The following is a 56,345-nucleotide window of genomic DNA, read 5'->3' as shown; positions in this document are numbered from 1 at the left end:
CCACTCCCTTCGGCCTTCGCGTCGACGAGACGCCGGAGTTCGGCTCCACCGCCTCGCGGACCGACGTGGAGGCGCTGCACGCCCAGTCGGCGCTCGCCCGACTCGGCGAGCTGCTCAACACCGTCACGCTCACCCGCAGCTACCGCGCGGGCGGCGAGGACCTGGCCGAGCTGGTCAACCGCCGCTTCTACGGCGGCCGCATCGACTCGCTGCCCTGGGCCGGCTCGTTCCTCGGACACGACTCGCTCCGCTTCCACTACATCGCGAGCGGGCACGGCATGCCCGAGAACGACTCCGGAGCCGTCGAGTCCGTCGACGCCGAGGTCGCGAAGGTGGTCGAGCTGGTGCTCGAGCACGCCGTGATCCGTCCGCGCGAGTCGCTGATGGTCATCACCGCGAGTCCTCGCCACGCCGTGCGGGTGCAGCAGGCGGTGCTGACGGCCTTCGCCAAGCGCACCGATCTGAGCGACTTCATCCTCGGCGACCGTCCCGAGCCCTTCGCCGTCGTGACGCTGGAGCAGTCGGTCGCGCAGAGCCGCGACCGCGTCATCTTCTCGATCGGCTACGGCCGGACGCCCCACGGCCGCCTGCTGTCGAACTTCGGCGCTCTCGCGGAGCCGGGCGGAGAGCGCCTGCTGGCAGTCGGGATGACCCGTGCCCGCCGCTCGATGGACATCGTCTCGTGCTTCCGCCCGGGCGACATCGACGAGTCGCGCATGCGCTACGGCATGGTCGCGCTCGCGCAGGTGCTGCAGGAGGCGGAGGACCGCGTCCAGCCGAGCGACCGCGACGACTACTCGGAGCCGATGCTGGTGGATCTCGCCGCGCGCCTCGAGCGCCGCGGACTCCGGGTCAACATCGGGCACAAGGGCAAGCTGGCCCTCGTCGCCGCGCACGGGACCCGTGCCGTGGTGGTCGAGACCGACCGCGACGTGAGCACGCAGAGCCTGCGCGTGTCGCTGCGCCTGCGTCCGGAGCTGCTGCGCCGGCTGGGCTGGCACTACCTGCGGGTGCACAACTTCGAGCTGTTCGCCGACCCCGAGGCCGTGGCCGCGCGGGTGGCCGGGCTGATCGGTGCGACCGCGGGGGAGGAGCAGACCGCTGCTCCCGCCGCCGGCGAGGCTCCTGCTGCTCCCGCCGCTCCTGCCGCCGCCGCCGCTCCGGCATCGGGGGAGACGCAGCCCGTCGAGCCGCTGCCGCGCGACTGATCGTGGCGCCGGATCCCGACGCCCCCGCGGGTGCCGACCGCCCGTTGCGGCGCACCCGCGGCGGTCGGCGGGCGACGCTCCCCGCGAAGCCCGGCACCGATCCGTCCCCGCACGACGCTCCGGTCGCCGACCCCTCCGCGTCGCCCGCGCGCCCCGACACCGGCCCGAACGACGCGCGCCTGCGCCAGGACGTCCCCCCGCACTACTGACGTCAGCCGGACCGGTCGGTGATCCGCGAGTCGGCGCTCGACCCGTCGACGACCTCGGACCTCACCCCGCCGCGCCCCGCCTCGACGAGCGAACGCGTCACGCCGCTGTCCGGCGACCGCTCACGTCGGACCCGGCGACGGTGACCGGCTGCTTCCCGTCCGGTGCCTGCGGACGATCGCGTCCGTCCGGTGCCTAGCTGATCGACCGCTTTCCGCCTCATGCCCGGCGATGTCCGATGAAGGCGTGGACACAGGAACGATCAGTCCCCGCCGGAGACGCTGAAGGCCCCGATAGGCGACCTACCGAGGGTGCAGGTGTCGTCCGAAACGCGTGCCAGCGTTTCGAACGCACTGTTCGCACACCGCTCCACGGAACGCTCTCCATCGGGAAGCCGACCGCGGTCTTCTTCCGCCTCCGGCGGAAGAAGACAGAGCGACTCAGTCGACGTGCTTGCCGGAGTTCGCGGTGGTTGCGGTGCCATTGTTGGCGAGCAGATCGCGGATGTCGGCGAGGAGCTCGAGCTCGGTGGGGGCCTTGTCCTCCGCGGCGGGGGCGTCGGCGGCCTTCTTGGCGAACGCGGCGTTCTTGAGGTGGTTGATCGGCAGGACGAACGCGAAGTAGAGGACGAAGGCGACGATCACGAACTGGATCAGGGCCGAGACGACCGAGCCGTAGGCGATGACGGTCGGGTCCTCGCCGTTCTCTCCCGGTCGGATGGGCCAGACCAGGGCCTCGAGGGAGGAGGCGTCGAAGATCACGCCGATGAGCGGGTTGAAGATCCCCGTCACGATCGCGTTGACGATGGTCGTGAAAGCGGCGCCGATGACCACGGCGACAGCCAGGTCGATGACGTTGCCGCGGAGGATGAACTCCTTGAAGCCGTTGATCATGATCGTTCCGTTTCTGCCGTGAGCGGTGGGTGGCGGGTCAGCTCCCTGAGGAGGAACCCGAGGAGGAGGACCCGGAGGAGCCCGAGGACGACGAGGAGGAGGACGATCCGGAGCCCGAGGACCCCGAGCCGGACGAGGAGCCGCCCGAGCCCGATGAACCCGAGGATCCGGAGGAGGAGCCGCCCGATCCCGAGGAGCCCGACGACGAGTCGGATGAGCCGGAGCCGGATGCGCCCGAGCCGGACGAGCCGGCACCCGAGGAGGAGGAGCCGCCCTCGCTCGACTTCCCGCTGGAGCGGGAGTCGGTGCGGTAGAAGCCCGAGCCGTTGAAGGTCACGCCGACCGCGCTGAACACCTTACGCAGCGCCCCCTGGCAGCTCGGGCACTCGGTGAGCGTGTCGTCAGTGAACTTCTGCTGGATGTCGAAGGCGTTGCCGCACTGCGTGCAGCGGTAGGAGTAGGTGGGCACAGGGGGCTCCTCGGAGGCGGGTGGGGGAGAAGGAGGACGGGGTCAGTGGCGCAGGTCGACGATGCCGGAGGGAGTGACGACTCCGTCGACGGCCTGGTCGTGGACCTCGCTGGGCACCCGGTCGACGAGCTCGCTGTCGAAGACGACGGCGTAGACCGGCGGGCACTTCTCCATCGAGCCGAGGGTCTTGTCGAAGTAGCCGCGCCCCCAGCCCATCCGCATCCCCTGCCGGTCGACGGTGGCGGCCGGGACGACGATGAGGTCGACGTCGTTGATCGCGATGGGGCCGAGCAGCTGCCCGACGGGCTCGGGCATGCCGAACAGGCCCTGGGTCTCGGTGTGGCCGTCGCCGACCGCCCAGTCGAGCAGGCCGTCCTGGCGCGAGACGGGGAAGAGGACGCGGATGCCGTGGCTCTCGGCCCAGCCCAGGAACGGCCGGGTGCTCGGCTCGTCCGGAGCGGAGAGGTAGCACGCGAGGGAGCGGGCCCCCACGCGGGTGGCGAGCTCGATCAGGTGGGCGGTGATCTGCTCCGCGGCCTGGTCGCGAGCGGTCGAGGTCTGCGTGCGGCGGCGCTCGCGCAGCTCGGCGCGCAGCGCCCGCTTCTCGTGCGTGATGTCGACTGGCATGCGCTCAGTCTAGAACCGGGCCCCGCGCCGGCCTCCGCGCGGACGACCCTGAGGGACGCTCGTCCCGGACCGCCCCGGAACGGGGTCCGGCGCCTTCCGTCGCCGGTCCTGGCGCGAAACTCCCGCGACTTCCCCCGCCGCTAGGATGGCGCCCCATGGGCACTCGAATCCGCAAAGCAGTCATCCCCGCCGCAGGTCTCGGCACCCGCTTCCTGCCGGCGACGAAGGCCATCCCCAAGGAGATGCTGCCGGTCGTCGACAAGCCGGCGATCCAGTACGTGGTCGAGGAGGCGGCGGACGCCGGCCTCCAGGACGTGCTCGTGATCATCGGGCGCAACAAGAACGCGCTCGCCAACCACTTCGACTCGGTGCCCGAGCTCGAGCAGAACCTGTCCCAGAAGAAGGACGACAAGAAGCTCGAGCACGTCAAGTACGCCAGCGACCTCGCCGACGTGCACTTCGTCCGTCAGGGCGAGCCGAAGGGCCTCGGCCACGCGGTCTCCCGTGCGCAACGTCACGTCGGCGACGAGCCCTTCGCCGTGCTCCTCGGCGACGACCTGATCGACGCCCGCTACCCGCTGCTCTCCCGCATGATCGACGTCGCCGAGCAGCGCGACACCACGGTGGTCGCGCTGCTCGAGGTCGACCCCGACCAGATCCACCTCTACGGCTGCGCGGCGGTCGAGGCGACCGACGAGGACGACGTGGTGCGGATCACCGGGCTGGTCGAGAAGCCCTCCAAGGAGGACGCCCCCTCGAACCTCGCGATCATCGGCCGCTACGTGCTGAAGCCCGACGTGTTCGGCGTGCTCGAGCACACCGCTCCGGGCAAGGGCGGCGAGATCCAGCTGACCGACGCGCTGGAGCGCATGGCCCAGGATCCGGCCGAGTTCGGCGGCGTCTACGGCGTCGTGTTCCGCGGCCGCCGCTACGACACCGGCGACAAGCTCGACTACATCAAGGCCATCGTGCAGCTCGCCTCCGACCGCGACGACCTCGGCAAGGACCTCAAGCCCTGGTTGAAGGACTTCGTCGCCGGCCTCTGAGCCCCGGCGAGCGCGCCTCCGGAACGGACGGGACCCCCTGCTGAGGCGGGGGATCCCGTCCGTTCCTCCGTTCCACGGAAGCACGGAACGCCCCGGAGTCCAGTCCCCCTCCCGCAGTGCGGTGGAGCAGTAGGGTCGCATCATGCCGCTCCCGATCCCGACGCTCACCGAGGGTCGTGTCACCGTCCGCCCCATCCGCGTGCGCGACGCCCGCCCTCTCGAGCGGGAGCTGATCGCGAACCGGTCGTGGCTGCGCCAGTGGGAGGCGTCCGACCCCCGGGGAGGCGCCGCATTCGACGTGCGCGCCAGCATCCGCTCGCTGCAGCAGAACGCGCGGGCCGGCGGGGGAGTGCCGTTCCTCATCGACTGGGACGGCGAGCTCGCCGGGCAGCTCAACATCTCGAACATCGGGTACGGCTCGCTCTCCTCCGGGTCGATCGGCTACTGGGTGTCCGAGCGCTACGCCGGGCGGGGGATCACTCCGATCGCCGTGGCCCTCGCGGCCGACCACGCCTTCCTCGACCTGGGGCTGCACCGGATCGAGATCTGCATCCGCCCGGAGAACCGGCCGAGCCTGCGCGTGGTCGAGAAGCTCGGCTTCCGCTACGAGGGCCTGCGGCGACGCTTCATCCACATCAACGGCGACTGGCGCGACCACTTCTGCTTCGCCCTCGTGGCGGAGGAGGTGCCCCGCGGCGTGCTCCGCCGCTACCTCGACGGGCAGGTCCCGTCGGAGGTCGGCGTGCCGACCGACGCGGATCTCCGCGCCTCGCGCCGCTCGGGTCTCTCCGGACCCTCCGACGGCGCCGGTGTCCCTCCGACGGGGCCCCGACTGATCCGCGATCCGCACGGACACACCTACCCGTAATGACGGACGGGAGTGCCCGGTGCTCCTAGCGTTGTCCGCATGAGTAGCGACTGGCTGGGCGGGGGCGTCGTCTGGGCGCTCGCCGCCGTTCTGTGGGTCGCCTATTTGATCCCCACGTGGATGCGCAGGCGGTCGTACAACGCGACCGAGCGCAACGCGGTGAGGCTGCAGCAGACGCTGCGGATCCTCGCCGAGACCGCGGAAGTGCCCGAGCACGTGCGTGCGGAGGCGACGGCCCGCGAGGTGGCGCTGCAGCAGCGCCGGCTCCGGGTGACCGAGACACGACGACGAGCCGAAGAGAAGGCACAGGCGATGGAGCTGGCACAGGCGGAGAAGGCGGCGCGCGACGCGCTGCGACGGGCGACCGCGAGCGCACGGCGGAGCACGCGGTCAGGGCCCTCGGTCCTGCGCTGGCGCCAGGGCGCCGCGCTGGCCGTGCTGGTCGGGGCGGTCGCCGCGCTGGTCGGGCTCGTGATGCTGCCCTTCGGCGGCACGGGTGCGGTGCCGCTCGTCGGCCTGCTCCTCGCCGTCGCGGGGCTCGGCACGCTGATCCTGCTGGCTCCGGGTCGCCGGCGCGCGGCCGCTCCGGCCGCAACAGCGACGACGGCCGCCGCGACCGAGCGCCGGCGCGCCGAGGTCTTCGAGGCCGAGCTCGCCGAGGAGGCGGCGGACGACGCCTCCGAGGAGCTCGCCGAGGACCGTGCGAGCTGGACGCCGCAGCCGCTCCCCAAGCCGCTCTACCTCTCCCGGGGCACGGTCGCCGCCTCCGCGATGGCGTCGATCGACGCCGTGGAGCGCCTGCGCACCGCCGCGGCGGAAGCGGAGCTCGCCCAGCGCGCCGCCGCGACCGCTCCCGAGGTGGCGCCGCTGCGCGTCCCGCGTGCTGCCGCTCCCGCTCCCGAGGCGCCGCGTCCCTCCTCCCGCTTCGCCGCGATGGGCGTCGTGGACGGCGTCGACGCGATCGACCTCGACCAGGCGCTGCAGCGCCGCCGCGGGGCCTGACCCGAGTGCGAGGCGCCTGCTCGTCCGTGCTAGTGTGGACGAGTTGTTCGGGCCGGTGACGGCTCGGAAGGCACGGGTCCGTGGCGCAGTTGGTAGCGCGCTTCGTTCGCAATGAAGAGGTCAGGGGTTCGAATCCCCTCGGATCCACCACCACGGAAGGCCCGCTCGAGAGAGCGGGCCTTCTGCGTTCTCCCGGCGGCCGGATCGGGAACCTCGCCTGTTCGGCGGGTCGACCGCCTCGCGGCCTCGACGCGCTCGTCGGCGGAGAAGTGGTCCGTTGGATCGGCTTCGGTACTAGGCGTCTCCGCCGATCCTGGCTCGACCGCCGAGGACGGCGACTCCCGTCGAGACTCCGGCGACTGCGACCATCGCGACGATGCCCAGTGCCCGGAGCACGAACGCCTTGTGCTCCGAATCCTTGAGTGCTTCGTCGTCGATCGCTTCTTTGAACAGCCGAAGGACCGAGTAGCGGTCCGCCGCGCTCAGGGTGTCACGATCCAGTTCGCGGTTCAGGACGGCGCGGTACTCGGCGAAGGCCCTGTGAACCTTCTTCTGACTCTTCCAGTTGGCTCGAACGGCTGAACTCGCCTGATCTCGCACTTCACTGAACGAGTCGAGGACGAGATTCTTGAAATCCGGGAACTGCTCGACGACCTTCAGGGCGAGCTCCTCGCTCATGTTCGGCAGCTCGGATGCGAACGCTATGAACTTCTCTTTCGACAGATTCCTCCAAGAGTCGATACCGATCCTCTGCTTGAGATCGTCCTCGTTCGAGTAGTCCATGCTGATCCCTCTTCCCTCCACGGCGACGGCCGATCATCGCTTCAGAGTATCGAGGAGGAGCCGTCGGTCCACGTGCTCTCCGGGCGGGAGAGCGCGCGGGCCGGTCGTGCAGGTCCTGACGATCGGGCGCCCGAAGCTGTGGGCCGCTCGCCTCCGTGCGTCCTCCGTGTCCCCCATCCGGGCCGCGCCTGACGGGAGCCGCCCTCCTCCGGTCCGTCGGGGGAGCCGCGGCGACGTACGCTCGCCCCTCGTGCTCTCGCAGCACGCGAGGCACTCGAACGATGGACGACCAGGGGACGGGACGACATGGGGACCACAGCACACAGGGCACGGCGGAGAGCAGCAGGGGTCGGCGCGGGGGCGATCGCGCTCCTGGCGGGGCTCCTGGCGGCACCGCCGGCGCAGGCGTCCGGGACGCAGACGCTGCTCGCGCTCGGCGACTCGATCACGCGCGCGGCCACGACCTGCGGGGTGAACCGCGACTGCGTCGAGAACTCCTGGGCGACGGGATCGGCGCCCGCGGTCGACTCGATCGCGAACCGGATGGCGGCGGCGGATCCGCGGACGGCGGTCCGCGCGGTGAACTACGCGAAGTCGGGCGCGGTCATCAGCGGAGTCGAGTCGCGGATCGACGCCGCGGTCGCGGCCGGGGAGGAGCCGGACGTGGTCACGCTGCTGATCGGCGGCAACGACCTCTGCTCGCTGAGCCTCTCGCCCGACTCCCGCGACGGCTACGCGATGACGCCCGCGGCCTCCTTCGCCGCGTCGGCGACCCGGATCCTGCGCTCGATCGGCGAGGAGTGGCCGGAGGCGACGGTGCTCGTCGGCTCGGTCCCGGACATCGAGTCGGAGTGGGAGGCCGTGAAGCCGACGCCGGGCGCCGCGATCTGGGCCTGGGGCGGGGTCTGCCGGACCCAGCGCGGAGTCGACGCCACGACCGGAGCCCCGCTGACCGGCTCGGCCTACACCGCCTCGCTCGCGGCGGCGGAGGACCGGGAGGCCGCCTTCAACGAGGCACTCGAATCGGCCTGCGCATCCGCCGCGAACGACTGCGTCTGGGACGGCGGCGCCCTCACGGCGGCTCCGATCTCGCTCGACCAGCTCTCGACGGACGTCGACTACTTCCACCCGAACGTCGCCGGCCAGGCGATGATCGCGGAGGAGCTGTGGACGGCCTGGGGCCTCGGCGACGAACCGGCTCCGACCCCGACCCCGACTCCCACGTCGGCGCCCACCGCGGCTCCTGCTCCGGCACCCACGGGCTCGCCCGCGCCGTCGCGCGACACGACGGCTCCGAAGACCGTCATCACCGCGCCGACGAGCGGATCGACGGTGCGCGGCTCTGTCACCCTGGTCGCCACCGCCAAGGACGACGTCGGCACGACGAAGCTGAGCTTCTGGAGCGGAGCCACGCGGCTGGGCGACGCGACGAGGGCGTCGGACGGCACGTGGCGCCTGACCGTCTCGGCCTCCTCCTACCCGGCCGGGCGGTACGCGATCGTCGCGCACGCCTACGACGCCGCAGGGAACCTCGGGCGGAGCTCTTCGATCACCCTCAAGCGCTGAGCGGCTGAGGGGGCCGTCCGTCACCGGCCCCCTCAGCCCGGCGCGACGAGCAGCACGTCGGGACGATCCCAGTTCTCGACGGTCTGCAGCACCCAGAAGACCCCGAAGAGGGCGAGCGCGACGGCCTCGCCGAGCAGGAGCCACTGCTCGCCGAGTAGCTCCGCTCCCCGCCCCGTGAGCAGCAGGAGCACCAGCGCCGCATCGACCGCGGCGATCAGCACCGCGAGAACGGCGTAGCAGCGGGAGTAGAAGCGCGGCGTCCCCGGCCCGCTCGCTCCCTCCTCGCGCACCGCGACGGCGTGCAGACCGGCGGTGACGGCGATGAGGAGGAAGAAGACGCCGGCGGCGGCGTAGTGGCCGAGCCGCAGGAACGACGGGAGCGTGCTCCAGGCCGCCAGGAAGATCAGGAGGGCGGCGGCGATCGCGGTGCGGACCAGTGCCCAGCGGTCGAGGACCCGGTCGAGGGCGAGCAGGATCACGGAGGCGACGAGGACGGCCGCGGCCGTGACCAGGTAGGCGGGCAGGGAGGCGGCGACCTCACCCGCGGCCGTCGCGGGAAGGCACGACGCCCCTCCCGCCGGGCACACCGCTCCCTGGAGGCGCTGCAGCTCCTCCGAGGCGAGGGGCACCGGCACGATCGCGATGACCGGCGCCGTCATGCCCGCCAGCAGCAGGAGGAAGCGCCGCACGCTCCTCCCGGCGAGGACGACCAGCGCGACGCCGACCGCGAAGAGCGCCCCGGTGAAGAGGGAGCGGACCGGGGTGTAGTACGAGGCGCTGATCGAGCGCAGCGGGCCTCCGACGACGAGCTGGTGGACGAGGCCGGCCGTGAGGAGCACCACGGCCGCCACCAGGGAGAGGCGGACGTAGCGGTAGGTGCGGAGGGAGGAGACGGCGCCGCCCCCGCCCAGCGCGTCGCCGCGGGCCACCCGGCTACTCCGCGCGCAGGCCGGAGGAGGCGAGGGCGAAGTCGACGTCGATGCGGATGGCGACGCGGAGGGGGTTCGGGCGCGGGGTGCGGTAGCGCTGGGAGTAGAGCTCGACGGCGTGCTGCACGGCGTCCGGCTCCTCCTCGATCGTCGCCGGACCGCCCAGGCTCAGCCACCGGATGCCGTCGACCTGCCCGACCGTCGCGGTGCCGCCCCGCCGGACGTTGAGCACCTTCTGGCTCTCGCGGGAGGTGATGACGCGGACGACGCCGTCCTCGTAGGTGAAGCCCACGGCGACCACATGCAGGCGGCCCTGGCGGCCGGGGGTGGAGAGGGTGGCCAGGTGGCGCTCGGTGACGAAGGCGAGGCCGTCGGCGCTCAGGATGCTCATCCCGCGAGCGTAGCCGGAGGCGCCGACGCGCTCCTGGGGGCGGACCGCCGGTCAGCCCTCGAGGATCAGCGCCTCGCCCTGGCCGCCTCCGCCGCAGAGCGCGGCGACGCCGAGCCCGCCGCCCCGGCGCCGGAGGGCCAGCGCCAGGTGCAGGGCCAGCCGTGCTCCGGAGGCGCCCACAGGGTGGCCGAGCGCGATCGCCCCGCCGTCGGGGTTGACCGCCTCGGGCTCGACGCCGAGATCGTCCGCCGACTGGAGGACGACGGAGGCGAACGCCTCGTTGATCTCGATCAGGTCCAGGTCGGACACCGCTGCACCGCGGCGGCCGAGCGCCCGGAGGATCGCCGCCGACGGCTGTGAATGCAGGGAGTTGTCCGGTCCGGCGACCTGCCCGTGCTCGGCGACGGTCGCGAGCCAGGGCAGTCCGCGCTCGCGGGCCCAGCCGCGGGACACGACGACCAGCGCGGCGGCGCCGTCCGTGATCGGGGACGAGCTGCCCGCCGTGATCGTGCCCTCGGGCGAGAACGCGGGGGCCAGCCGGGCGAGCGTCTCGACCGTGCTGTCCTCCCGGATCCCGTCGTCGGCGGACACGACGAGGTCCGGTCCGCGCCGCTGCGGAACCGCGACCGGCACGATCTCCTCGGCGAGCACGCCGGTGGACCGTGCCGCGGCGGCCCGCTGGTGCGAGAGCGCGGCGAAGGCGTCCTGGCGCTCGCGGCGGATGCCCCGTGCGGCGTTGCCGTCGTCGGTCACCCTCCCCATCAGGCGGCGGTCGAACGGATCGAGCAGGCCGTCGTGGAGGAGTGCGTCCTCGAGCGGACGCGGACCGACACCCAGGCCCGAGCGGGATCCGAGCAGGAGGTGCGGCGCGTTGGTCATCGACTCCTGCCCTCCGGCGACGACCACCTGCGCCTCGCCGAGCCGGATCATCCGCGCCGCGTCGATCACCGCGGTGAGACCCGACAGGCAGAGCTTGTTGATCGTGACCGCCGGGACGTCCCAGCCCAGGCCCGCGAGGACCGCGGCCTGCCGGGCGGGGCCCTGACCGGCTCCGGCCTGGATCACCTGGCCGAGCACGACCGCGTCGACGTCGGCCGCGGAGGCGCCCGAGCGCTCGAGAGCCCCTCGGATGGCAGCGGCGCCGAGCTCGACGCCCGAGAGCGGCGCGAAGGCTCCGGAGAAGCGGGCGAACGGGGTGCGGGCGCCCCCCAGGATCACGGGGGTGGTGTCGTCAGTGGACACGGGGACTCCTTCTCGACGGTGAGAGCGGGGGAAGCGGTGGGGAGACGGATGCCGGGAGCCGGCCCGGCTCAGGGAACGAGAAGGATCTTCCCGCGGACGTGGCCGTCCTCGCTGAGCCGGTGCGCCTCTGCGGCCTGCTCGAGCTGGAGGCGCGGACCTGTCGCGACCGCGAAGCGCCCCTCGCTCGCCAGCCGGGCGGCCAGCGGCACCCCCTCGCGGCGGAGGCGCTGCTCCTCCTCGGTCAGCGGCACGGGACTGCCGCCGCTCCAGGCCCGGATGCCCAGCTCGGCCGCCCGAGGACCGGCGACCACCGTTCCGACGTGCTGCGGATCCTCCACCAGCGCGAGCGAGGCGGCGAGCGCCTCGTCCGTCCCGGCCGCGTCGAGCACGCGGTCGACGCCCTCGGGCGCCGTGGCACGCAGCCGCTCGAGCAGTCCGGGCCCGTAGGCGACCGGCACCGCTCCGAGCGCGCGCAGCGCCTCGTGATTCGCCGGGCTCGCCGTGGCGATCACCCGGGCTCCGCGGTCGACGGCGAACTGGATCGCCGCCCGGCCGACCGCTCCGGCGCCCGCGTGGACGACGAACGTCGATCCCTCCGCGACGCCGAGCGAGACCACCGCCTGGTAGGCCGTGGAGACCGGGATGCCGAGCGCGGCCGCCTCCTCGAAGCCGAGTCCGTCGGGGAGCGGATCGAGGGAGTCGGGGGAGACCGCGACGGCGGTCGCGTAGGTGCCGGTGGCGCCGCTGACGATGACCCGGTCGCCGACGCTCCAACCGGTCACTCCCGGACCGACGGCGGAGACCACGCCGGAGCCGTCCGACCCGAGCCTCCGCGGACCGTCGAACGGCGGGCTCGGGCGCAGGCCGGAGCGCACCTTCCACTCGATCGGGTTCACACCGGCCGCGCGGACGGCGACCACCACGATTCCGGGCCCCGCCTCGGGCTCCGGCGCCTCGACGGTCTCGAGCACCTCGGGCCCGCCGATCCGCTCGTACTGCACGATCCTCGCCATGTCGTCCTCCTCCTCGCGGGCCACCGCCCGCTCCGGTCGCCTCAGTCCAGCAGACTCTCGCGCACCTGGCGGCGCAACACCTTGCCGATCAGCGAGGTCGGCAGCTCGTCCACCGGGACGATCCGCCTGGGCACCTTGTAGGGCGTCAGGTGCAGCCGGCAGAAGTCGCGCAGCGCCTCCGGATCCACGGCCGTCCCGGCCCGCAGGACCACGGCCGCCGCGACGCTCTCGCCGCCGTCCTCGCGGGGGAGCCCGACGACGGCCGCGCGCGTCACGTCCGGGTGCGACTCCAGCACTCCCTCGACCTCGGAGGGGGAGACGTTGAAGCCGCCGGTGATGATGAGCTCCTTGGCCCGGTCGACGATCGTCACGAAGCCGTCGGCCGAGACGGTCGCGATGTCACCCGTGCGCAGCCAGCCGCCGGGGAGGAGGGCCTCGGCCGTCTCCTCCGGCCGCTTCCAGTACCCCTGGAACACCTGCGGCCCCCGGAGCAGGAGCTCGCCGGACTCGCCCGGGCCGCGGTCGACCGACGGATCGGCGGGGTCGACGAGGCGGATCGTCGTGCTGGGGAACGGCACGCCCACGGTGCCGGGCCGGCGGGTCGGGCCGACCGGGTTTCCGAGGGCGACCGGCGAGCTCTCGGTCATGCCGTAGCCCTCGACCAGGAGTCCCCGGCTCGCGCGCTCCCAGCGGTCGACCGTCGCGACCGGCAGGCTCATCGCTCCCGAGATCGCGAAGCGGATGCCGCGCAGGTCGAGCTCGTGGCGCTCGGAGGCGCGGGCCAGCGCGTCGTACACGGGCGGCACCGCGGGGAGGAAGGTGGGCGGCGACGACTTCGCGGCCGCCTTCACGAGGCCGACGTCGAAGGTCGGGAACAGCACGACCTTCGCGCCGATGCTGATCGCGAAGGTCAGGCACAGCGTCAGGCCGTAGGCGTGGAACAGGGGGAGCACCGCGTAGAACGTCTCGTCGCCCTCGCGCAGGCCCGGCACCCAGGCGCGGCCCTGCAGGGCGTTCGCGCGGAGGTTCGCGTGGGAGAGGATCGCGCCCTTGGGCGTCCCGGTGGTGCCGCTCGTGTACTGCAGCAGGGCCGTGTCGCCGAGGACCGGGCGGGGGTGCGAGCGCGCGATGCGGCGGTTCTTCAGCAGCGACGCGAAGGGCACCAGGGAGCGGCTGCGGGGGGTCGCGGTCAGCTTCTCGCGCGACCGGCGCACCGACGGCAGGGGGAGCCGCAGCGCCAGGCGCTTGCCGAGCGGGAAGGAGCGGGTGAGGTCGACGGAGACGACGCGCTCGATGCCCAGGTCGGCGGGCATGGTCGCGACGACGTCGGCGATCTTGTCCCAGACGACCGCGAACCGGGCGCCGTGGTCCTCGAACTGCCGCCGCAGCTCGCGCGGCGTGTAGAGCGGGTTGTGCTCGACCACGATCGCTCCGAGGCGGAGAGCGGCGTAGAACGCCACCACGTGCTCCGGGCAGTTCGGGAGCACCAGCGCGACGCGGTCGCCGGCGCGCACGCCCAGGCGCCGCAGGCCCTCCGCCGCGCGCGCGACCTGCTCGCCGAGCTCGGCGTAGCTGGTCTCGGCGCCGAAGAACTCGAGGGCGGTGCCGCGGCGGTACCGCGCGACCGAGTCCTCGAGCAGGTCGACGAGGGTCTGGGTGGGAGGGTCGATCTCGGCGGGCACGCCCTCCGCGTAGGAGGTCAGCCACGGCTTCGTCGCCAGGTTCGAGGATCCGGAGGTCACGGGCCGAGTATCGGGCACCCGCCTCCGCACTTCCTCCGAGGCGCGCGGAGGGGGTGCCGCACCGGGCGCGGGAGCGGCAGGCTGGCGGCATGAGCGCAGCCATCGACCTCCTCCGCGACGCCTTCGGCCGGGTGCACGAGAACGTGCACGCCGTCCTCGACGACAGCACCCCCGATCAGCTCGCGTTCCGCGCGGACGCCCGCTCGAACTCGCCCGCCTGGCTCGTCTGGCATCTCGTCCGGGTGCAGGACGACCACCTCGCCCCGCTCGCAGGCCACGCGCAGGTGTGGACGGCCGACGGCTTCCACGGCCGGTCCGGCCTGCCCTTCGGGCCCGACGAGACCGGCTACGGGCAGGAGCCGGCCGAGGTGGCGGCGCTCGCCGCGGTGCCGGCCGCGCTGCTCGCGGAGTACGCCGACGCCGTGCACCGGCAGACGCTCGCCCTCCTCGACACGCTCGGCGACGAGGACCTCGCGCGCGTCGTCGACGAGCAGTGGGATCCGCCGGTGACCCTCGGGGTGCGGCTGGTCTCGGTGATCGACGACGACACGCAGCACGTCGGCCAGGCCGCGTACGCGAAGGGTCTCGCCGAGCGCTCGGCGCGCTGAGCCCGGCCTCTACGCTGGCGGGATGCGCGCGCTCCGGACCCTGCCCGCAAGCGCGGTCCTCGCCCTCGCCACCGCGCTGACCCTCGTCGGCTCCTGGATCCCCTCCTACTGGAACGACGAGGCCGCGACCCTCCGCCTGGCGCGGCTCCCGGTGGGGGAGCTCCTCGCCTTCGTGCAGGAGAAGGACGCGGTGCACCTGGTCTACGGCCTGATGATGCACGGCTGGATCGCGATCGCCGGGGAGTCGGAGCTCGCGGTGCGGGCGCCGTCCGCTCTCGCCACGGGAGCGGCGGCGGCGGGCGTCGTCGTCCTGCTGCGATCGTTCGACCGGCCCCGGGCGGCACTCCTCGCCGCCGCGGTGCTCGTGCTGCTCCCGCGGTCCTCGTTCTCGGGGACCGAGGCGCGGTCCTCCGCTCTGGCCACCGCGCTCGTGGTGGGAGCGGCGGTCCTCGTCGTGCGGGCGGCCCGCTCCGGAGGCGCCCTGCGCTGGACCGCGTTCGCGGCCGTCGCAGGTCTGGCGAACGCCGTGTTCCTCTACTCCGTGCTGGTGCTGCCGGCTCTCGTCGCTCTCGCCGCGGCCGCGGCGCCCCGGGGTGCCGTGCGGGCTCTCCCGGCGAGCGCCCTCTCAGCACTGGGCGCCGTGCCGGTGCTGCTCCTCGCCGCAGGGCAGAGCGGCCAGGTCGGCTGGCTCCGCTTGCAGCCCGTGACCGCGTTCACCGTCGTGGTCGAGCCGTTCTTCGGATCCGCGTGGTGGCTGGCCGGGATCGCCGTCGCGCTCCTCGCGGTCGCCGCGGTGCGGGGCGGCCTGCGCGGGCCGCTCCTACCGGCCCTCGTCCTCTGGATCGTGCTGCCGACGGCGGTGCTGGTGCTCGGGACCCTCCTCGTCGAGCCGATGTTCACCCCCCGCTACCTCGCGTCGAGCACGCCCGCCCTCGCGGTCCTCCTCGGCCTCGCGCTCGACTCGTTCAGGGCCCGGACGGGCGTCGCCCTCCTCGCCCTGATCGCGGTGGCCGCCCTGCCGGTCCTCGTGCAGATGCGCACGGTCACCGGGAAGCCGGCCGGGCAGGATCTCCGCGGTCTGGCGGCCGCCGTCGAGGAGCGGGCCCGTCCGGGCGACGCCGTCCTCCTCGGCTCCTCCGGGACGGTCTCGCTCCGGCCCCGCCTGGCGCTCGCCGCCTACCCGGAGGCGTTCGCGGGCGTGGACGACGTCGCCCTCGCCGCTCCGTACAGGACGACGGGCACGTATTCGGACGTCCTGCTGGAGGGCGACGCGCTGCGCGCCGCGCTCGCCGGGGCGGACCGGGTCTGGCAGGCGCTGCCGGAGGGCGAGGCGGACACGGTGCTCGCGGAGGCGGGGTTCGTCCCGCGCGAGCGGATCCGGGTGCCGACGACCGTGCTGACGCTGTGGGAGCGTCCGGAGGGCCGCTGATCCGGAGCGCTCGGGGCGTCGCAGCCCCGGAGTGGAGAGACGCCGGAGTGCCCGGAGCCCCGCCGACGGGGAGCCGCTACCCTTGTCCCCGGCGCCGTCGCAGAGCGGTGGCGTCCGCGGAGCGAGGACCGCGCCACCGAGAGGACCCGAACGTGACGTTGCCCGAGACCACCACCACCGCCATCGCGAAGCGGAAGGGGCGCGACGTCGCCCCCGAGATCGCGCGCTCCTGGCTGCTGGTGAACGCCACCCGCACCGAGACGTTCGACGCCGCGCACGCGTCCCGCGCCGACCAGATCGTCCTCGACATCGAGGACGCGGTCGACCCCAAGGCGAAGCCCGACGCGCGGACCGACGTCGCGGAGTGGCTGACCGGCGAGAAGCGCGCCTGGGTCCGCATCAACGACCACTCCACCCCGTTCTGGTCCGACGACGTCGACGCGCTGAAGGGCCTGCCCGGCCTCGCCGGCGTCATGCTCGCCAAGACCGAGGCCGCTGAGCACGTCACCGAGACCTTCGATCGCCTCGGCGGCTCCACCCCGGTGCTCGCCCTGGTCGAGTCCGCCCTCGGCATCGAGGAGGCGGTCTCGATCGCCCGCGCCCGCGGCACCTTCCGCCTCGCGTTCGGCAGCGGCGACTACCGCCGCGACACCGGCACCAGCGCCGACGACCTCGCGATGGCCTACCCGCGCTCGCGCCTGGTCGTCGCCTCGCGCATCGGCGACCTGCCCGGCCCGATCGACGGACCGACCGTCTCGAACAGCCACCCCGTGCTGCGCGAGCAGTCCGCGCTCACGGTCTCGCTCGGCCTCACCGGGAAGCTCTGCCTCGACACCGAGCAGCTCGCCGTGATCAACGAGGTCATCAGCCCGACGCCGTCCGACGTCGCCTGGGCCCGCGACTTCCTCGACGACTTCGAGGCCCGCGGCCGCGTCATCCGCGACGGCAGCGACCTGCCCCGGCTGGGCCGCGCCAAGAAGATCGACAAGCTGGCCACGGCGTTCGGCGTCAACCCGCTGTGATCCGTCGCGGGGAGGGCGCCTCCGCGGCACACTGAGGGAGCCGCGGAGACCCTCCCGCGCAGGACGGAGACTCCGATGGGCGCGGTCAGCACCTTCCTCTGGTTCGACGACGGCGCGGGGGAGGCGGCGCGCTTCTACACGGAGCTGGTGCCGAACTCGCGGATCACCGGAAGCCAGGTGCTGCCGGAGGGCTCCCCGTCGCCCGGCGAGGTGCTGTCGGTGACGTTCGAGCTCGACGGGCAGCGGTTCCAGGCGATCAACGCCGGGCCGCGGTTCCCGTTCACCGAGGCCGTCTCGATCGTCGTGACCGTCGGCGACCAGTCCGAGCTCGACCGGCTGTGGGACGCCCTGATCGCGGACGGCGGCGAGGAGAGCCGGTGCGGCTGGCTCCGCGACCGCTGGGGGCTGTCCTGGCAGATCGTGCCGGAGGTCCTCCCGCGTCTGCTCGGAGGCGCCGACCCCGAGGCGTCCGCGCGCGCTCTGCAGGCGATGCTCGCGATGAGCCGCCTCGACATCGCGGAGCTGGAGCGGGCCCATGCCGGCGCGTGACTCCGCCCGCCCGCGCCGCTCGACCTCGCTGCGGCGCGCGTACCTCCGCGACTACCGCTACGCCTACGGCTCGCGCTTCGTGCACCTGCGGGAGGGCTGGGACGTGTCGCGGTACGCGTCCGGCGACGGCGCTCCGGTGCTGCTCATCCCCGGGATCTACGAGACGTGGCAGTTCCTCCGGCCCATCGCCGAGAGGCTGCACGCGGCGGGCCATCCGATCCACGTGCTGCCCGCGCTCGGCTACAACACGCGGCCGATCGTCGCGTCGGCCGGACTCGGCCAGGACTACCTGCGCGAGCACGATCTGCGCGGAGTCGTCGTCGTCGCGCACAGCAAGGGCGGCCTGATCGGCAAGCACATGATGGTCGTCGACGACCGCGAGGACGGGCGGATCGAGCGGATGATCGCCGTCTCGACCCCGTTCAACGGCTCGTCGCTCGCACGGATCGCCCCGGCGCGGGCGCTCCGGGAGTTCGCGCCCCACCGCCCGCTGATCCGCACCCTGCTGGCCGAGCGCGAGGCCGACGCGCGCATCACGTCGATCTACGGGATGCGCGACCAGTACATCCCCGGAGGGAGCCGCCTCGCCGGGGCGCGCGAGAACATCGCGGTCTCGGTGGTCGGCCACTTCGCGCTGCTCTCGAGCCCGAAGGTGCTCGACCTCATCGCGGCCCGGGTCTGAGGCCGGACGGGATCCGCTGGGCTCGCCGCCCACGTGAGGCGCCTGCCGTGCGGCGCGACCGCGACCGGAGGACGGCCGCCTCAGCGACGGGCCGAGCCGCCCGCCGCGCTCAGGACCAGGGAGTGAGCAGCACGAGCGGGATCTGACGCTCGGTCTTCGTCTGGTACTCGGCGTAGTCCGGCCACGCGGCGACCGCGCGCTCCCACCAGGCCGCGCGCAGATCGCCCTCGAGCACGCTCGCGGCGTAGTCCTTCTTCACTGGCCCGTCCTGCAGCTCGACGTGCGGCTCCTTGAGCATGTTGCCGTACCAGACGGGGTGCTCGGGCGCGCCGCCCTTGGACGCGACGACCACGTACTCGCCCTCGTGCTCGACGCGCATCAGCGCGGTCTTGCGGAGCTTCCCGCTCTTCGAGCCGACGGTGGTCAGGACGATGATGGGGCGGCCGCGGAGGAGGTTCCCCTCGGCTCCGCCGGTCCGCTCGTAGAGCTCCGCCTGCTCGCGGGCCCACTCGGACGTGCTGGGTTCGTACTCTCCGGTCAGCGGCATGCCTCCGATCGTACGGCCGCGGCGGCCCCGGTGGCCGACCCGTGTGCAGGAGGATGGAGCGGTGTTCTCCGCAGACCCGTTCGACCGAGCCCGTATCGCCCTCCTGCGCGACGATCTGATCCGCGCCCGCTACGGCGTGGACGCCGTGCGGGGGCTCTGGGGCGACGAAGCGGCCGAGGCGCTGCACCGCGGCGACCGGGTCCCCGCCCGCCGCGCCCTCGAGCGCAGCGGCGACCACGACGCGCTGGCCACCCTCGCCCGCCTGTTCCTCCTGGCCGATCCCGTCTCGGCGGACGACGCGGACGAGGCGTTCGGCGCTCTCGCGCTGGAGGGGGCGGTGGAGCTCGGCCTGGTGCGCGTCGAGGCCGGAGCCGTCGTCACCGCGGCCCTCGACCTGCGCCCCTACGACGTGGTCGACCAGCGCGGCGCGGCCTCCTGGTGGATCGCCTCCGACCTCGGGGAGCTCGCCCTCGGCCGCGCGCTCGACGAGGACCACGTGCTCGGCGTCGGCGGCGCGAGCCTCACGCTGACCGGCCTGATGATCCAGCGGCCCGTCGGCCGCGTGCTCGACCTGGGGACCGGCTGCGGGATCCAGGCGCTGCACGCCTCCCGCCACGCCGAGCAGGTGGTCGCCACCGACATCTCCGAGCGCGCGCTCGCGCTCGCCTCCTTCACCGCGGCGCTCAACGGGATCGAGAACATCGAGTTCCGCCGCGGCAGCCTCTACGAGCCGGTCGCGGGGGAGCGCTTCGACCACATCGTCACGAACCCGCCGTTCGTCATCACGCCGCGAGCCGAGGGCGTCCCCTCCTACGAGTACCGCGACGGCGGGCTGGAGGGCGACGAGATCGTGCGCCGCGTCATCCTCGGAGCCGCCGAGCACCTGGTGCCCGGCGGTGTCGCGCAGCTCCTGGGGAACTGGGAGTACCGGGAGGGCGCGGACGCCTTCGACCGGATCGCGGACTGGCTCGCCGACGCCCGCAGCCCGCTGGAGCAGGCGCTCGAGGCGGGGCCCGAGGGGCTCGACGCCTGGATGGGCGGGACCGCCTCTCCTCTGGACGTCTGGGTCGTGGAGCGCGAGCGTCAGGATCCGGCGGTCTACGCCGAGACCTGGATCCGGGACGGCGGCACGACCCGCGGCCCCGCGTTCGACGCGCTGGTCGACGCCTGGCTGACCGACTTCGAGCGGCGCGGGGTGACCGGCGTCGGCTTCGGCTACGTCACGCTCCGCCTGCCCGAGCAGCCCCGCCCGCCGATCCGCCGCCTCGAGCGGATCACCACGCCGGTCGCGACCGCGGGCCTGGGCGGCCACCTCGCCGCCTGCCTCGACGCGGCCGAGGCCCTCGCGTCGCTCGACGATCGCGCTCTGGCGGGTCTCGCCCTGGTCGTCGCCGGAGACGTCACGGAGGAACGGCACTACTGGCCGGGCAACGACGATCCGACGGTGCTGCGGCTGCGCCAGGGCGGCGGGTTCGCCCGGGTCGAGGAGGTCGACACGGCGCTCGCCGCCGTGGTCGGCGCCTGCGACGGCGAGCTCTCGGTGGCGGCGATCGCGGCGGCGGTCGCCTCGCTCCTCCAGGTCGAGGAGGAGGCGGTGTCCGACTCGGTGCTGCCGCGGGTGCGCGAGCTGGTGGCGACGGGGCTGCTGCGGCTGCCCAAGGGGGAACGCGGCTAGAAGAGGGTGGCGGAGTCCTCGACGGGGGCCGCGGCGGGCGCGGCGGCGGCCGTCGGCCATCCGGGTCCGGCGTCGACGGGCTGCCGGCGCTGGTAGGCGGTCGCGGCGCTCCGGGCACGGACATCGGCGGCCTCGTTCATCCGGTGGTTGGCGTGCCCCTTCACCCACTCGAAGGTGACCGCCCGGCCCTGCAGCTCCTCGTCGAGCGCCTTGATGATCTCGACGTTCATCACCGGCTTGCCGTCGGCCTTGCGCCAGCCCTTCCGCTTCCAGCCCGGCAGCCACTCGGTGCAGGCCTTGATGGCGTACTGGCTGTCGCAGAGGATGTGCAGCGGCTCCTCCTCCTGCGCGGTCGCGCGCAGCAGCTCGAGCACCGCGGTGAGCTCGCCGATGTTGTTCGTGCCGTGCGACCAGCCGCCCGCGGCCCAGCGCTCGTCGTCGACGTACCAGGCCCAGCCGGCGGGGCCGGGGTTGCCCAGTGCGGACCCGTCTGCGGCGGCGATGATGCTCACGTGCGTCTCTCCTCGTGCTCTCGGTGCTCACGCCGGTGCGGCGCCCTCCGAGGGTAGTCGGCGGGCGGGGCGGTCCGCGGCGCGCGGCGCGGAGTCAGGCGGAGGAGGAGCGGCGCGCGATCGTCACGCGCGTCGAGTACGGCATCGCGACGGTCCCGCTCCCGCCCGACTCCTCGTCCACCACGGCGTCGACCGCCGCGAGGACCGCGGCGCGCTCCTCCTCGGGCATCGCGATGACGGAGCTGCGGGACGCGAACATGTCCCGCACCCCGGCTCGGTCCAGCTCGAAGGACCACTCGAAGGCCGCGAACGCCACCCGCTCGAGAGCGGAGCCGAGCGGCGGCCGGAGCGTCTCGAAGCGCTCGGCGGTGGAGGCTCCGGCGACCTCGCCGAGCCGGCGCACCCAGGGGACCGACTCGTCGCGGATGTTCCACACCAGCGCGAGCACGCCCTCCGGCACCAGGACGCGGGCGACTTCGGCTCCCGCGCGCTCGGCGTCGACCCAGTGCCACGACTGCGCGGCGGTGACGAGCTCCGCGGAGGAGTCCGCGGCGGGGATCGCCTCGGCCGTCCCCTCCTCGGGGCGGACCCCCGGCAGATTCGAGGCGAGCCGCGCGAGCATCTCCGCGTCGGGCTCGACCGCGGTCACGGCGAGGCCGCGGGACGCGAGCGACGCGGTGAACTTGCCCGTTCCCGCGCCGAGGTCCACGGCGCGCAGCCGATCGGAGGCGTCGGCTCCCGCCGCGCGGGCCCGCTCCGGGATGAAGGCGCCCGCCACCCGCGCGGGGGCGTGCCCCACGATCCAGTCGACGGCGTCGTCGGGGTAGCCGGGCCGCCCGCGGTCGTAGGCGTCGACCGCGCTGCCGAAGGAGCGTCCGAGGCCGCTCATCGCTTCTCCGCTGCCCGCGCGAGCACGTCCACCGCGAAGCCGTAGCCGGCGATCCCCGCGCCGACGATCACGGCGATCGCGACGTCCGAGAGGTAGGAGTGCTGCCGGAACGGCTCGCGCCGGTGCACGTTGCTCACGTGCACCTCGACCATCGGCAGCTCGGTCGCGAGGACGGCGTCGCGGATCGCGATCGACGTGTGCGTGTACGCCCCGGCGTTGAGCACCACTCCCGAGACGGAGCCGCGAGCCGCGTGCAGCCGGTCGACGATCGCGCCCTCCGAGCTGCTCTGGAAGGTCTCGACCGTGAAGCCGTGCCGCTCGGCCGCCTCCGCCGCCAGCGCCTCGGCGTCGGCGAGGGTGTCCGAGCCGTAGAGCTCGGGCTCGCGGGTGCCGAGCAGGTTCAGGTTCGGGCCGTTGAGGACGAGGATCGGCAGCTTCACGCTCCGACCCTAGCGCCGGCCGTCCCCGCGAGCGGGAGCGGCGGCAGCGCCGCGCGCAGGAGGATCAGCTCGCGCGCATGGGCGTCCAGACGCCGGTCCTCCTCGGTCCGCGGCTCGAGAGGCGGGACCGGCTCGGCCGCCCCGTCGGAGCCCCGCACCACGAAGACGCTCCGGCACTGCGTGGTCAGCTCCAGCTCGCCGGTCCGCGGGTCCCCGGAGCGCACGTGCACCGCCAGGTGCATGCTCCGGGCGCTCGTGTGGATGAGGCGCGCCTCCACCTCGACGAGGTGCCCGATGCGCACCGGACGGTAGAAGTGGATCCCGCCGGAGTAGACGGCCACCGCGTCGCGGCCGGTCCAGCGCTGTGCGACCGCGTCGGCCGCCTCGTCGATCCAGCGCATCACGATCCCGCCGTGGGCGTTGCCGCCCCAGTTGACGTCTCCCGGTGCCGCGAGGAAGCGGAACACGATCCGCGGACCGGTGCCCTCCTCGGTGTACTCCTGGGCGCGCATCACGTCGTGCAGCCTCCGGCGGCCCTCGATGCGCGCGGCGGCGCCCTCGGCGAGGGACAGGTCCTCGATCGAGCGGGGCCGCCACTCCGGGACCGACCGCGGCCTCTTCTCGTCGTCGACGGCCACGAACACGAGGAGGCAGTGCGTGGCGTCCTCGTAGAGGCCGGTCCGCGGATCCGCCTGCGCGACCTGCACCAGCACGTGCATGCTCGTGCGCCCGGTGTGGATGACGCGGGCGGTCGCCTCGATCAGGTTGCCGACCGAGATGGGCCGGGTGAAGTGGACGTTGCCGACGTACGCCGTCACGCAGTAGCCGCCGCTCCAGCCCACGGCGCAGGCGTAGCCGGCCTTGTCGATCCACTCGAGGACGCGGCCGGCCTGGGCACTGCGGCCGTCGGCGGTGGCGTCCTGCGGGGCGGCGAGGAAGCGGAGCGTGATGCGGTCGGTCATGGTGCCCGTCGTCGTGGGAGCGGAAGGGGGGAGTGGACCCGCGGGGGTGCGAGGAAAGGGGGATGATCCGCCCGCGGGCCACAGGGGTGTCCGGCAGGAGCCGGCTCGGTCAGGGGGATCAGGCCGCCAGCGGCAGCTTCTCGGCGAGGAGCCGGAGCCGCAGGGCCTGGAGCTCGGCGGACAGCTCGGGCGGCAGCCGGTCGCCGAACCGCGTGAAGAACTCCTCCGTGAGCGCGCACTCCTCCAGCCACGCCTCGACCGGGACGGAGAACAGCTCCTCCTTCTGGGCCGCGGAGAGCAGGAGCCCGTGCGTGTCGATCGCGAGCGGCAGGTCGCCGAGGGGGCTCCGCCGCGCCTCCGCCAGCCCCTCCAGGCGGCGGACGAGCCACTGCAGCACCCGCGCGTTCTCGCCGAAGCCGGGCCAGAGGAACTCGCCGTCCGCGTCCTTCCGGAACCAGTTGACCTGGAACACGGCCGGCGCCGCATCGCCGAGTTCGGCGCCGATCGCGAGCCAGTGCGCGAAGTAGTCGGCCATGTTGTAGCCGCAGAAGGGGAGCATCGCGAACGGATCGCGGCGCAGCTCCCCGACCGTGCCCTCCGCGGCCGCGGTCTTCTCGGAGGCGACGGTCGCACCCAGGAAGACGCCGTGCTGCCACGAGGTGGCCTGCGTGACCAGCGGGACGTTGCTCGCCCGTCGGCCCCCGAAGACGATCGCGTCCAGCGGCACGCCCTCGTGGGCGTCCCAGTCGGCGGAGAGCGACGGGCACTGCGCGGCCGGCGCGGTGAAGCGGGAGTTGGGGTGCGCGGCGGGCGTGCCGGACGCCGGCGTCCACGGCTGCCCGCGCCAGTCGGTCAGCCGCTCCGGTACCTCGTCGGTCAGGCCCTCCCACCACACGTCGCCGTCCTCGCGGAGCGCGACGTTGGTGAAGATCGTGTTGCCCCAGAGCGTCTGCACGGCGTTCGGGTTCGAGCTCTCCCCGGTGCCGGGAGCGACGCCGAAGAAGCCCGTCTCCGGGTTCATCGCCCAGAGGCGTCCGTCCTCCCCGCGGCGCATCCAGGTGATGTCGTCGCCCAGCGTCTCGACCCGCCAGCCGGGGATCGCGGGCTGCATCATCGCGAGGTTGGTCTTGCCGCACGCGCTCGGGAAGGCGGCGGCGACGTGGTAGCGCCGTCCCTCGGGCGAGACGATGCGGATCAGCAGCATGTGCTCGGCGAGCCAGCCCTCCTCGCGCCCCATCGCCGAGGCGATGCGCAGGGCGAAGCACTTCTTCGCCAGCAGGGCGTTGCCGCCGTAGCCGGAGCCGTACGAGACGATCTCGCGCGTCTCCGGGAACTGGGTGATGTACTTCACGGGGCTGCACGGCCAGGCGACGTCCTCGCGGGTGACGCCGTCCGCGTCGCGGAGGGGCAGCCCCACGGTGTGCACGCCGCGGACGAACGGGGTCTCCTCGGTGAAGGCGGCCAGCGGCTCGGAGCCCACGCGCGCCATGATCCGCAGGTTCAGCACCGCGTAGGCCGAGTCGGTGACCTGGACGCCCAGCTGCGAGAGCGGACCGCCGACGGGCCCCATCGAGAACGGGACGACGTACATCGTCCGTCCGCGCATCGCTCCGTCGAGGAGGGGAGCGAGCTCGGCCCTCATCGCGGCGGGCTCGCGCCAGTTGTTGGTCGGTCCCGCGTCGGCCTCGTCGGTCGTGCAGATGAAGGTGCGGTCCTCGACCCGGGCGACGTCGTCCGGGTCGGTGCGGGCCAGGAACGAGCCGGGCCGCCACTCCGGATTGAGCGGGAGGAGCGTGCCGGAGGCGACGAGCCGCTCGGTCAGGCGGTACCACTCCGCGGGGGAGCCGTCGCTCCACTCGATCGCGTCGGGCTTGAGGATCGCGGCGGTCTCGCGCACCCAGCGGCGGAGGGCGAGGGGCGCCGGCGGCACGACGGGCGCGGGGACGGACGTCGGCGCGGTCATGGTGCTCGGCTCGAGTCGGACGGTGTTGCTGTAGATGCTCATGCTGGCTCCGCTTTCGGTGGTCGTCGTCGACGGGGGTGGGGAGTCGCCGGCCGCAGCCAGGAAGAGGCCGGCCGGGCCGGGAGGGGCGCTCAGTGGCGCCTGAAGCCAGGATGGAGGAGGATCGGGAGGTATTCCCGGCGCTCAGGCGGTCAAGAAACCACCTTTTTGCGCTTCCGTCACAACCGATCGCTGGAGCTCGCCGTGACCGATCCCTCGACGCCCGCCCCGGGCTCCGACGCCGTGCTGCTCGGGCAGCGCCTGCGCCACTTCCGCACCCGGCGCGGACTGACCCTCGGGCAGCTCGCCGAGCGCGTCGACGTGTCGGGGAGCCAGCTCTCGCTGATCGAGACGGGGCGCCGCGAGCCGCGCCTCTCCCTCCTGCAGCGCCTCGCGGCCGCGCTCGGCGTCGAGCTGGCGGCGCTGCTCTCGGACGAGCCGCCGAGCGAGCGGGCCGCGCTCGAGATCGAGCTGGCGCGCGTGCAGAAGGGGTCGCTGTACCGCTCGCTCGGCCTGCCCGAGTTCAAGGTCAACAAGGGGCTGAGCACGCCCGTGCTGGAGGCGTTCCTCGGCGTCTACCGCGAGCTCGCCCGTCGCCGGAGCGAGGCGAGTGCCACACCGGAGGAGGCGCGCCGGGCCAACACCGCCCAGCGGCTCCAGCTGCGCGAGCGCAGCTCCTACCTGCCCGAGATCGAGGAGGTGGCGGGCGAGATGCTCCGGACCGTCGGGCACCGCGGAGGAGCACTGACCCACAGCTCCGTCTCGAAGATGGCCCGGCACCTCGGCTTCGAGATCATCCACGTCGGCGACCTGCCGCACTCCGCCCGCTCGGTGATCGACCTCGCGAACGGCAGGATCTACCTCCCGCCCGCCTCGATCCCCGGGGGGCACGGCCTGCGGGCGCTGGCGCTGCAGGCGATGGCGCACCGCCTCCTCGGGCACGAGCGGCCGGTGACCTACGCCGACTTCCTCCGCCAGCGCCTCGAGATCAACTACTTCGCCGCCGCGTGCCTGATGCCGCTGGAGCCGGCGGTCGCGTTCCTCCAGGAGGCGAAGCGCGAGCGGGACATCTCGGTGGAGGACTTCCGCGACGGCTTCGGCGTCACCCACGAGGCCGCCGCCCTGCGCTTCACGAACCTGCTCACCTCGCACCTCGACATCCGGATGCACTTCCTGCGGGTGCTGGGAGACGGCTCGATCCAGAAGGCCTACGAGAACGACGGGCTGCCGCTGCCGACCGACGTCACCGGGGCCGTCGAGGGCCAGGTGGTCTGCCGCTACTGGTCGGCGCGCTCCGCGTTCACCCGGACCAACCGGACGACGGAGTACTACCAGTACGTCGACACCCCGGCGGGGACCTTCTGGTCGGCGTCGCAGACCGGCACGACCGCCACCGAGGAGTTCTCGATCACCGTGGGTGTCCCGTTCGCCGAGGCCCGCTTCTTCCGAGGCCGCGACACCGACCGCCGCGAGCTCTCCCGCTGCCCCGACGAGTCCTGCTGCCGACGCGCCCCGTCGGAGCTCGCCGCGCGCTGGGACGGCAACGCCTGGCCGAGCGCGCGCCTGCACGCGCACGTGCTCGCGCCGCTGCCGTCGGGGACCTTCCCCGGCATCGACGACGCCGAGGTCTACGAGTTCCTCGACGCGCACGCCCGCGAGTCCTGACCGCTCCCGCGAGACGCCGCTCCGGTGCGCCTGGGTCGGCGTGCCGCGTACCCGAGCGCGTCCCGCGGAAGGGCGGGAGTCGTCAGTCCGAGATGAGGGCGCGGGCCGTTCCCTCGTCGAGGATGAGGTCGGTGATGAGGCCGGCCGCCAGGGCGCCGCGCAGGCCCGGCAGCTTCGAGGCGCCCGACACGACGCAGATCCGGCGCGACGCGCGGCGCACCGTGGAGAGGTCCGGACCGCTTGCACGTTCGTTCATGGGGATGTCGTCCCAGCTGCCGTCGGACCGGTAGAACACCGTCGCGACGTCGCCGACGACCCCGGAGCCGCTGAGCGAGGTGAAGTCGCTCGGCTCCAGGTAGCCGCCGATGTAGACCTTCGAGGGGACCGCCGCGAACGGCGACCCGAGCCCGAACAGCGCCACGTCCATCCGCTGCTGCAGCTCCAGGACCCGTCGGGTGGAGCGCTCGCGCCACACCGCCTGCTTGGTGGTCGGGTCGTCGAAGAACGCCGGCACCGGGAACTGCTGGACCTTCGCCGCGTAGGCATCACCGAAGCGGCGGAGGATCTCGCTCGAGTAGTTGATGCCCGTGGTCTCGGTGTTGCCGGCGCCGTTCAGCTGCACGATCTGCGTGTTGTGCGTCTCCTTGGCGATCAGGTGGCGGCTGATCGCGCTCATCGTGGAGCCCCAGGCGATGCCGACGATCATGTTCGAGTCGATGAACTGCCCGAGGATCCTCGCTGCGGACAGGGCGACCCGCTCGAGCCGGTCGATCTCGCTGGTGTGGTCCGGCACCGGCACGATGTGCGCCGTGATGTCGAAGTGGGACCGCACCTCGGCCGAGAGGGCGCTCGCCCGGTCGAGGGGGGAGCGGATCTGGATGTCGACCAGGCCGGTCGCGCGGGCGTGCGAGAGCAGGCGCGAGACGGAGGAGCGCGACGTGTGCAGCTCGTGCGCGATCGCGTCCATCGTCAGATCCTGCATGTAGTACAGCTGGGCCGCACGCAGCGCGTCCCGCGTCTTGTCGGGATGGGTCGCGTGGGTCGTCTCGTCGAGTTCGACGACCGGTCTCACCGGGGTCATAGCACTCCCTGCACGGATTTCCACCCGTCTTGACCGGATGTGTTGTCGGGTCAAGGATGGCTGTATTCCTCCGCGAAATCAATCGGTCATCTCCCCGGTGCACGCTGGTGCGGAGGCCTCGACGACACCCCTACGACACGAAGGCGAGTACGAAGTGGCACAGTCCGACGGAACTCCCGGAAACTCCGCTCTGCGCGAGAGCGTCGCTGCTCTCCGCGACAACCCCCGCGCCACGGTCCTGGTCATCGGCGGTGGCATCAACGGCATCGGGACCTTCCGCGAGCTCGCGCTCAACGGCGTCGACGTCGTCCTCGTCGAGCGCGGCGACTACGTCTCCGGTGCCTCGAGCGCCTCGAGCCACATGATCCACGGCGGCATCCGCTACCTCGAGAACGGCGAGTTCCGACTCGTCAACGAGGGCGTGCACGAGCGCAACGGCCTGCTGAAGATCGCTCCCCATTACGTGAAGCCGCTGCAGACGACGATCCCGATCTACTCGACGTTCTCGGGCATCCTCGCGGCTCCGCTGCGCTTCCTGACCCACAAGTCGGGCAAGCCGCAGGAGCGCGGTGCGCTGCTGATCAAGGTCGGCCTCACGATGTACGACTTCTTCTCCCGCGACGGCGGCACGGTCCCGCGCCACCAGTTCCACGGGCGCAAGCGCTCGCTGAACGAGCTCCCCAAGCTCGACCCGAAGATCAAGTACACCGCCACCTACTTCGACGCCTCCGTGCACGAGCCCGAGCGCCTCGCGCTCGACGTGCTCCACGACGCGCTGATCGGCGGCAGGAAGGCCCGCGCGGCCAACTACGTCGAGGCCGTCGGCGCCGACGAGAAGGGCGTCGTCCTCCGCGACCGCGAGTCCGGCGAGGAGTTCACCTTCGCGGCGGACGTCGTCGTCAACGTCTCCGGACCGTGGACCGACTTCACCAACACGGCCCTCGGCACGTCCACGAAATTCATGGGCGGCACCAAGGGCTCGCACATCGTGCTCGACAACCCCGAGCTGGTCGAGGCCTGCGAGGGTCGCGAGATGTTCTTCGAGCACAGCGACGGACGCATCGTCCTCATCTACCCGCTCAAGGGCCGCGTGATGGTCGGCACGACCGACATCGACGCCGACCCCACGAAGCCGGCGGTGTGCACGGAGGAGGAGATCGACTACTTCTTCGAGCTCGTCAACCACGTCTTCCCGGCCATCCGCGTGGACCGTTCGCAGATCGTCTTCAAGTTCTCCGGCATCCGCCCGCTGCCCCGCCACGACGACGAGGCCCCGGGCTTCGTCTCCCGCGACTACCGCATCGAGCCCTCGACGCTCCCCGGCAACGGCTCGCCCGTGCTCAGCCTGGTCGGCGGCAAGTGGACGACGTTCCGCGCCCTGTCGGAGCACCTCTCGAACGAGGTCTTCAAGCGGATCGGCGTGACCCGTCGCGTCTCCACCGTGAAGACCCCCATCGGAGGCGGCAAGGGCTTCCCGCGCACCGACGCGTCCCGCGCGCAGTGGATCAGCCAGCACCGCTCCGGGCTCTCCTCGGCCCGCACGGGCCAGCTGCTCGAGCGCTACGGCACCCGCGCGCAGGAGGTCATCGAGGCCCTGGCCGACGGACACGACGAGGCGCTCGACTTCGACAAGGACTTCACCACCGGTGAGATCCGCTACCTCGCCCAACGCGAGAGCGTGGTGCACCTCATCGACCTGGTGATGCGCCGCACCAACCACGCCTTCACGGGCGGCCTGAGCCGCGAGCTCCTCGAGGAGCTCGCCGAGCACACGGGCGCCGTGCTGGGCTGGGACGACGCCGCCCGCGCGTCGGAGGTCGACGCGACCATCGCGCACCTCAAGGAGTACAACGGCGTCGACGTCGGGGGCACCTCGGTGCAGACCCCGACGGCCGTGCCCGCCTCCTGATCGGCGATCAGGCGCGGATCGACGGAAGCCCCGGACCGAGGACCACCTCGACCGGGGCTTCCGTCGTGACAACGCACAAACGTGCACGCGCCGTTCCTTGTCGCTAGGACAGGGCGCCGATAACTTCACACCGTCGGGCATCGAAGCCCGCCGCGGACGCCTGTGCGCGTCCGTCTTACGAAAAGGAAAAGGTCAACGTGGACAATCTCGGAGTGGTCTTCCTCGCCGAAGTCGTGGGAACGGCCATGCTCGTGCTCCTCGGCTGCGGTGTCGTCGCCAACGTCGCGCTCGTGAAGAGCAAGGGTCTCAACGGCGGAACCCTCATGGTCAACATCGGCTGGGGCTTCGCGGTCTTCGCCGGTGTGATCGTCTCGTACAACTCGGGGGCGCACCTCAACCCCGCGGTCACCCTGGGCCTCGTCGCGAGCGGAGCGACCGAGTTCGGATCCGGCGTGCCCGTCAACATCGTCTCGATCCTCGTCTACATCCTCGCCCAGATGATCGGTGCGATCCTCGGTGCCGTCTTCTGCTGGCTCGCCTACAAGCAGCACTTCGACGAGGAGCCCGACGCGGCCAACAAGCTCGGCGTCTTCTCGACCGGCCCGGCGATCCGCTCGTACGGCTGGAACTTCGTCACCGAGGTCATCGGCACCTTCGTCCTCGTCTTCGTCGTCATCGGCTTCGGCGGCGGACGTCAGGGCGACGGCGGTCTGGCCGCGCTCGGCGCGCTGCCCGTCGCCATCCTGGTGATCGCGATCGGCGCCTCCCTCGGCGGCCCGACCGGCTACGCCATCAACCCCGCCCGCGACCTCGGCCCCCGCATCGCGCACGCGCTGCTGCCGATCAAGGGCAAGGGCTCGAGCGACTGGAGCTACGCCTGGGTGCCCGTCGCCGGCCCGATCGTCGGTGGAGTGCTCGCGGGCCTCGCCTCGCTCGTGCTGCTCCCGGTCCTCTAGACCGCCGCGCTTCCTTTCACCCCCGTTACGAAGGAGTAATCATTCATGGCTGACTACGTCATCGCTATCGACCAGGGGACCACGTCGTCCCGCGCGATCATCTTCGACAAGAAGGGATCGATCGTCTCCACCGGCCAGAAGGAGCACGAGCAGATCTTCCCGCGCGCCGGCTGGGTCGAGCACGACCCGATCGAGATCTGGAACAACGTCCGCGAGGTGATCGGCCAGGCTCTCTCCCGCGCCGACCTGACCCGCCACGACATCGCCTCCGTCGGCATCACCAACCAGCGCGAGACCGCTGTCGTCTGGGACAGGACGACCGGCAAGCCGGTCTACAACGCGATCGTCTGGCAGGACACCCGCACCCAGTCGATCGTCGACCGCCTCGCGGGCGACGAGGGCGCTGACCGCTTCAAGTCGATCGTGGGCCTCCCGCTCGCGACCTACTTCTCCGGCACCAAGATCGTCTGGATCCTCGAGAACGTCGAGGGTGCTCGCGAGAAGGCCGAGGCGGGCGACCTGATCTGCGGCACGACGGACACCTGGGTCCTCTGGAACCTGACCGGCGGCATCGACGGCGGCGTCCACAAGACCGACGTCACCAACGCCTCCCGCACCCTGTTCCTCGACCTCGAGACCCTCGAGTGGCGCGACGACATCCTCGAGGCCTTCGGGGTCCCGAAGTCGATGCTCCCCGAGGTCTGCTCCTCCTCCGAGGTCTACGGCCACGTCGAGTCCTCGTCGCTGCTGCGCGAGGTCCCGATCGCCGGCATCCTCGGCGACCAGCAGGCCGCGACCTTCGGCCAGGCGGCGTTCGACCCGGGCGAGGCGAAGAACACTTACGGCACCGGCAACTTCCTGATCTTCAACACGGGCACCGAGATCGTCCACTCGAAGAACGGTCTGCTCACCACCATCGGCTACAAGCTCGGCGACGGCGAGGTGCACTACGCGCTCGAGGGCTCGATCGCGGTCTCCGGCTCGCTGATCCAGTGGCTGCGCGACAACCTGGGCCTCATCGGCTCGGCCCCCGAGGTCGAGGCGCTGGCCGCCACGGTCGAGGACAACGGAGGCGCGTACTTCGTGCCCGCCTTCTCGGGTCTGTTCGCCCCCTACTGGCGCTCCGACGCACGCGGAGCCCTCGTCGGCCTCACCCGCTACGTCAACAAGGGCCACATCGCCCGCGCCGCGCTCGAGGCGACCGCCTTCCAGACCCGCGAGGTCCTGGACGCGGTCAACGCCGACTCCGGCGTCCCCCTGCAGGAGCTCAAGGTCGACGGCGGAATGATCGCCAACAACCTGCTCATGCAGTTCCAGGCCGACATCCTCGGCGTCCCGGTCGTCCGACCGGTCGTCGCGGAGACCACCGCGCTCGGAGCGGCCTACGCGGCCGGTCTCGCGGTCGGCTTCTGGGAGAACCTCGACGACCTGCGCCAGAACTGGCAGGAGGACTCGCGCTGGACCCCGCAGATGGACCAGGACGAGGCCGCCCGCCAGTACCGCCTCTGGAAGAAGGCCGTCACCAAGACCTTCGACTGGATCGACGAGGACGTGCAGTAGTTTTCTCCGTGGCAGTCCCTGCCTGCCGCGGCGCGGTCGGCTCATCGAGGTGGTCGCGTCTCGGGGAGCGGGTCGCGTCCGGCTAGGGGACGACGCTGACACGCGTCCTCCCCGTTCGCCTTGCGCAACGAGCGGATGGCGTGAGTCCGTTCACGTGAAGCGCCCTGTCCGACCCTCGGGTCGGGTGGGGCGCTTCGTCGTTCCGACGACGGCGCAACGAGTATCGCAACGGGGTGGTTCGGGGACACCCATGCTGGTCGAGTCTTCGCCGCAGCCGGCTCATCGAGACCCGGCAATTCGGACCTGCATGCTGGTCGCGTAGTCGCTGCAGGCGGCTTATCGAGACCCGGACCGGGCGGGGCCTCAGTCCGCCGACAGCCCGAGCTGCGCGTCCAGCTCGTCCAGGGAGCCGATCCGGCGCACGCCCAGCTCGACCGCCTCGGGCGGCAGCTCGCGGCCGTGCTCGGGACCGCCGACGCGGTCGAGCCAGACGCCGCGCAGGCCCGCAGCGGCCGCTCCGACGGCGTCGGTGCCGAGCCGGTCGCCGACGTAGAGGGCCTCCTCCGGAGAGACCCCGAACCGCTCGCAGGCGATCGCGAAGATCCGCGCGTCCGGCTTGGCGACGCCGACGTCGCCGGAGGCGATCACGTGCTCGAAGCGACCGGAGAGGCCCGTGCCCTCGATCTTCCCCCGCTGGAAGTCGAGCACGCCGTTGGTGATGACGCCGAGGCGGACTCCGGCGGCGTCGAGCCGGTCGAGGACGGGCAGCGCGTCGTCGTGGAGGGTCCAGGCGGCGACGTAGTGCTCGAGGTACCCGCGGAACCAGGAGCTCGCCTCCTCGGGAGTCAGCCCGACTCCGGCCTCCGCGGCGAAGTCCGTGGCGCGCGCCCGGCGCTGGCCCTCGTAGTCGAGCTCGCCCGCGAGGTAGCGGTGGTAGTGCTCCTCCTCGAGCAGGTGCCAGCGGCGCTGCACGTCGGCCGGCTCGCCGGCGTAGGCGGCGCCGAGCGAGGCGGCGTACGCGACGATCCCCTCCCGCACAGCGCGGGCATGGGCGAAGAGGGTGTCGTCGAGGTCGAAGAGCGCGAGCCGCAGCACGGCCGCCTCAGCGGACGCGGCGGAGGAGGCCGACGGAGTCGTAGACGGCGGCGAGCGTGCGCTCCGCGGTCTCGGACGCGCGGTCGGCGGCGAGGGAGAGGACCCGGTCGAGCTCGGCCGGGTCGGCGAGCAGCTCCGCGGTCCGCGCTCGGATCGGGTCGAAGGTGGTGGCGACCACCTCGACGAGGCCCTTCTTGAGGTCCCCGTAGCCGCGGCCCGCGTACTCCTGCTCCAGCGACTCGACGGAGCGGTCGGCGAGGACCGAGTAGATCGTCAGCAGGTTCGAGACGCCGGGCTTCGCCGCCCGGTCGAAGCGCACCTCCGACTCGGTGTCCGTCACGGCGCGCATGATCTTCTTCGCGGTCGCCTTCGGCTCGTCGAGCACGCTGAGCAGGCCCGCATCCGACTCCGCCGACTTCGACATCTTGGCGCCCGGGTTCTGCAGGTCGAAGATCTTCGCGGTCTCGCGCACGATGTGGGGCTCCGGCACGGCGAAGGTCTCGCCGAAGCGCGAGTTGAAGCGCGCGGCGAGATCGCGGGTGAGCTCCAGGTGCTGGCGCTGGTCCTCGCCGACCGGCACCGCGTCCGTCTGGTACAGCAGGATGTCGGCCGCCATCAGGATCGGGTAGGTGAACAGGCCCACCGAGGCGGCCTCAGCGCCCTGCTTCGCCGACTTGTCCTTGAACTGCGTCATCCGGCTGGCCTCGCCGAAGCCGGTCAGGGTGTTGAGGACCCAGGCGAGCTCGGCGTGAGCGGGTACGTGGGACTGGATGAAGAGGGTCGAGCGCGTGGGGTCGATGCCCGCGGCGATGTACTGCGCGGCGGTCGCGCGGGTGCGCTCGCGGAGCTGCTGCGGGTCCTGCGGGACCGTGATCGCGTGCAGGTCGACGACGCAGAAGTAGGCGTCGAAGTCCTCCTGCATCGCGACCCACTGGGTCAGCGCGCCGATGTAGTTGCCGAGGTGCAGCGACCCGGAGGAGGGCTGCATGCCGGAGAAGATGACGGGCTTGGCGCCCGGGGTGCTGGGAGTCATGGGTGGCCTCGAGGGGTCGGTTCGCGGGGGAGAGGGTCAGAGCTCGTAGTCGACGACCACGGGGGAGTGGTCGGACCAGCGGGTGTCGTAGGAGGCGGCGCGGTCGACCTCGTAGCTGCGGGCGAGGTCGGCGAGCGCGGGCGTGGCGAGCTGGTAGTCGAGGCGCCAGCCGGTGTCGGTGTCGAAGGCCTGGCCGCGCTGCGACCACCACGTGTACGGTCCGGGCACCTCGCCCGCGAACCGGCGGCCGAGGTCGACCCAGCCCAGTCCGGCACCGGCGTTGTAGTCCGGGTCGCCCTCGGCGCCGACGAAGCGGTCGACGTAGGCGCGCTCCTCCGTTAGGAAGCCGGCCTTCTTGACGTTGCCCTTCCAATTCTTGATGTCGAGCGTGCGGTGGCCGACGTTGAGGTCGCCCATCACCACGGCGAGCTCGCTGTGCGCCTGGATCTCGGGCAGGCGCGCCTCCATCGCGTCGAGGAAGCGGTACTTCTCGACCTGCTTGGGGGTGCCGACCTCGCCGGAGTGGACGTAGGTGGAGACGACGGTGAGCGAGCGGCCGCCGACCTCGTAGTCGGCCTCGAGCCAGCGTCCGGCCGAGTCGAAGTCGTCGGCGCCGAACGTCACCCGGTGGATCGTGGCGCGCCTGCGCGAGGCGAGAGCGACTCCGGCGCGCCCCTTGGCGGTCGCCTCGTCGTGCAGCACGTCCCACTCGTCCCCGAGGAGCCCCGTGAGGTCGTCCGTGGAGGCGCGGACCTCCTGCAGGGCCAGGACGTCGACGTCGCGCGCGGCGAGCCAGTCGCCCATCCCCTTGCGGTAGGCGGCGCGGACGCCGTTCACGTTGACGGAGGCGATGCGGAGGGTGCTGCGAGTCACCGGAGCAGTCTATTCGGAGCCGCGGAGCGGGCCGCCCGGCCGCGCTCGCACCCCGGAACGCGGAAGCCGGCGGCCGCCTCGCGCGACTCCCTCGGAGAGGGGGAGGAGCGCGGAGGCGACCGCCGGCGGGACCGCTCAGGACGGTCGGTCGGAGGGGATCAGGCGGGGACGGCTTGCGCGGTGGCGGGCTCGGGCACCTCGGCGACCACGGGGGCGCGCTTGATGCTCTTCGCGATGATCACGCAGACGGCCGTGACGACCATGCCCACCAGGATGGCGACCAGGTAGAGGATCGGCTGCCCGACGAGCCCGGTGACCCAGACGCCGCCGTGCGGGGCGCGGAGGGTGGAGCCGAAGAGCGCGACGAGCGCACCCGTGACGGCCGAGCCGACCATGGCGGACGGGATCACGCGCAGCGGGTCGACCGCGGCGAACGGGATGGCCCCCTCCGAGATGAAGGACGCGCCCAGCAGGTAGGCGGCCTTGCCGTTCTGGCGCTCGGCGTCGGTGAACAGGCGCTTGCGGAGCGTCGTGGCCAGGGCCAGACCTAGCGGCGGGGTCATGCCGGCGGCCATGACGATCGCCATCACCTTGAACTGCACGGAGTTCGGGTCGCCGTCGGCGGGGACGGAGGCGAGGCCGGTGGTCGCGAAGGCGTAGGCCACCTTGTTGACCGGACCGCCCATGTCGAACGCCATCATGAGGCCGAGGATGATCCCCAGGATGATCAGGTTGCCGCCCGAGAGGCCCGAGAGCCAGGACGACAGGCCCTCGCTCAGTGCGCGGAGCGGCGCTCCGAGCACCACGAACATCAGGAAGCCGGTGATGAAGGTGGCGATCAGGGGGATGATCACGACGGGCATCAGCGACTTGAACGCCGCGGGGAGCTTGATCCGCGAGATGTAGAGGGCCGCGTAGCCGGCGATGAAGCCGGAGGCGAGGCCGCCCAGGAAGCCCGCGCCGACGGTGACCGCGACCGCGCCGCCGAGGAAGCCCGGCGCGATGCCGGGACGATCGGCGATGCCGAAGGCGATGAAGCCCGAGAGCACCGGCACCAGGAAGGCGAAGGTCGCGCTTCCGATGAGGAACATCACTCCGGCCCAGTCGGTGATGTTCGCCACGTTGAAGCCGTCGTCGATGATCTGCTGGGCCGTGAAGTCGACGATCCGGTAGCCGCCGAACAGGAACGACAGCGCGATCAGCAGACCGCCCGCCGCGACGAACGGGATCATGTAGGAGACGCCGGTCATCAGGTTCTGGCGGATGCGTGTTCCGACGCCGACCTTCTTCGGCGCGGCGGGGGCCGCGGCCGGAGTCGAGCGGGCGGGGGCGGACGCGGCGGAGCCGGAGCCGCGGAGGGCCAGAGCGCGGTCGAGGACCTCGTCCGGCTTGGACAGGGCCTCGGCGACGCCCACCTGGAGGATCGGCTTGCCGGCGAAGCGGTCCTTGCCGCGGACCTCGAGGTCGGCGGCGAGGATGACGACGTCCGCGGCGGCGATGTCGGCCGCGGTCATCTCGTCCGAGCCGGCCGCGCCCTGGGTCTCGACGTGGATCGGGTAGCCGCGCTTCTTCGCGGCCTGCTCGAGCGCCTCCGCCGCCATGTACGTGTGGGCGATGCCCGCGATGCAGCTGGTCACGGCGACGAAGCGCGGGCCGGAGGCGGGGCTCGCGGCGGGCGCGTCCTGCACCTTCGCGACGGCGCGGTCGATGACGTCGGCCGCCTTCGCGAGCGCCTCCGACGTGCCCACCTCGAGGGTGGGCTTCCCGGCGAAGCGCTCCTTGCCGCGGACCTCGAGGTCGGCGGCGAGGATCACGACGTCGGCGTCGGCGATGGTCCGGTCCGACATGGGATCGGAGCCCGCGGCGCCCTGGGTCTCGACCTGGATCTCGTACCCCTTCTTCTTCGCGGCCTGCTCGAGGGCCTCGGCCGCCATGTAGGTGTGCGCGATGCCGGCGATGCAGCTCGTGACGGCGACGATCCTCATGAGACGACGACCTCTCGGGCGATGATGTCCGCGACCTCCTGGCCGCTGGCGGCGGCGCGGAGGGAACCGGTGAAGGACTCGTGGATCAGCTTGCGGGCGAGCTGGGCGAGGATCTTGAGGTGCGCCTGGTCGGCGCCGTCCGGAGCCGCGATCAGGAAGATCAGGTCGGCCGGGCCGTCGGGGGCGCCGAAGTCGACGCCCTGCTTCGCGATGCCGACCGCCACGCTGGGCGAGACGACGTGGGAGGAGCGGGCGTGGGGGATCCCGATGCCGCCGGGCATGCCGGTCGCCATCTGCGACTCGCGGTCGCGGACGTCGGCGAGGAAGCCGTCGAGGTCGGTGACGCGGCCGGCGTCGGCGAGCGTCTTCGCGAGCTGCGCGGTGGCCTCGTCCTTCGTGGCGGCGGTGAGGTCGACGATGACCGTCGACGCCTCGGTGAGAGCAGTCATGCGCTCAGTTCTCCAATCGGGAGGGTGGGGTCGGGGTTCTCGACGACGGAGACGTCGTCGAGGCGGAGGGAGTCGGGACCCGGGGCTTCGCTGCCCGGGAGCTGGACGGCGGCGGTACCCCACGCGACTGCTGTCGCGAGGCGCTCCGCCTCCGTGGCGTCGACGGCCGAGAGGTAGCCGGCGAGCGTGCTGTCGCCGGCGCCGACGGTGCTGAGAGGCACGACGGCGGGGGCGCCCGCCCACCACGACGCATGCGCCGTGACGAGGAGGGCGCCGTGCTCTCCGAGGCTGACGAGCGCTCGCGCGTCGGGCAGCTGCAGGAGTTCACGGGCTCCGGCGACGACGTCTCCGACCGTCGTCAGGGAGCGGCCGAGGAGCTCTTCGAGCTCCTCGAGGTTGGGCTTCACCAGGGTGGCGGTGCCGGCCGCGATGATCGCGGTCAGGGGGGCTCCCGAGGTGTCGACGGCGAGGGGGACGCCGAAGTGCAGGGCGAGGCGGCCGAGCGCGGGGTAGAAGTCCGCTCCCAGTCCCGGGGGGACGCTGCCGCAGGCGACGAGCCAGCGGGGCGAGGCCGAGACGTGCTCGCCGATCAGCTCGGAGAGGGCGTGGGCCTCCTCCTCCGTGACGGCGGGGCCGGGCTCGTTGATCTTGGTGGTGCGGCCCGTCTTGTCGTCGACCACGGTGATGTTGGTGCGGATCGGGTGGGCGATCGCCGCACTGGCCGAGCGGACTCCGGCGACCCGGAGCATGGTGGACAGGTCGAGGCCGGTGGAGGCGTCGGCCGGGTAGACCGCGGTCGCCTCGACGCCGTTGCGGGCGAGGGCACGGGCGACGTTGACGCCCTTGCCGGCCGGGTCGCGCCGCACGTCGTGCGCGCGGTTGACCTCGCCGACGGCGAAGCCGCTCGTGGAGAGGGTGACGTCGATGCTCGGGTTGGCGGTGACGGTGACGATCATGCGCGGACGACCTCCGGGCCGGCCGACTCGATGTCGTCGGCGAGCTCGTCGTCGACATCGGCGTCGGTGATGACGGTGTCGACCGCGGACAGCGGAGCGACGTGCCCGAAGTCCTGCCGGCCGAACTTCGAGTGGTCGGCGAGGACCACGACCCGGCGCGCGGAGGCGATGATCGCGGACTTGACGACGGCCTCGTCGAGATCGGGGGTGGTGAGCCCGCGCTCGAGGCTGAGGCCGTTCGTGCCGATGAAGGCGACGTCCACCGAGACCGTGGAGAGGGCCTGGGCGGCCCACGGTCCGACGGCGGCCTGCGTGACTCCGCGCAGGTGCCCGCCGATGAGGTGGAGGTCGATGTTGGGCCGGCCGACGAGCGCCATCGCGACGGGGAGGGAGTGGGTGACGACCGTCAGCCAGCGGTCCAGGGGGAGCAGCTCCGCCAGCCGCACCGTGGTGGTGCCGGCGTCGATGGCGATCGAGCCGCCGTCGGGCACCTCGGCGAGGGCCGCGGTGGCGATGCGGTCCTTCTCGCCGGCGAGGTGTCCCTCGCGGGCGGCGACCTCGGGCTCGATGCCCAGGCGCTCGACGGGGATGGCGCCGCCGTGCGCACGGCGCAGCAGGCCCCGCTTCTCGAGGCTGGTGAGATCGCGGCGGATCGTCTCCGGCGTCACGGCGAGGGAGAGGGCGAGGTCGCGGACCTCGACGCGCCCGTCGGTGCGGGCGCGGTCCAGGATCGCCTGGTGCCGCTCCGGTGCGTACATGTGGACTCCGTCGTCTCGCCGTGGGTGGTGCGCCGGATCCGCGGCGTCGTTGCCGACCTCGGATCTGCGTTTACCTCTTTTTAGACCCGTTCGGGAGGGAAGTCAACAGAAACGGACAGACTCGGCAGGCGGAATCGGGCCCGGCGACGCAGGGCTGGACGGAAGGAGGACCGCCGGGTCAGGCGGCGAGCTGCTCGAGCTCCTCCTCGAGCTGCGCGAGCTGGCGCTCCAGGCGCCGTCGTTTGAGGAGGGACGCCTCCGGCAGCGCGGCGCGAAGCCGCTCGCGCTCGGCCTCGGCGAGGGTGCGGCGGGCGGTGCGCAGCTGCTCCTCCCGCTCCTTCTCGCGCTCCTCCGGCGTGAGCTTGCGCGCCGAGATCCCGGCGTCGCTCATCCCGACGGAGATCCACGACGCGGCGATCAGGATCACCTGGCAGACGAGGTTGAACCAGATCAGCAGACCGATGAGGACCGCGAACGAGGCGAGCAGCGGATTGCGGGAGGCGCCGCCCAGCAGCCGCGTCCCGAGGACCTTGAGCGCGCCGAGAGCGATCCCGCCGAGCAGCGACCCCGCCCAGAGGTTCTTCCAGGGGATCGAGATGCCCGAGAGGATGCGGAAGGAGCCGGCGAGCGTGCCCGTGTCCAGGGCGAGCATGATCAGCAGGCCGACCGCGCTGCCGGCGAGACGGGCCGGCATCGACTCGCTGCCGATCCCGAGGAAGCCGAACGCCACGTCCACCAGCGAGGTCGAGAACACGGAGAGACCCGCCGAGACCAGCAGCACCGCCCCGAAGACCAGGGCGAGCCCCGCGTCCTTGAGCTTGAGCACGACGAAGAGGGTCGTGGGTCCGGGGAGCGAGAAGAGCAGCCGGACCGCCTGGCGCAGGCTCCCCAGGAAGTTCAGCGCCGTCCAGAGCAGGCCGGCGGCCGCGATCGCACCCGTCCAGCCGAGGATCGACGAGTCGAGCAGGTCGTCGACCGACACGAGGGCGTTCTTCCCGCCGATCAGGCCGGGGACGGAGCGGGTCACCAGGTCGAGGAGGGAGTCGCGCAGCACCGAGTCGTCGCGCACCCAGAAGCCGAAGACGGCGAAGAAGACGAAGAGCGCCGCGAAGACCGCGAACAGGGCCTGGAAGGCGAGTCCGGAGGCGAAGAGGGGCCCGCCGGTCTCGGAGTAGTGGAGCATCACCCGCACCGGCCGCGTCCGCATGACCCGCTCGAACAGGCCCGGGATCCCGCGGGGAGTGTCGGGCGCCTCGGTCATTCCTCCAGCGTACTGAGGCCTCGCGGCGCTCCCGTGCACGCGCCCGCCTGCACGCAGGAACGCGTCCGGCCCGCGGGATCCGAGGATCCCGGCGGGCCGGACGCGTTCGCAAGGGGGAGGATCAGGCGCGGCCGCGGATGACGGCCTGCTTCACCTCGGCGATCGCCTGCGTGATCTGGATGCCGCGCGGGCACGCCTCCGTGCAGTTGAAGGTCGTGCGGCAGCGCCACACGCCCTCCTTGTCGTTGAGGATGTCCAGGCGCGCTCCACCGGCGTCGTCGCGCGAGTCGAAGATGAAGCGGTGGGCGTTCACGATCGCCGCGGGGCCGAAGTACTGCCCGTCGGTCCAGAACACGGGGCAGGACGACGTGCACGCGGCGCAGAGGATGCACTTCGTGGTGTCGTCGAAGCGGGCGCGGTCGGCGACCGACTGCACGCGCTCCTTGCCCTTGGGTGCCGGGGTGTTGGCGACCAGGAACGGCTGAACCTCGCGGTAGGAGGCGAAGAACGGCTCCATGTCGACGACGAGGTCCTTCTCGAGGGGCAGGCCCTTGATCGCCTCGATGTAGATCGGCTGCGAGATGTCGAGATCCTTGATCAGCGTCTTGCAGGCCAGGCGGTTGCGGCCGTTGATCCGCATCGCGTCGGATCCGCAGATGCCGTGCGCGCACGAGCGGCGGAAGGTCAGCGATCCGTCCTGGTCCCACTTGATGCGGTGCAGGGCGTCGAGGACGCGGTCGGTCGAGTACATCTCGACGTCGAAGTCCTGCCAGCGCGGCTCGGCGTCCACCTCGGGGTCGAAACGGCGGATGATGAACGTGACGGTGAACGCCTCCGGGGCCGCGGGGGCGGCGGGCGGCTGATCGAGGGTAGCGGTCGACATGGCTAGTACTTCCTCTCCATCGGCTGGTACCGGGTGATCACGACGGGCTTCCAGTCGAGCCGGATGTGGTCACCGGCGTCGGAGGAGTGGGCGTCACCGGAGAGGTACGCCATCGTGTGCTGCATGTAGTTCTCGTCGTCGCGCTTCGGGAAGTCGTCGCGCATGTGGCCGCCGCGGCTCTCCTTGCGGTTGCGCGCCGAGTAGACGACGACCTCGGCGAGGTCGAGCAGGAAGCCCAGCTCGACGGCCTCGAGGAGGTCGGTGTTGAAGCGCTTGCCCTTGTCCTGCACCGAGATGTTGCGGAACCGGTCGCGCAGGCGCTGGATGGTCCCGGTGACGGCCTCGAGGGACTCGTCGGTGCGGAACACCTGAGCGTTCTTGTCCATCTCGTCCTGCAGCTCCTTGCGGATCGAGGCGATCCGCTCGGTGCCGGTCGCGGAGCGGAGCGAGGCGAGCATGTGGCGGATCGCTCCGGCCGGGTCGGCGGGCAGGGGGGTGAAGTCGACCGTCTTGGCGTAGTCGGCGGCGTTGTTGCCGCTGCGCTTGCCGAAGACGTTGATGTCGAGGAGGGAGTTGGTGCCGAGGCGGTTGGAGCCGTGCACCGAGACGCACGCGCACTCGCCGGCGGCGTAGAGGCCCGGGACGACGGTCGTGTTGTCCGAGAGCACCTCGGCCTTGACGTTGGTCGGGATGCCGCCCATCGCGTAGTGCGCGGTCGGCATGACGGGGACCGGCTCGACGACGGGGTCGACGCCCAGGTAGGTGCGGGCGAACTCGGTGATGTCGGGGAGCTTGGTCTCGAGGACCTCGGCGCCCAGGTGGGTGCAGTCCAGCAGCACGTAGTCCTTGTGCGGTCCGGCGCCGCGTCCCTCCGCCACCTCCTGGACCATGCAGCGGGCGACGATGTCGCGCGGCGCGAGGTCCTTGATGGTGGGGGCGTAGCGCTCCATGAAGCGCTCGCCCGAGGCGTTGCGGAGGATCGCACCCTCTCCTCGCGCTCCCTCGGTGAGGAGGATGCCGAGGCCGGCGAGGCCGGTCGGGTGGAACTGGAAGAACTCCATGTCCTCCAGGGGGAGGCCCTTGCGCCAGATGATGCCGACGCCGTCGCCGGTGAGGGTGTGCGCGTTGGAGGTGGTCTTGTAGATCTTGCCGAAGCCGCCGGTCGCGAAGATGATCGCCTTCGCCTGGAAGACGTGCAGCTCGCCCGTGGCCAGCTCGTAGGCGACGACGCCGGAGGGCTTGGCCACTCCGTCGACCTCGGTCATCACCAGGTCGAGGACGTAGAACTCGTTGTAGAAGTTGATGCCGAGCCGGACGCAGTTCTGGAACAGCGTCTGCAGGATCATGTGGCCGGTGCGGTCGGCCGCGTAGCAGGCCCGGCGGACGGGCGCCTTGCCGTGGTCGCGGGTGTGGCCGCCGAAGCGGCGCTGGTCGATCTTGCCCTCGTCGGTGCGGTTGAAGGGCAGGCCCATGTTCTCGAGGTCGATGACCGCGTCGATGGCCTCCTTCGCGAGGATCTCGGCCGCGTCCTGGTCGACGAGGTAGTCGCCGCCCTTGACGGTGTCGAAGGTGTGCCACTCCCAGCTGTCCTCCTCGACGTTCGCGAGGGCGGCGGCCATGCCGCCCTGCGCCGCTCCGGTGTGGGAGCGGGTCGGGTACAGCTTCGAGATCACGGCCGTCCTCGCCTTGGGGCCGGCCTCGATGGCCGCGCGCATCCCGGCACCGCCGGCGCCGACGATGACGACGTCGAACTGGTGGTAGTGGACGCCGTCGGGTCCGACGGTCTGCGCGAAGGCGCTCTGGTCGGCGCCGGTGTGGGTGTGGCCTGGTGTGCTCACAGGGTGGGTGCTCCGTCGTACGGGGATGGGAGGGGGAGGTGCCGGGACGCGGTGCCGCGGACCGGGAGGGGCGCGGGCCCCTCTCCGATCCGCGGCACCGTGGTCACGCTGCGCAGAAGGAGGGCAGCAGGTCCGCGGCGGTGCCGGCGGGGCACGGGTCGAACGCGAAGACGACCCAGGTGCCGAGCGCGATCAGCGCGACGACGGCGACGAGGATGCCGCCCTTGAAGGCCTTGGCCAGCAGGGGCGAGGTCGCGTAGTCGTTGACCAGCGTGCGCATGCCGTTGCCGCCGTGGATCAGCGCGAGCCACAGCATGAGGACGTCCCACCACTGCCAGAACGGGTTCGCCAGCTTGCCGCCGACGAAGCCGAAGTCGATGGCCTTGATGCCGTCGCCCAGCAGCAGGTTGTAGATGAGGTGCCCGAAGATCAGGACGATCAGCACGACGCCGGAGGCGCGCATGTAGATCCAGCCCCACTTCTCCCAGTTGGTGCCGGAGGAGCGGGTCGGGGTGTGCGGGGTCCGCGGTGCGGCGACGGTGCTCAATGCGCACCCCCCTCGCTGAAGACGTTGATCAGGTGGCGCGGCGCGAAGCCGAGCATCAGCACGACCCAGAGGCCCATGACGACCCAGAAGAGGACGCGCTGGTTGCGGGTCGCCCAGCTCCAGAAGTCGACCAGGATGATCCGCAGGCCGTTCAGCGCGTGGAACGCGATGGCGCCCACGAGCCCGGTCTCGCCGAGTCCCATGATCGGGTTCTTGTACGTCCCGATGACCGCGTTGTACGCCTCGGGGCTCACGGCGATGAGAGCGGAGTCGAGGACGTGGACGAGGAGGAAGAAGAAGATGGCGACACCGGTGATCCGGTGGAGCACCCACGACCACATGCCTTCGCGACCGCGGTACAGGGTGCCGGCCGGACGCCGGATCTTCCCCTGCTTCCGGGGTGCGAGGGTTTGAGCAGCTTGAACTGACACGAACAACCCTCCCTGGTTGTGCTCCGACGGCCTGACCTGTTCCCACGTCGCGTGGACGGGGACGGGGCGGGGAGCGACGAGAAACTCGCCCTCCGATTCTAAGCGCGCTCGCAGGCGGGCGCGGCTTAGGCGAGCCTTAGCTGCGGGGCAGGGCGAGGGCGGGCGCCCCCGCGGTCGCGTAGTGCGCGAGGAGCTCGTCGGTGAGCGCGCTCCAGGTGCGGTGGAGCACGCGGCGGCGGCCCGCCTCGCCGAGCCGGGCGCGCAGTGCGGGATCTCGGACCAGGCGCTCCACCTGCCGGCGGAGGTCGGAGTCGCTCTCGGGCGCGTAGAGCAGGCCGTCCACGCCGTGCTCGATGAGGTCGGTGGGGCCGCCCGCGTGCGGCGCGACCACGGCGGTGCCGGACGCCTGCGCCTCCTGGACCGTCTGGCCGAACGTCTCCTCCGTGCCGGTGTGCACGAAGACGTCGAGCGCGGCGAAGACCGCCGGCAGCCGGTCGCCGTCGAGCCGGCCGAGCATCCGCGCCGCCGGGCCGAGGGCGGCGGCGACCCGGGCGGAGGAGGGGCCGTAGCCGCCCACGACCAGCTCCGCGTGCGGGAGGGAGGCGAGTGCCGCCATCCGCTCCACTCTCTTCTCGGGGGAGAGGCGCCCGATGTAGCCGACGAGCGCATCATCGGCGCCGAGTCCGGCTCGGACGGCCTGCGCGTAGGGGGAGGAGCGGCGGCGCGGGTGGAAGCGCTCGCTCTGCACGCCGCGGCCCCACAGCGCGGTGCGCTCGATGCCGGCGGCGGCGAGGTCGTCGAGGGCGCTGGTGGAGGGGGCGAGGGTCAGGTCCGCCCCGGCGTGGATCTGACGGATCACCCGCCAGGCGAGGGCGCGGGCGCCGCGGATGCCGTAGCGGGCCGCGAATCGCGCGACGTCCGTCTGGTAGATCGCGACACTCGGCACCCCGAGCCGGCCGGCCGAGGCGATGGCGCGGGCGCCGAGGAGGAAGGGCGAGGCGACGTGCACCACGTCGGGCTCGAAGTCGGCCAGCTCCCGGGTGAGGGCCAGCGTGGGGATTCCGACCGGGAAGTCGCGGTAGGCGATCGCCGGGTGCTCCACGACGCGGTGGCCCGCGTAGTGGCCCGGCGCCCCCGCGGCCGGGCAGACGACGAGCGCCTCGATCCCGCGCTCCGCGAACTCGTCGAGCACCCGCAGGACGCTCGTGGTCACGCCGTTCAACGACGGCAGGAAGCTCTCGGTGACGACCGCGACTCTCACGCCCCGGACGCTACGGCGGCGGGATGAACGGCGGCGCGCGCCCGGGTGAACGGACGGTCGCGCTCGGGCTCCCTTGTATCCTGCGGACATGACATCACCTGAGACCGATGGCCGCGCCCCGCTCGACCGCTTCTACAGCGTGATCCCCGCCGGCGGGATCGGCTCGAGGCTGTGGCCGCTCTCCCGGGCCGACGCCCCGAAGTTCCTGCACGATCTGACGGGGTCGGGGCAGACCCTCCTCCGCGACACCTGGGACCGCCTCGCGCCCATCTCGGGCGCCGACCGGATCATGGTCGTGACCGGCCGCGCGCACCGCGCCGCCGTCGAGGAGCAGCTCGAGAGCCTCGAGGACCTCAACGTCGTCCTCGAGAGCGAGCCGCGCGACTCGTCCGCCGCGATCGGCCTGGCCGCCGCCATCCTCGAGCGCCGCCAGCCCGGCGTGATCATCGGCTCGTTCGCCGCCGACCACGTCATCAGCGGTCAGCAGCTGTTCCACGACGCGGTCGCCGAGGCCGTCGTCGCGGCGGACGCGGGCTACATCGCGACCATCGGCATCACGCCGACCGAGCCTGCCGTGGGCTTCGGCTACATCCGCACGGGGAAGCACCTCGGGATCGACGGGGCGACGCACACGCTCGCCGTCGACTCCTTCGTCGAGAAGCCCGACGCCGACACCGCGCGCGCCTATCTCTCCAGTGGTCAGTACCTCTGGAACGCGGGCATGTTCATCGCCCGCGCCGACCGCCTCCTCGAGGAGCTCGGCCGCGCCAAGCCGAAGCTGCTCGCCGGACTGCTCGAGCTCGCCGCCGCGTGGGACACCCCGGAGCGCGGCGCGGTCGTCGACCGCATCTGGCCGGGCCTGGAGAAGATCGCGATCGACTACTCCGTCGCCGAGCCGGCCGCGGCCGCGGGCAAGCTGGCCGTCGTGCCCGGCCACTTCTCCTGGGACGACGTGGGCGACTTCGCCTCGATCGCGAAGCTGCACTCGAGCGGACTCCGCTCGGACCTCGCCATCCTCGGCGAGGACGCCCGCGTGCTGGCCGACTCCGCGACGGGCATCGTCGTCAGCGGCGGCAACCGCACCATCGCCCTCATCGGAGTGAAGGACATCGTCGTCGTGGACACCCCCGACGCGCTCCTGGTGACCACGACCGAGAACGCCCAGAAGGTCAAGGGCGTCGTCGACGCCCTGCGCCTCTCCGGCCGCACCGACGTCCTCTAGCCCTCCGTCCCACCCGTCGAAGCGCGGCCCTCCCCCCGGAGGCGCCGCGCTTCGCCGTTCCGCCCCTCGCCTCTTGCGCGTGCGGAGGTCCCGATCCGCCGTTCGCGCGGCCACTCGACCGCCCTCGGTGAGGGCCTCGGCCGTCGCCCTGGGTGCTGATGGCTGGGTCTCGATAGGCCGCTTCCGCGGCAACTCGACCACTATGGAGGAGCATCGCGTCAAGCCCGACCGCGCGCAGCGCGGAGCTCCTCCGAACGCCTTCGACATCCGGCAGCAGGGGAGAGGGCCGCGAGCCGGAATCGCGTGCCAGCGATTCAGGCCAGCCCGACGCGACCCGCTCTGCGGAACGCACCCGTCGCGAAGCCGACCGCGCCGAGCCGCTCCGCGGCTCGGAATCGAGCCCAGCCGACCGCGAAGCCGCTCCGCGGCTCGGAATCGAGCCCAGCCGACCGCGCCGAGCCGCTCCGCGGCTCGGAATCGAGCACAGCCGACCGCCCCGCGACACGCTCCGCATGTCGCGAAGATCAACACTGTGTAACTCTTCCTGACCACCACCGTCCGGGCGGCTGAGCGGCTTGTCACATTGGGTAACGTGTGGGAATCGACGCCCTGTTGCGCTCGTCGCGCGGGGCCGCATTCCTGGAGGACGACATCTTGACTATCACCTCGCGTAAGGCCGCGTTCGGCGGTCTCGCCGCCCTCGGCGTCACCGCGCTTCTCGCCGGTTGCGCCTCCGCCCCCGAGGAGAGCGGCTCCAGCGCCGCCGCCGGTGGCGACTTCCTGCCCTGCATGGTCTCCGACGCGGGCGGGTTCGACGACAAGTCGTTCAACGAGCTCGGCTACAACGGCCTCGTGAAGGCCTCGGAGGACCTCGGTGTCACGCCGAAGACCGTCACCTCGGAGTCCGAGACGGACTACGCCCCGAACCTGACCAGCCTCGTCGACCAGGGCTGCAACCTGATCATCACCGTCGGCTTCGCGCTGGCGGAGGCCACGTCGGCCGCGGCCGAAGCGAACACGGACATCGACTTCGCGATCATCGACGACGCGTCGATCGACCTGCCGAACGTCAAGCCGATCACCTTCGACACCTCGCAGGCGGCGTTCCTCGCCGGCTACACGGCCGCGTCGTACTCCAAGACCGGCGTCGTCGGCACCTACGGCGGCCAGCAGTTCCCGACCGTCACGATCTTCATGGACGGCTACGCCGACGGCGTGAAGTACTACAACGAGCAGAAGGGGAAGGACGTCAAGGTCGTCGGCTGGGACGTCGACGCGCAGACCGGCTCCTTCACCGGCGGCTTCGCGGCGGGCGTCGAGGCCAAGTCGGCCGCGCAGTCGCTGATCGACCAGAACGCGGACGTCATCCTCCCCGTCGGCGGTCCGATCTTCCAGTCGGCGATCGAGGCGATCCGCGACTCCGGCAAGGACATCGCGATGGTCGGCGTGGACGCGGACCTGTACGAGACCTACCCCGACGGCGCCGACCTGTACCTGACCTCGATCCTCAAGGGCATCGAGGCCGGCACGACCGACGTCACCAGCTCCGCCGGAGCCGACGACTTCGACCCCACTCCCTTCGTGGGCACCCTCGAGAACGACGGAGTCGGCATCGCGCCGTTCCACGACTTCGAGTCGAAGGTCTCGGGCGACCTGCAGGGCGAGCTCGACACCATCAAGGCGGGCATCATCGACGGCTCCATCACCGTCACCTCCCCGTCCGCTCCCGCGGCGTCCTAGCCGTCTCCTCGAAGAGGCCGGCGGGCCCGAGCACACCTCGGGCCCGCCGGCCTCTTCGTCGGTCCGGCGGGCCGATCGGCTCCGCTGCGTCCCTCGATCCCGGCCGACGGCGCATCGTGGCGCGAACCGAAAGTTAGATTGGTCCCATGAAGCTCGAACTGCGTGGCATCACGAAGCGCTTCGGCGCGCTCGTGGCCAACGACCACATCGATCTCACCGTCGAACCCGGTGAGATCCACTGCCTCCTCGGCGAGAACGGCGCGGGCAAGTCGACGCTCATGAACGTGCTCTACGGCCTGTACCAGGCCGAGGAGGGGGAGATCCTGCTGGACGACGCGGTCCAGCACTTCTCCGGTCCGGGTGACGCCATGAAGGCGGGCATCGGGATGGTCCACCAGCACTTCATGCTCGTCCCCGTGTTCACCGTCGCCGAGAACGTCATGCTGGGCCACGAGGAGACGAAGGCCGGCGGGCGCCTGGACCTCGCCGCCGCGCGCGCCCGGGTGCGCGAGATCTCGGACCGCTTCGGCTTCGACGTGGATCCCGACGCCCTGGTCGAGGACCTCCCCGTCGGCGTGCAGCAGCGGGTCGAGATCATCAAGGCCCTCTCCCGCGACGCCCGGGTGCTCGTGTTCGACGAGCCGACCGCGGTGCTGACCCCGCAGGAGACCGACGAGCTGATCGCGATCATGCGCCAGCTGCGTGCGGCCGGGACCGCCATCGTCTTCATCACGCACAAGCTCCGCGAGGTGCGCGAGGTCGGAGACCGCATCACCGTCATCCGCCTCGGCAGAGTCGTGGGGGAGGCGTCGCCGACGGCGAGCAACGCCGAGCTCGCCTCGCTGATGGTGGGCCGCGCCGTCGAGCTGACGGTGCAGAAGGAGCAGGCGGTGCCGGGCGACGAGGCCCTCGTCGTCTCGAACCTCACCGTGCGCGACGCCAACGGTCAGGCCGTCGTCGACGACGTCTCCTTCGAGGTCCGCCGCGGCGAGATCCTCGCGATCGCGGGCGTGCAGGGCAACGGCCAGACGGAGCTCACCGAGGCGATCATGGGCCTGCAGGAGCGGGTCGAGGGCTCGGTGACCCTGGACGGGCGCCGCCTCGACGGGCTGTCCGTGCGCCGCGTCCTCGAGTCGGGGGTCGGCTTCGTCCCCGAGGACCGCACCGAGGACGGTCTGGTCGCCGAGTTCACGATCGCCGAGAACCTCATGCTCGACCGCAGCGACCGCGGTCCGTTCGTGAAGGGACTGGGCCTGCGGCTCAAGGAGCTCGAGCGCTTCGCCGAGGAGCGGGTGCGCGAGTTCGACGTGCGCGCCCAGGGGATCGGCACCCACGTCGGCCGCCTCTCCGGAGGCAACCAGCAGAAGGTGGTGCTCGCGCGCGAGCTCAGCCGGGAGCTGCGGCTGTTCATCGCGGCGCAGCCCACTCGCGGCATCGACGTCGGCTCCATCGAGTTCGTCCACAAGCGCATCGTCGAGACGCGCGACACCGGGGTACCCGTGATCGTGGTGTCGACCGAGCTCGACGAGGTCGCGGCCCTCGCCGACCGCATCGCGGTCATGTACAAGGGCGGGATCATCGGCATCGTCCCCGCCGACACGCCCCGCGAGGTCCTGGGGCTCATGATGGCCGGGCAGACGCCCGCCGAGAAGGGAGCGGCGGCGTGAGCGACGCGCAACTGCCCGCGGTCGATCCCGACGCGGAGACCGAGAAGGCGTCCGGGCTCGAGCCCGGCCAGAAGCCGGATCAGGAGGTGCGCCCCGGCCCGCTCGAGAGCGGCGCCTCCCGCGTCCTGCGCGAGATCCTCTCCGGCACCGCGCTGATGTCGGTGCTCGCCGTGCTGCTCTCCCTCATCGCGGGCGGCGTGCTGATCGCCGCGACCGACAAGGACGTCCAGGCGGCGTCGGGCTACTTCTTCGCCCGGCCGCTCGACACCCTGCAGGCGATCTGGCAGTCAGTCTCCGGTGCCTACTCCTCGCTCTTCCAGGGCTCGGTCTACAACTTCCGCCGCGAGGGCTTCGCCAACGGCATCAAGCCGCTGACGGACACCCTGGCCTTCGCGACCCCGCTGATCGCCGGCGGCCTCGGAGTGGCGCTGGCCTTCCGCGTCGGCCTGTTCAACATCGGCGGCCGCGGCCAGATGCTGATCGCCGCCGCCTGCGCGGGCTGGGTCGGCTTCTCCTTCGACCTCCCGTGGGGCGTGCACCTGATCGTCGCGCTCGCCGCCGGCATCCTGGGCGGCGCGCTCTGGGGCGGACTCGTGGGACTGCTCAAGGCCCGCACCGGCGCGCACGAGGTGATCCTCACGATCATGCTCAACTACGTCGCGTTCTACCTGATCTCCTACCTCCTGCGGACGCCCGGCGCGCTGCAGGCGCCCGGCTCGAACAACCCGAAGTCGCCCGGGATGAAGGAGACCGCGGTCTTCCCGGCGCTCCTCGGCCCCGGATACTCGCTCACGCTCGGCTTCGTCTTCGCGGTCCTCGCGACCGTGTTCGTCTGGTGGCTCCTGAACCGCTCGACGATCGGCTTCAAGTTCCGCGCGGTGGGGGAGAACCCGCACGCGGCACGGGTCGCGGGCATCGACGTGAAGAACAGCTACGTGTCCGCGATGCTGCTCTCCGGCGGCCTGCTCGGCCTCGCCGGCAGCGCCCAGGTGATGGGGACGGTCACGACCGGCTTCACCTCCGGGATCGACGCGGGCATCGGCTTCGACGCGATCACGGTCGCGCTGCTGGGCCGCTCCCGACCCTGGGGCGTGTTCTTCGCCGGCATCCTCTTCGGCGCCTTCAAGGCGGGCGGCTACTCGATGCAGGCCGCCGAGGGCGTGCCGATCGACGTGGTCCTCGTCGTCCAGTCGCTGATCGTCCTCTTCATCGCCGCACCGCCGCTGGTGCGCGCGATCTTCCGCCTCCCGACGCCCGGGGCAGCCCCGAAGCGCCGCACCCGCCGCACCTCGGAGGTGTCCGCATGAGCACCGCCGTCGCCACCGCTCCCGACCGCGTCGTGATCCGCAGCTGGAAGGCGCCGATCGCGTTCGGCGTCTTCGCGCTGCTCGCCGTCGTCCTCTTCGTGGCCCTCGGCCGCGACGGGACGAGCTCGTTCCGCCTCGCCGCGGGGACCGACTTCTTCGCGCTGCCGGACATCCCGTTCCCGACGCGGGGGACGGGCGTGGTCGTCGCGATCCTCCTGGTCGCCCTGGCCGTCGCCTCGGCCGCGCTCACCCGCGCCGGCCGCCGGATCCCGCTCTGGCTCTCGGCGGTCTTCGCCCTGGTCTTCCTGATCGGGTTCCTCGTCTGGGCGTCGGCCGGTGCCGCGCTGCCCGTCTCGGGACTGCTGCTCGGGACCGTCGGGCTCGCCACTCCGCTGATCTTCGGCTCGCTCGGCGGCGTCATCTCGGAGCGGGTCGGAGTCGTCAACGTCGCGATCGAGGGGCAGCTGCTCGCCGGCGCCTTCACCGCGGCGATGGTCGGCTCCCTCACCCGCCAGCCGGTGCTCGGCCTGCTCGCGGCGATGGTCGCGAGCGTCCTGGTGTCGTTCGTGCTGGCCGCCTTCGCGATCAAGTACCTGGTCGACCAGGTGATCGTCGGAGTCGTGCTGAACGTGCTGGTGACCGGCCTGACGAGCTTCCTCTACTCCCAGGTCCTCTCCGCCGATGCGTCGACGTTCAACTCGCCGGTGAAGTTCGACCGCCTCCCGATCCCGGTGCTCAGCCAGGTGCCGATCGTGGGCGCCGTCCTGTTCAACCAGACGGTGATCGTCTACCTGATGTACTTCGCGATCTTCGCGGTGTGGTGGGGCCTGTTCAAGACCAAGTGGGGCCTCCGCCTGCGCGCCGTGGGCGAGCACCCGCAGGCCGCGGACACCGTGGGCATCGATGTCGCCCGCACGCGCTTCTGGAACGTCTCCCTCGCCGGGGCGATCGCCGGAGTCGGCGGCGCGTACTACACGCTCGACGCGGTCGGCGCGTTCGGCAAGGAGATGACCGCGGGTGCGGGCTTCATCGCCCTGGCCGCCGTCATCTTCGGCCGCTGGGACCCGATCAAGGCGACGCTCGCGTCGCTCCTGTTCGGCTTCGCGACCAACCTGCAGAACGTGCTCGGCGTCATCGGCTCGCCCGTGCCCAGCGAGTTCATGCTGATGCTGCCGTACGTCGTGACGATCTTCGCGGTGGCCGGTCTCGTCGGCCAGTCCCGCGGACCGGCCGCCGCCGGCAAGCCGTACCTGAAGTCCTGAGAGGAGCCGTCGTGACCGACATCGACTGGGAGGCGCTGCGCGAGGCCGCGCTCGAGGCCATGAGCCACGCCTACGTCCCGTACTCGAAGTTCCCCGTCGGGGTCGCCGCGCTCGTGGACGACGGCCGGACGATCTCGGGCTGCAACGTCGAGAACGCCTCCTACGGGCTCACGCTCTGCGCCGAGTGCGCGCTGGTGTCCTCTCTGCACATGACGGGCGGCGGCCGGCTCGTCGCCTTCACCTGCGTCGACGGGAAGGGCGGCGTCCTGATGCCCTGCGGGCGCTGCCGCCAGCTGCTCTTCGAGCACTCGGCCGAGGGCATGCTCCTCCAGACCGTGTCGGGCGTGAAGACGATCGACGAGGTCATCCCCGACGCCTTCGGCCCGCGCACGCTCGAGGCCTACGCCGCCTCCTAGGGCCGCCGTCACCGCTCCCACTCCCGAACCGAGGACCCCGCATGACCCGCACCACCCCCGTCGAGGACTTCGACGCCGTCGACATCATCCGCACCAAGCGCGACCGCGGCACGCTCTCGACCGCGCAGATCGACTGGCTGATCGACGCCTACACCCGCGGCTACGTCGCTGACGAGCAGATGGCGGCCTTCGCGATGGCGGTCCTGCTGAACGGGATGGAGCGCGACGAGATCCGCGACCTCACCCTGGCGATGATCGCCAGCGGCGAGCGCATGCGGTTCGACGGACTCGGCAAGCGCACGGTCGACAAGCACTCCACGGGCGGGGTCGGCGACAAGATCACGCTGCCGCTGATGCCGCTGGTCGCCTCCTTCGGCGTGGCGGTGCCCCAGCTCTCGGGACGCGGGCTCGGCCACACGGGCGGAACGCTCGACAAGCTGGAGTCGATCCCGGGCTGGCGGGCCGACCTCGGCAACGAGGAGATGCTGGAGCAGCTGCGGACGGTCGGCGGCGTGATCTGCGCCGCGGGCTCGGGCCTCGCCCCCGCCGACAAGAAGCTCTACGCGCTCCGGGACATCACCGGGACCGTCGAGACGATCCCGCTGATCGCGTCCTCGATCATGTCGAAGAAGATCGCCGAGGGGACCGACGCCCTGGTGCTCGACGTGAAGTTCGGCTCCGGCGCGTTCATGGTCGACATCGAGCGCTCGCGGGAGCTGGCGCGGGCGATGGTCGACCTCGGCAACGACGCGGGGGTGCGGACCACCGCGCTGCTGACCAACATGAACGTGCCGCTCGGTCTGGCCATCGGCAACGCGAACGAGGTGCGGGAGTCGGTCGAGGTGCTCGCCGGCGGCGGCCCCTCGGACGTCCGGGAGCTGACGCTGGCCCTGGCCCGCGAGATGCTGGCCCTCGCCGGGCAGCCGGACGCGGACGTCGAGCGCGCCCTCGACGGCGGCGCGGCGATGGACACCTGGCGCGCGGTCATCCGCGCTCAGGGAGGGGATCCGGATGCGGCGCTCCCCGAGGCCCGCGAGACCCACGTCGTGGTCGCCGAGCGCGACGGCGTCCTGGTGGAGCAGCAGGCGCTGCCGTTCGGCATCGCCGCCTGGCGCCTGGGCGCCGGACGCGCCCGCCAGTCCGACGCGGTGCAGCACGCGGCGGGGATCGACCTGCACGCGAAGCCGGGCGACCGCGTCCGCGCGGGCCAGCCCCTGCTCACGCTGTCGGCCGACGAGCCGGAGCGCTTCGCCCGGGCGCTCGAGGCGCTCGACGGTGCCTACCGGATCGGCGACGACGGCGACGAGGTGCTCGGCGGCGGCCCCCTCGTGGCGGAGCGCGTCTCCTAGCCCCGCGCCGCCCGGCACGGAGGAGGCGCCGCCCGGCGAGCCGCTTCCGCCGACCCTCTAGGGTGGTCGGCGAACCACCGCCGACCTGCGAGGAGCACCGTGACCGATCAGACCGAGGAGTACCTCCTCCCGGGCGAGGGCGTCCTCATCGACGAGCTCCCCAAGGTGTCGCTGCACGACCACCTCGACGGAGGCCTGCGGCCCGGGACGGTCCTCGAGATCGCCCGCGAGACGGGCGTGCCGCTCCCGGCCGAGGAGCCGGACGCGCTCGCCGAGTGGTTCCGTGCCACGGCCGACTCCGGCTCCCTCACCGACTACATCGCCACCTTCGAGACGACGGTCGCCGTGATGCAGACCGCGCCGGCGCTCGAGCGCGTGGCCCGCGAGTTCGTGCTCGACCTCGCCGCCGACGGAGTCGTGCACGGCGAGGTGCGCTGGGCGCCGGAGCAGCACCAGCGCGCCGGGCTCTCGCTCGACGCGGCTGTCGAGGCGGTCCAGGAGGGGCTGCAGCAGGGCGTGCAGGAGGCGGCGGCGCAGGGATATCGCATCCGCGTCGGCCAGCTGATCACCGCGATGCGGCACGCCGACCGCTCGCTCGAGGTCGCCGAGCTGGCGCTGCGCCACCGCGAGCGCGGTGCGATCGGCTTCGACATCGCCGGAGCCGAGGCGGGCTTCCCCGCCTCGAGGCACCGTCCCGCCTTCGAGCTGCTCGCGGCGGCGCACTTCCCGACCACGGTGCACGCGGGGGAGGCGGACGGCCTCGACAGCATCCGCTCCGCCCTGCTCGACGGCCGCGCGCTGCGCCTGGGTCACGGCGTCCGGATCGCGGAGGACATCCGCATCGAGCGCCAGGACGACGACGCGAGCTACGTGACCCTCGGCGAGCTCTCGGAGTGGGTGAAGGACCGCGAGATCGCCCTCGAGCTCAGCCCCTCCTCCAACCTGCAGACCGGCGCCGTCGCGGCGTGGGGTGCCGAGCTCGCCGACCACCCCTTCGACCTGCTCTACCAGCTGGGCTTCCGCGTCACGGTGAACACCGACAACCGCCTGATGAGCGCGACGACCCTCAGCCGCGAGCTCGCCCTCCTGTCGGACGCGTTCGGGTACGATCTCGACGACTTCGAGGCCTTCCAGCTGAACGCGGCTCACGCCGCCTTCCTGCCGCTCGACGAGCGCCGCGAGCTCGTCGAGACGATCAGCGCCGGCTTCGAGGCGGCCTGACGGTGCCGCTCGACGCGCTTCCCGAGGAGGCGGTGGCCCTCCGCCACTCCGCCGGATCCTGGCGGGAGGCCGTCCTCGAGGCGGGCCGTGCTCTCGAGCGGACCGGCGCGGTGGACGCCGCCTACTCCCGGCGCATGGTCGAGCAGGTCGACGTGCTCGGGCCGTACATCGTCATCGCGCCCGGGCTCGCCCTCGCGCACGCCCGGCCCGGCAACGACGTCCTCGCGGACGGCCTCTCCGTCGTCACGCTGGCCGAACCCGTCGCCTTCGGGCACAGCACCAACGATCCGGTCTCGGTCGTCATCGGGATCGCCGCC

At 72.2% G+C, this 56,345-nt stretch carries 54 protein-coding genes, 1 tRNA gene and 1 pseudogene (1 of these 56 running past the window's edge); 27 read left to right on the top strand and 29 right to left on the bottom strand.

Annotation, left to right across the window (positions count from 1 at the left end; translation table 11 throughout):
• Both C5C99_RS08060 and C5C99_RS08055 read left to right on the top strand, forming a co-directional pair.
• Positions 1-1,208 carry the 3' portion of a DEAD/DEAH box helicase gene (locus C5C99_RS08060; RefSeq protein WP_374952906.1) on the top strand. The gene continues 2,617 nt to the left of window position 1, outside the view, so 1,208 of the gene's 3,825 nt are visible here — the last part of the coding sequence; its start codon lies beyond the left edge, outside the window; it ends in the stop codon at positions 1,206-1,208.
• A 2-nt stretch (positions 1,209-1,210) separates the two neighbouring features.
• Positions 1,211-1,417: a hypothetical protein gene (locus C5C99_RS08055; protein ID WP_104246712.1), complete on the top strand. Its 207-nt coding sequence runs from the start codon at positions 1,211-1,213 to the stop codon at positions 1,415-1,417.
• 438 nt (positions 1,418-1,855) lie between these two features.
• Here C5C99_RS08055 and mscL read toward each other — a convergent pair whose 3' ends face one another.
• A complete protein-coding gene (gene mscL / locus C5C99_RS08050; protein ID WP_181027096.1) occupies positions 1,856-2,308 on the bottom strand; it encodes a large conductance mechanosensitive channel protein MscL in 453 nt (150 codons plus the stop codon).
• 29 nt (positions 2,309-2,337) lie between these two features.
• Here mscL and C5C99_RS17625 point away from each other — a divergent pair, with 29 nt between their 5' ends.
• Positions 2,338-2,622 carry a hypothetical protein gene (locus C5C99_RS17625; protein ID WP_308471459.1) on the top strand — a complete coding sequence of 95 codons (285 nt, stop codon included), beginning with the start codon at positions 2,338-2,340 and terminating at the stop codon, positions 2,620-2,622.
• Positions 2,623-2,636: 14 nt separating this feature from the next.
• Here C5C99_RS17625 and C5C99_RS17620 read toward each other — a convergent pair.
• Positions 2,637-2,777, bottom strand: a pseudogene (locus C5C99_RS17620) (FmdB family zinc ribbon protein); the annotation flags it as partial.
• A 42-nt stretch (positions 2,778-2,819) separates the two neighbouring features.
• A complete protein-coding gene (locus C5C99_RS08040) occupies positions 2,820-3,404 on the bottom strand; it encodes a 5-formyltetrahydrofolate cyclo-ligase (RefSeq protein ID WP_104339890.1) in 585 nt (194 codons plus the stop codon).
• A gap of 155 nt (positions 3,405-3,559) precedes the next feature.
• Between C5C99_RS08040 and galU the strand changes: the two genes are divergently transcribed.
• From galU to C5C99_RS08020, 4 genes are all read left to right on the top strand, one after another.
• A complete protein-coding gene (gene galU / locus C5C99_RS08035) occupies positions 3,560-4,450 on the top strand; it encodes a UTP--glucose-1-phosphate uridylyltransferase GalU (RefSeq protein ID WP_104297210.1) in 891 nt (296 codons plus the stop codon).
• 142 nt (positions 4,451-4,592) lie between these two features.
• The gene (locus C5C99_RS08030) at positions 4,593-5,318 is read left to right on the top strand and encodes a GNAT family N-acetyltransferase (protein WP_104223217.1); all 726 of its coding nucleotides are present in this window, start codon (positions 4,593-4,595) and stop codon (positions 5,316-5,318) included.
• Positions 5,319-5,357: 39 nt separating this feature from the next.
• Positions 5,358-6,320 (top strand): hypothetical protein, encoded by a 963-nt coding sequence (locus C5C99_RS08025; RefSeq protein WP_104223216.1) that lies wholly within the window; start codon positions 5,358-5,360, stop codon positions 6,318-6,320.
• Positions 6,321-6,394: 74 nt separating this feature from the next.
• Positions 6,395-6,470, top strand: a tRNA-Ala gene (locus tag C5C99_RS08020).
• A gap of 144 nt (positions 6,471-6,614) precedes the next feature.
• Here C5C99_RS08020 and C5C99_RS08015 read toward each other — a convergent pair.
• On the bottom strand, positions 6,615-7,103 hold the full coding sequence (locus tag C5C99_RS08015) for a hypothetical protein (RefSeq protein WP_104226443.1): 489 nt from the start codon (positions 7,101-7,103) through the stop codon (positions 6,615-6,617).
• 306 nt (positions 7,104-7,409) lie between these two features.
• Between C5C99_RS08015 and C5C99_RS08010 the strand changes: the two genes are divergently transcribed.
• Positions 7,410-8,669, top strand: coding sequence for a GDSL-type esterase/lipase family protein (locus C5C99_RS08010; protein ID WP_104297209.1), 1,260 nt, complete (start codon positions 7,410-7,412; stop codon positions 8,667-8,669).
• A 32-nt stretch (positions 8,670-8,701) separates the two neighbouring features.
• On the opposite strand, the gene C5C99_RS08005 is transcribed toward C5C99_RS08010, so the two are convergent.
• From C5C99_RS08005 to C5C99_RS07985, 5 genes are all read right to left on the bottom strand, one after another.
• Positions 8,702-9,598, bottom strand: coding sequence for a hypothetical protein (locus C5C99_RS08005; RefSeq protein ID WP_104339889.1), 897 nt, complete (start codon positions 9,596-9,598; stop codon positions 8,702-8,704).
• Between the two features lie 4 nt (positions 9,599-9,602).
• Entirely contained in the window at positions 9,603-9,989 is a 387-nt protein-coding gene (locus tag C5C99_RS08000) for a pyridoxamine 5'-phosphate oxidase family protein (RefSeq protein WP_104223212.1), read from the bottom strand.
• 51 nt (positions 9,990-10,040) lie between these two features.
• Positions 10,041-11,231, bottom strand: a complete 1,191-nt coding sequence (locus tag C5C99_RS07995) for an acetyl-CoA C-acyltransferase (RefSeq protein WP_104232853.1) — start codon at positions 11,229-11,231, stop codon at positions 10,041-10,043.
• A gap of 68 nt (positions 11,232-11,299) precedes the next feature.
• The gene (locus tag C5C99_RS07990; protein ID WP_104268518.1) at positions 11,300-12,244 is read right to left on the bottom strand and encodes an NADP-dependent oxidoreductase; all 945 of its coding nucleotides are present in this window, start codon (positions 12,242-12,244) and stop codon (positions 11,300-11,302) included.
• A gap of 41 nt (positions 12,245-12,285) precedes the next feature.
• Positions 12,286-13,986: a long-chain-fatty-acid--CoA ligase gene (locus tag C5C99_RS07985; RefSeq protein WP_104223210.1), complete on the bottom strand. Its 1,701-nt coding sequence runs from the start codon at positions 13,984-13,986 to the stop codon at positions 12,286-12,288.
• Between the two features lie 89 nt (positions 13,987-14,075).
• Between C5C99_RS07985 and C5C99_RS07980 the strand changes: the two genes are divergently transcribed.
• The 5 genes from C5C99_RS07980 (at position 14,076) to C5C99_RS07960 (ending at position 18,276) form a co-directional block, all read left to right on the top strand.
• The gene (locus C5C99_RS07980; RefSeq protein WP_104333117.1) at positions 14,076-14,594 is read left to right on the top strand and encodes a DinB family protein; all 519 of its coding nucleotides are present in this window, start codon (positions 14,076-14,078) and stop codon (positions 14,592-14,594) included.
• Positions 14,595-14,616: 22 nt separating this feature from the next.
• Positions 14,617-16,023 carry a glycosyltransferase family 39 protein gene (locus C5C99_RS07975; RefSeq protein WP_104339888.1) on the top strand — a complete coding sequence of 469 codons (1,407 nt, stop codon included), beginning with the start codon at positions 14,617-14,619 and terminating at the stop codon, positions 16,021-16,023.
• A gap of 158 nt (positions 16,024-16,181) precedes the next feature.
• The gene (locus C5C99_RS07970; RefSeq protein WP_208543400.1) at positions 16,182-17,045 is read left to right on the top strand and encodes a CoA ester lyase; all 864 of its coding nucleotides are present in this window, start codon (positions 16,182-16,184) and stop codon (positions 17,043-17,045) included.
• A gap of 75 nt (positions 17,046-17,120) precedes the next feature.
• Positions 17,121-17,594 carry a VOC family protein gene (locus C5C99_RS07965; RefSeq protein ID WP_104263191.1) on the top strand — a complete coding sequence of 158 codons (474 nt, stop codon included), beginning with the start codon at positions 17,121-17,123 and terminating at the stop codon, positions 17,592-17,594.
• Positions 17,581-18,276 carry a triacylglycerol lipase gene (locus C5C99_RS07960; protein WP_104223206.1) on the top strand — a complete coding sequence of 232 codons (696 nt, stop codon included), beginning with the start codon at positions 17,581-17,583 and terminating at the stop codon, positions 18,274-18,276. Before C5C99_RS07965 ends, C5C99_RS07960 begins: the two co-directional genes overlap by 14 nt.
• A 109-nt stretch (positions 18,277-18,385) precedes the next feature.
• Here the strand turns inward: C5C99_RS07960 and C5C99_RS07955 are convergent, their stop codons facing one another.
• Positions 18,386-18,823, bottom strand: a complete 438-nt coding sequence (locus C5C99_RS07955; RefSeq protein ID WP_104223205.1) for a nitroreductase family deazaflavin-dependent oxidoreductase — start codon at positions 18,821-18,823, stop codon at positions 18,386-18,388.
• Between the two features lie 61 nt (positions 18,824-18,884).
• Here C5C99_RS07955 and C5C99_RS07950 point away from each other — a divergent pair, with 61 nt between their 5' ends.
• A complete protein-coding gene (locus C5C99_RS07950) occupies positions 18,885-20,498 on the top strand; it encodes a methyltransferase (protein ID WP_258063665.1) in 1,614 nt (537 codons plus the stop codon).
• Here C5C99_RS07950 and C5C99_RS07945 read toward each other — a convergent pair.
• From C5C99_RS07945 to C5C99_RS07925, 5 genes are all read right to left on the bottom strand, one after another.
• On the bottom strand, positions 20,495-21,010 hold the full coding sequence (locus C5C99_RS07945) for a ribonuclease H (protein ID WP_104263193.1): 516 nt from the start codon (positions 21,008-21,010) through the stop codon (positions 20,495-20,497). The genes C5C99_RS07950 and C5C99_RS07945 overlap by 4 nt on opposite strands.
• 94 nt (positions 21,011-21,104) lie before the next feature.
• Positions 21,105-21,899 (bottom strand): class I SAM-dependent methyltransferase, encoded by a 795-nt coding sequence (locus C5C99_RS07940; protein WP_104339887.1) that lies wholly within the window; start codon positions 21,897-21,899, stop codon positions 21,105-21,107.
• A complete protein-coding gene (gene aroQ / locus C5C99_RS07935; RefSeq protein ID WP_104339886.1) occupies positions 21,896-22,339 on the bottom strand; it encodes a type II 3-dehydroquinate dehydratase in 444 nt (147 codons plus the stop codon). Before aroQ ends, C5C99_RS07940 begins: the two co-directional genes overlap by 4 nt.
• Positions 22,336-23,301 (bottom strand): acyl-CoA thioesterase, encoded by a 966-nt coding sequence (locus C5C99_RS07930; protein WP_104226429.1) that lies wholly within the window; start codon positions 23,299-23,301, stop codon positions 22,336-22,338. The genes aroQ and C5C99_RS07930 overlap by 4 nt, the downstream gene beginning before the upstream one ends.
• A gap of 118 nt (positions 23,302-23,419) precedes the next feature.
• Positions 23,420-25,264 carry a phosphoenolpyruvate carboxykinase (GTP) gene (locus C5C99_RS07925; RefSeq protein ID WP_104339907.1) on the bottom strand — a complete coding sequence of 615 codons (1,845 nt, stop codon included), beginning with the start codon at positions 25,262-25,264 and terminating at the stop codon, positions 23,420-23,422.
• A 243-nt stretch (positions 25,265-25,507) separates the two neighbouring features.
• Between C5C99_RS07925 and C5C99_RS07920 the strand changes: the two genes are divergently transcribed.
• Entirely contained in the window at positions 25,508-26,968 is a 1,461-nt protein-coding gene (locus tag C5C99_RS07920) for a helix-turn-helix domain-containing protein (RefSeq protein WP_104223199.1), read from the top strand.
• An 82-nt stretch (positions 26,969-27,050) separates the two neighbouring features.
• Here C5C99_RS07920 and C5C99_RS07915 read toward each other — a convergent pair whose 3' ends face one another.
• Complete coding sequence (locus tag C5C99_RS07915; protein ID WP_104223198.1) at positions 27,051-28,049, bottom strand: sugar-binding transcriptional regulator; 999 nt, start codon at positions 28,047-28,049, stop codon at positions 27,051-27,053.
• A gap of 154 nt (positions 28,050-28,203) precedes the next feature.
• Here C5C99_RS07915 and C5C99_RS07910 point away from each other — a divergent pair, with 154 nt between their 5' ends.
• From C5C99_RS07910 to glpK, 3 genes are all read left to right on the top strand, one after another.
• Entirely contained in the window at positions 28,204-29,958 is a 1,755-nt protein-coding gene (locus C5C99_RS07910) for a glycerol-3-phosphate dehydrogenase/oxidase (RefSeq protein WP_258063664.1), read from the top strand.
• Between the two features lie 245 nt (positions 29,959-30,203).
• Positions 30,204-30,914: an MIP/aquaporin family protein gene (locus tag C5C99_RS07905; RefSeq protein ID WP_374952909.1), complete on the top strand. Its 711-nt coding sequence runs from the start codon at positions 30,204-30,206 to the stop codon at positions 30,912-30,914.
• Between the two features lie 45 nt (positions 30,915-30,959).
• Positions 30,960-32,474, top strand: coding sequence for a glycerol kinase GlpK (gene glpK / locus C5C99_RS07900; RefSeq protein ID WP_104339884.1), 1,515 nt, complete (start codon positions 30,960-30,962; stop codon positions 32,472-32,474).
• Positions 32,475-32,837: 363 nt separating this feature from the next.
• Here glpK and C5C99_RS07895 read toward each other — a convergent pair whose 3' ends face one another.
• The 13 genes from C5C99_RS07895 to C5C99_RS07830 all read right to left on the bottom strand — a co-directional run bounded on the left by C5C99_RS07895 (position 32,838) and on the right by C5C99_RS07830 (position 45,844).
• On the bottom strand, positions 32,838-33,569 hold the full coding sequence (locus C5C99_RS07895) for an HAD family hydrolase (RefSeq protein WP_104261093.1): 732 nt from the start codon (positions 33,567-33,569) through the stop codon (positions 32,838-32,840).
• Positions 33,570-33,576: 7 nt separating this feature from the next.
• Positions 33,577-34,602, bottom strand: a complete 1,026-nt coding sequence (gene trpS / locus C5C99_RS07890; protein WP_104339883.1) for a tryptophan--tRNA ligase — start codon at positions 34,600-34,602, stop codon at positions 33,577-33,579.
• Positions 34,603-34,638: 36 nt separating this feature from the next.
• Positions 34,639-35,475 carry an exodeoxyribonuclease III gene (locus C5C99_RS07885; RefSeq protein ID WP_104339882.1) on the bottom strand — a complete coding sequence of 279 codons (837 nt, stop codon included), beginning with the start codon at positions 35,473-35,475 and terminating at the stop codon, positions 34,639-34,641.
• Between the two features lie 158 nt (positions 35,476-35,633).
• The gene (locus C5C99_RS07880) at positions 35,634-37,460 is read right to left on the bottom strand and encodes a PTS fructose-like transporter subunit IIB (RefSeq protein WP_104232839.1); all 1,827 of its coding nucleotides are present in this window, start codon (positions 37,458-37,460) and stop codon (positions 35,634-35,636) included.
• On the bottom strand, positions 37,457-37,909 hold the full coding sequence (locus C5C99_RS07870) for a PTS sugar transporter subunit IIA (RefSeq protein ID WP_097166616.1): 453 nt from the start codon (positions 37,907-37,909) through the stop codon (positions 37,457-37,459). The genes C5C99_RS07880 and C5C99_RS07870 overlap by 4 nt, the downstream gene beginning before the upstream one ends.
• A complete protein-coding gene (locus tag C5C99_RS07865; protein ID WP_104246693.1) occupies positions 37,906-38,865 on the bottom strand; it encodes a 1-phosphofructokinase family hexose kinase in 960 nt (319 codons plus the stop codon). Before C5C99_RS07865 ends, C5C99_RS07870 begins: the two co-directional genes overlap by 4 nt.
• Entirely contained in the window at positions 38,862-39,623 is a 762-nt protein-coding gene (locus C5C99_RS07860; protein WP_104339881.1) for a DeoR/GlpR family DNA-binding transcription regulator, read from the bottom strand. Before C5C99_RS07860 ends, C5C99_RS07865 begins: the two co-directional genes overlap by 4 nt.
• Positions 39,624-39,801: 178 nt before the next feature.
• On the bottom strand, positions 39,802-40,884 hold the full coding sequence (locus C5C99_RS07855) for a YhjD/YihY/BrkB family envelope integrity protein (RefSeq protein ID WP_104339880.1): 1,083 nt from the start codon (positions 40,882-40,884) through the stop codon (positions 39,802-39,804).
• A 121-nt stretch (positions 40,885-41,005) separates the two neighbouring features.
• Positions 41,006-41,767, bottom strand: a complete 762-nt coding sequence (locus tag C5C99_RS07850) for a succinate dehydrogenase iron-sulfur subunit (protein WP_104339879.1) — start codon at positions 41,765-41,767, stop codon at positions 41,006-41,008.
• 2 nt (positions 41,768-41,769) lie between these two features.
• The gene (gene sdhA, locus C5C99_RS07845; protein WP_374953732.1) at positions 41,770-43,506 is read right to left on the bottom strand and encodes a succinate dehydrogenase flavoprotein subunit; all 1,737 of its coding nucleotides are present in this window, start codon (positions 43,504-43,506) and stop codon (positions 41,770-41,772) included.
• A 202-nt stretch (positions 43,507-43,708) separates the two neighbouring features.
• Entirely contained in the window at positions 43,709-44,152 is a 444-nt protein-coding gene (locus C5C99_RS07840) for a succinate dehydrogenase hydrophobic membrane anchor subunit (protein WP_104223187.1), read from the bottom strand.
• A complete protein-coding gene (gene sdhC / locus C5C99_RS07835) occupies positions 44,149-44,583 on the bottom strand; it encodes a succinate dehydrogenase, cytochrome b556 subunit (RefSeq protein WP_374952907.1) in 435 nt (144 codons plus the stop codon). Before sdhC ends, C5C99_RS07840 begins: the two co-directional genes overlap by 4 nt.
• 136 nt (positions 44,584-44,719) lie before the next feature.
• Positions 44,720-45,844: a glycosyltransferase family 1 protein gene (locus tag C5C99_RS07830; RefSeq protein ID WP_181065415.1), complete on the bottom strand. Its 1,125-nt coding sequence runs from the start codon at positions 45,842-45,844 to the stop codon at positions 44,720-44,722.
• 88 nt (positions 45,845-45,932) lie between these two features.
• Here C5C99_RS07830 and C5C99_RS07825 point away from each other — a divergent pair, with 88 nt between their 5' ends.
• The 9 genes from C5C99_RS07825 to C5C99_RS07785 all read left to right on the top strand — a co-directional run.
• Positions 45,933-47,066 (top strand): mannose-1-phosphate guanylyltransferase, encoded by a 1,134-nt coding sequence (locus tag C5C99_RS07825; protein ID WP_104223184.1) that lies wholly within the window; start codon positions 45,933-45,935, stop codon positions 47,064-47,066.
• 654 nt (positions 47,067-47,720) lie between these two features.
• Positions 47,721-48,806, top strand: coding sequence for a BMP family protein (locus C5C99_RS07820; RefSeq protein ID WP_104232890.1), 1,086 nt, complete (start codon positions 47,721-47,723; stop codon positions 48,804-48,806).
• Positions 48,807-48,952: 146 nt separating this feature from the next.
• Positions 48,953-50,473 carry an ABC transporter ATP-binding protein gene (locus tag C5C99_RS07815; protein ID WP_104223182.1) on the top strand — a complete coding sequence of 507 codons (1,521 nt, stop codon included), beginning with the start codon at positions 48,953-48,955 and terminating at the stop codon, positions 50,471-50,473.
• Complete coding sequence (locus C5C99_RS07810; protein ID WP_219813614.1) at positions 50,470-51,780, top strand: ABC transporter permease; 1,311 nt, start codon at positions 50,470-50,472, stop codon at positions 51,778-51,780. The genes C5C99_RS07815 and C5C99_RS07810 overlap by 4 nt, the downstream gene beginning before the upstream one ends.
• Positions 51,777-53,042 carry an ABC transporter permease gene (locus C5C99_RS07805; protein WP_104232837.1) on the top strand — a complete coding sequence of 422 codons (1,266 nt, stop codon included), beginning with the start codon at positions 51,777-51,779 and terminating at the stop codon, positions 53,040-53,042. Before C5C99_RS07810 ends, C5C99_RS07805 begins: the two co-directional genes overlap by 4 nt.
• A gap of 11 nt (positions 53,043-53,053) precedes the next feature.
• Positions 53,054-53,458, top strand: coding sequence for a cytidine deaminase (locus C5C99_RS07800; protein WP_104223180.1), 405 nt, complete (start codon positions 53,054-53,056; stop codon positions 53,456-53,458).
• A 41-nt stretch (positions 53,459-53,499) separates the two neighbouring features.
• Positions 53,500-54,807, top strand: coding sequence for a thymidine phosphorylase (locus tag C5C99_RS07795; RefSeq protein WP_104339877.1), 1,308 nt, complete (start codon positions 53,500-53,502; stop codon positions 54,805-54,807).
• Between the two features lie 99 nt (positions 54,808-54,906).
• On the top strand, positions 54,907-56,028 hold the full coding sequence (locus C5C99_RS07790; RefSeq protein WP_104339876.1) for an adenosine deaminase: 1,122 nt from the start codon (positions 54,907-54,909) through the stop codon (positions 56,026-56,028).
• 2 nt (positions 56,029-56,030) lie between these two features.
• Positions 56,031-56,345 (top strand): PTS sugar transporter subunit IIA (locus tag C5C99_RS07785; protein WP_104339875.1); only part of this gene is annotated, 315 nt, incomplete at its 3' end.

The sequence above is a fragment of the Rathayibacter sp. AY1C4 genome (assembly GCF_002932195.1).
Taxonomy (GTDB): domain Bacteria; phylum Actinomycetota; class Actinomycetes; order Actinomycetales; family Microbacteriaceae; genus Rathayibacter.
The sequence above is the reverse complement of the archived record's forward strand: the minus strand, read 5'-3'. Positions and strand labels throughout refer to the sequence as shown.

Excerpts from the sequence above, each read along its gene's own strand:
- mscL (WP_181027096.1), bottom strand. The coding sequence starts at position 2,308 with ATGATCAACGGCTTCAAGGAGTTCATCCTCCGCGGCAACGTCATCGAC.
- C5C99_RS07940 (WP_104339887.1), bottom strand. The coding sequence starts at position 21,899 with ATGAGCGGCCTCGGACGCTCCTTCGGCAGCGCGGTCGACGCCTACGAC.
- C5C99_RS07965 (WP_104263191.1), top strand. The coding sequence starts at position 17,121 with ATGGGCGCGGTCAGCACCTTCCTCTGGTTCGACGACGGCGCGGGGGAG.
- C5C99_RS07805 (WP_104232837.1), top strand. The coding sequence starts at position 51,777 with ATGAGCACCGCCGTCGCCACCGCTCCCGACCGCGTCGTGATCCGCAGC.
- C5C99_RS07990 (WP_104268518.1), bottom strand. The coding sequence starts at position 12,244 with ATGGCGAGGATCGTGCAGTACGAGCGGATCGGCGGGCCCGAGGTGCTC.
- C5C99_RS08000 (WP_104223212.1), bottom strand. The coding sequence starts at position 9,989 with ATGAGCATCCTGAGCGCCGACGGCCTCGCCTTCGTCACCGAGCGCCAC.
- C5C99_RS07955 (WP_104223205.1), bottom strand. The coding sequence starts at position 18,823 with ATGCCGCTGACCGGAGAGTACGAACCCAGCACGTCCGAGTGGGCCCGC.
- C5C99_RS07855 (WP_104339880.1), bottom strand. The coding sequence starts at position 40,884 with ATGACCGAGGCGCCCGACACTCCCCGCGGGATCCCGGGCCTGTTCGAG.
- C5C99_RS07860 (WP_104339881.1), bottom strand. The coding sequence starts at position 39,623 with ATGTACGCACCGGAGCGGCACCAGGCGATCCTGGACCGCGCCCGCACC.
- trpS (WP_104339883.1), bottom strand. The coding sequence starts at position 34,602 with ATGACTCCCAGCACCCCGGGCGCCAAGCCCGTCATCTTCTCCGGCATG.
- C5C99_RS07975 (WP_104339888.1), top strand. The coding sequence starts at position 14,617 with ATGCGCGCGCTCCGGACCCTGCCCGCAAGCGCGGTCCTCGCCCTCGCC.
- C5C99_RS07960 (WP_104223206.1), top strand. The coding sequence starts at position 17,581 with ATGCCGGCGCGTGACTCCGCCCGCCCGCGCCGCTCGACCTCGCTGCGG.
- C5C99_RS07865 (WP_104246693.1), bottom strand. The coding sequence starts at position 38,865 with ATGATCGTCACCGTCACCGCCAACCCGAGCATCGACGTCACCCTCTCC.
- C5C99_RS07980 (WP_104333117.1), top strand. The coding sequence starts at position 14,076 with ATGAGCGCAGCCATCGACCTCCTCCGCGACGCCTTCGGCCGGGTGCAC.
- C5C99_RS07930 (WP_104226429.1), bottom strand. The coding sequence starts at position 23,301 with ATGACCGACCGCATCACGCTCCGCTTCCTCGCCGCCCCGCAGGACGCC.
- C5C99_RS07795 (WP_104339877.1), top strand. The coding sequence starts at position 53,500 with ATGACCCGCACCACCCCCGTCGAGGACTTCGACGCCGTCGACATCATC.
- C5C99_RS07815 (WP_104223182.1), top strand. The coding sequence starts at position 48,953 with ATGAAGCTCGAACTGCGTGGCATCACGAAGCGCTTCGGCGCGCTCGTG.
- C5C99_RS07825 (WP_104223184.1), top strand. The coding sequence starts at position 45,933 with ATGACATCACCTGAGACCGATGGCCGCGCCCCGCTCGACCGCTTCTAC.
- glpK (WP_104339884.1), top strand. The coding sequence starts at position 30,960 with ATGGCTGACTACGTCATCGCTATCGACCAGGGGACCACGTCGTCCCGC.
- C5C99_RS08030 (WP_104223217.1), top strand. The coding sequence starts at position 4,593 with ATGCCGCTCCCGATCCCGACGCTCACCGAGGGTCGTGTCACCGTCCGC.
- C5C99_RS07850 (WP_104339879.1), bottom strand. The coding sequence starts at position 41,767 with ATGTCGACCGCTACCCTCGATCAGCCGCCCGCCGCCCCCGCGGCCCCG.
- galU (WP_104297210.1), top strand. The coding sequence starts at position 3,560 with ATGGGCACTCGAATCCGCAAAGCAGTCATCCCCGCCGCAGGTCTCGGC.
- C5C99_RS07870 (WP_097166616.1), bottom strand. The coding sequence starts at position 37,909 with ATGACTGCTCTCACCGAGGCGTCGACGGTCATCGTCGACCTCACCGCC.
- C5C99_RS08040 (WP_104339890.1), bottom strand. The coding sequence starts at position 3,404 with ATGCCAGTCGACATCACGCACGAGAAGCGGGCGCTGCGCGCCGAGCTG.
- C5C99_RS08025 (WP_104223216.1), top strand. The coding sequence starts at position 5,358 with ATGAGTAGCGACTGGCTGGGCGGGGGCGTCGTCTGGGCGCTCGCCGCC.
- C5C99_RS08015 (WP_104226443.1), bottom strand. The coding sequence starts at position 7,103 with ATGGACTACTCGAACGAGGACGATCTCAAGCAGAGGATCGGTATCGAC.
- C5C99_RS07880 (WP_104232839.1), bottom strand. The coding sequence starts at position 37,460 with ATGAGGATCGTCGCCGTCACGAGCTGCATCGCCGGCATCGCGCACACC.
- C5C99_RS08010 (WP_104297209.1), top strand. The coding sequence starts at position 7,410 with ATGGGGACCACAGCACACAGGGCACGGCGGAGAGCAGCAGGGGTCGGC.
- C5C99_RS07925 (WP_104339907.1), bottom strand. The coding sequence starts at position 25,264 with ATGACCGCGCCGACGTCCGTCCCCGCGCCCGTCGTGCCGCCGGCGCCC.
- C5C99_RS07905 (WP_374952909.1), top strand. The coding sequence starts at position 30,204 with ATGCTCGTGCTCCTCGGCTGCGGTGTCGTCGCCAACGTCGCGCTCGTG.
- C5C99_RS07915 (WP_104223198.1), bottom strand. The coding sequence starts at position 28,049 with ATGACCCCGGTGAGACCGGTCGTCGAACTCGACGAGACGACCCACGCG.